At 48.2% G+C, this 57,671-nt stretch carries 43 protein-coding genes and 1 pseudogene (1 of these 44 cut by a window edge); 26 read left to right on the forward strand and 18 right to left on the reverse strand.

Going from position 1 to position 57,671, the window contains the following annotated elements; all coding sequences use genetic code 11:
• Positions 1-315 precede the first annotated feature (315 nt).
• From HMPREF9944_RS08000 to HMPREF9944_RS08045, 10 genes are all read left to right on the forward strand, one after another.
• Complete coding sequence (locus HMPREF9944_RS08000) at positions 316-2,538, forward strand: TonB-dependent receptor family protein (RefSeq protein ID WP_008565637.1); 2,223 nt, start codon at positions 316-318, stop codon at positions 2,536-2,538.
• A gap of 67 nt (positions 2,539-2,605) precedes the next feature.
• On the forward strand, positions 2,606-3,382 hold the full coding sequence (locus tag HMPREF9944_RS08005; protein WP_025830271.1) for a class I SAM-dependent methyltransferase: 777 nt from the start codon (positions 2,606-2,608) through the stop codon (positions 3,380-3,382).
• A gap of 20 nt (positions 3,383-3,402) precedes the next feature.
• Positions 3,403-4,014 (forward strand): hypothetical protein, encoded by a 612-nt coding sequence (locus HMPREF9944_RS08010; protein WP_008565639.1) that lies wholly within the window; start codon positions 3,403-3,405, stop codon positions 4,012-4,014.
• A 49-nt stretch (positions 4,015-4,063) separates the two neighbouring features.
• Positions 4,064-4,645, forward strand: coding sequence for a hypothetical protein (locus tag HMPREF9944_RS08015; RefSeq protein WP_008565640.1), 582 nt, complete (start codon positions 4,064-4,066; stop codon positions 4,643-4,645).
• Positions 4,646-4,723: 78 nt separating this feature from the next.
• Positions 4,724-5,773: a hypothetical protein gene (locus HMPREF9944_RS08020; RefSeq protein ID WP_008565641.1), complete on the forward strand. Its 1,050-nt coding sequence runs from the start codon at positions 4,724-4,726 to the stop codon at positions 5,771-5,773.
• Entirely contained in the window at positions 5,770-6,363 is a 594-nt protein-coding gene (locus HMPREF9944_RS08025) for a hypothetical protein (RefSeq protein ID WP_008565642.1), read from the forward strand. The genes HMPREF9944_RS08020 and HMPREF9944_RS08025 overlap by 4 nt, the downstream gene beginning before the upstream one ends.
• A 5-nt stretch (positions 6,364-6,368) precedes the next feature.
• The gene (locus tag HMPREF9944_RS08030) at positions 6,369-8,810 is read left to right on the forward strand and encodes a TonB-dependent hemoglobin/transferrin/lactoferrin family receptor (protein ID WP_244861136.1); all 2,442 of its coding nucleotides are present in this window, start codon (positions 6,369-6,371) and stop codon (positions 8,808-8,810) included.
• A gap of 12 nt (positions 8,811-8,822) precedes the next feature.
• Positions 8,823-10,019 carry a hypothetical protein gene (locus HMPREF9944_RS08035; protein ID WP_008565644.1) on the forward strand — a complete coding sequence of 399 codons (1,197 nt, stop codon included), beginning with the start codon at positions 8,823-8,825 and terminating at the stop codon, positions 10,017-10,019.
• A gap of 21 nt (positions 10,020-10,040) precedes the next feature.
• Positions 10,041-11,744 carry a hypothetical protein gene (locus HMPREF9944_RS08040; RefSeq protein WP_008565647.1) on the forward strand — a complete coding sequence of 568 codons (1,704 nt, stop codon included), beginning with the start codon at positions 10,041-10,043 and terminating at the stop codon, positions 11,742-11,744.
• Between the two features lie 27 nt (positions 11,745-11,771).
• Positions 11,772-12,512 (forward strand): hypothetical protein, encoded by a 741-nt coding sequence (locus tag HMPREF9944_RS08045; protein WP_008565648.1) that lies wholly within the window; start codon positions 11,772-11,774, stop codon positions 12,510-12,512.
• A gap of 102 nt (positions 12,513-12,614) precedes the next feature.
• Here HMPREF9944_RS08045 and HMPREF9944_RS08050 read toward each other — a convergent pair whose 3' ends face one another.
• The 4 genes from HMPREF9944_RS08050 to porZ form a co-directional block, all read right to left on the reverse strand.
• Positions 12,615-13,490 carry a PfkB family carbohydrate kinase gene (locus HMPREF9944_RS08050; protein ID WP_008565649.1) on the reverse strand — a complete coding sequence of 292 codons (876 nt, stop codon included), beginning with the start codon at positions 13,488-13,490 and terminating at the stop codon, positions 12,615-12,617.
• A 668-nt stretch (positions 13,491-14,158) separates the two neighbouring features.
• Complete coding sequence (locus HMPREF9944_RS08055) at positions 14,159-15,598, reverse strand: oligosaccharide flippase family protein (protein ID WP_008565650.1); 1,440 nt, start codon at positions 15,596-15,598, stop codon at positions 14,159-14,161.
• Positions 15,595-17,055 (reverse strand): hypothetical protein, encoded by a 1,461-nt coding sequence (locus tag HMPREF9944_RS08060; RefSeq protein WP_008565651.1) that lies wholly within the window; start codon positions 17,053-17,055, stop codon positions 15,595-15,597. Before HMPREF9944_RS08060 ends, HMPREF9944_RS08055 begins: the two co-directional genes overlap by 4 nt.
• Complete coding sequence (gene porZ / locus HMPREF9944_RS08065) at positions 17,031-19,082, reverse strand: type IX secretion system anionic LPS delivery protein PorZ (protein ID WP_008565652.1); 2,052 nt, start codon at positions 19,080-19,082, stop codon at positions 17,031-17,033. Before porZ ends, HMPREF9944_RS08060 begins: the two co-directional genes overlap by 25 nt.
• A 565-nt stretch (positions 19,083-19,647) precedes the next feature.
• Between porZ and HMPREF9944_RS08070 the strand changes: the two genes are divergently transcribed.
• Together HMPREF9944_RS08070 and HMPREF9944_RS08075 are read left to right on the forward strand one after the other, a co-directional pair.
• Positions 19,648-20,067 (forward strand): hypothetical protein, encoded by a 420-nt coding sequence (locus HMPREF9944_RS08070; protein ID WP_155814643.1) that lies wholly within the window; start codon positions 19,648-19,650, stop codon positions 20,065-20,067.
• Between the two features lie 241 nt (positions 20,068-20,308).
• Positions 20,309-20,908: a hypothetical protein gene (locus HMPREF9944_RS08075; RefSeq protein ID WP_044113540.1), complete on the forward strand. Its 600-nt coding sequence runs from the start codon at positions 20,309-20,311 to the stop codon at positions 20,906-20,908.
• Between the two features lie 169 nt (positions 20,909-21,077).
• Here HMPREF9944_RS08075 and HMPREF9944_RS08080 read toward each other — a convergent pair whose 3' ends face one another.
• Genes HMPREF9944_RS08080 through leuS form a run of 5 tightly spaced genes read right to left on the reverse strand, consistent with a single transcriptional unit; the run spans position 21,078 to position 26,501 of the window.
• Positions 21,078-21,503, reverse strand: a complete 426-nt coding sequence (locus HMPREF9944_RS08080; protein WP_008565657.1) for a hypothetical protein — start codon at positions 21,501-21,503, stop codon at positions 21,078-21,080.
• Positions 21,504-21,518: 15 nt separating this feature from the next.
• The gene (locus HMPREF9944_RS08085) at positions 21,519-22,022 is read right to left on the reverse strand and encodes a hypothetical protein (protein ID WP_008565660.1); all 504 of its coding nucleotides are present in this window, start codon (positions 22,020-22,022) and stop codon (positions 21,519-21,521) included.
• Between the two features lies 1 nt (position 22,023).
• Positions 22,024-22,635, reverse strand: a complete 612-nt coding sequence (locus tag HMPREF9944_RS08090) for a non-canonical purine NTP diphosphatase (RefSeq protein ID WP_008565661.1) — start codon at positions 22,633-22,635, stop codon at positions 22,024-22,026.
• A complete protein-coding gene (locus tag HMPREF9944_RS08095) occupies positions 22,632-23,594 on the reverse strand; it encodes a YitT family protein (RefSeq protein WP_008565662.1) in 963 nt (320 codons plus the stop codon). The genes HMPREF9944_RS08090 and HMPREF9944_RS08095 overlap by 4 nt, the downstream gene beginning before the upstream one ends.
• Entirely contained in the window at positions 23,595-26,501 is a 2,907-nt protein-coding gene (gene leuS, locus HMPREF9944_RS08100) for a leucine--tRNA ligase (RefSeq protein ID WP_008565663.1), read from the reverse strand.
• 668 nt (positions 26,502-27,169) lie between these two features.
• Here leuS and HMPREF9944_RS08105 point away from each other — a divergent pair.
• Positions 27,170-27,766 carry an NUDIX hydrolase gene (locus HMPREF9944_RS08105; protein WP_008565664.1) on the forward strand — a complete coding sequence of 199 codons (597 nt, stop codon included), beginning with the start codon at positions 27,170-27,172 and terminating at the stop codon, positions 27,764-27,766.
• Between the two features lie 134 nt (positions 27,767-27,900).
• On the opposite strand, the gene HMPREF9944_RS08110 is transcribed toward HMPREF9944_RS08105, so the two are convergent.
• From HMPREF9944_RS08110 to HMPREF9944_RS08120, 3 genes are read right to left on the reverse strand one after another with little or no spacing between them, the layout of a single operon-like run.
• Complete coding sequence (locus tag HMPREF9944_RS08110) at positions 27,901-28,896, reverse strand: type I phosphomannose isomerase catalytic subunit (RefSeq protein ID WP_008565665.1); 996 nt, start codon at positions 28,894-28,896, stop codon at positions 27,901-27,903.
• 15 nt (positions 28,897-28,911) lie between these two features.
• Positions 28,912-30,120 (reverse strand): GDP-L-fucose synthase family protein, encoded by a 1,209-nt coding sequence (locus tag HMPREF9944_RS08115; RefSeq protein WP_008565666.1) that lies wholly within the window; start codon positions 30,118-30,120, stop codon positions 28,912-28,914.
• A gap of 32 nt (positions 30,121-30,152) precedes the next feature.
• Positions 30,153-32,159 (reverse strand): OPT family oligopeptide transporter, encoded by a 2,007-nt coding sequence (locus HMPREF9944_RS08120; protein ID WP_008565667.1) that lies wholly within the window; start codon positions 32,157-32,159, stop codon positions 30,153-30,155.
• A 282-nt stretch (positions 32,160-32,441) separates the two neighbouring features.
• On the opposite strand from HMPREF9944_RS08120, the gene rbfA reads away from it, so the two are divergent.
• The 12 genes from rbfA to HMPREF9944_RS08180 all read left to right on the forward strand — a co-directional run bounded on the left by rbfA (position 32,442) and on the right by HMPREF9944_RS08180 (position 46,497).
• On the forward strand, positions 32,442-32,786 hold the full coding sequence (gene rbfA / locus HMPREF9944_RS08125; RefSeq protein WP_008565668.1) for a 30S ribosome-binding factor RbfA: 345 nt from the start codon (positions 32,442-32,444) through the stop codon (positions 32,784-32,786).
• A gap of 137 nt (positions 32,787-32,923) precedes the next feature.
• Positions 32,924-34,159, forward strand: coding sequence for an FtsX-like permease family protein (locus tag HMPREF9944_RS08130; RefSeq protein WP_019968395.1), 1,236 nt, complete (start codon positions 32,924-32,926; stop codon positions 34,157-34,159).
• Between the two features lie 470 nt (positions 34,160-34,629).
• Positions 34,630-35,625, forward strand: a complete 996-nt coding sequence (locus tag HMPREF9944_RS08135; RefSeq protein ID WP_008565673.1) for an NAD-dependent epimerase/dehydratase family protein — start codon at positions 34,630-34,632, stop codon at positions 35,623-35,625.
• The gene (locus HMPREF9944_RS08140) at positions 35,626-36,636 is read left to right on the forward strand and encodes a phosphatase PAP2 family protein (RefSeq protein WP_008565674.1); all 1,011 of its coding nucleotides are present in this window, start codon (positions 35,626-35,628) and stop codon (positions 36,634-36,636) included.
• Between the two features lie 245 nt (positions 36,637-36,881).
• Positions 36,882-38,213, forward strand: coding sequence for a tRNA (N6-isopentenyl adenosine(37)-C2)-methylthiotransferase MiaB (miaB, locus tag HMPREF9944_RS08145; protein ID WP_044113525.1), 1,332 nt, complete (start codon positions 36,882-36,884; stop codon positions 38,211-38,213).
• A 16-nt stretch (positions 38,214-38,229) separates the two neighbouring features.
• Complete coding sequence (locus HMPREF9944_RS08150) at positions 38,230-40,071, forward strand: ABC transporter ATP-binding protein (protein ID WP_008565676.1); 1,842 nt, start codon at positions 38,230-38,232, stop codon at positions 40,069-40,071.
• A 20-nt stretch (positions 40,072-40,091) separates the two neighbouring features.
• Positions 40,092-40,481, forward strand: a complete 390-nt coding sequence (locus HMPREF9944_RS08155; protein WP_008565677.1) for a hypothetical protein — start codon at positions 40,092-40,094, stop codon at positions 40,479-40,481.
• Positions 40,482-40,561: 80 nt separating this feature from the next.
• On the forward strand, positions 40,562-40,999 hold the full coding sequence (locus HMPREF9944_RS08160; protein ID WP_008565679.1) for a DUF6078 family protein: 438 nt from the start codon (positions 40,562-40,564) through the stop codon (positions 40,997-40,999).
• Positions 41,000-41,599: 600 nt separating this feature from the next.
• Positions 41,600-42,073: a hypothetical protein gene (locus HMPREF9944_RS13340; RefSeq protein ID WP_244861137.1), complete on the forward strand. Its 474-nt coding sequence runs from the start codon at positions 41,600-41,602 to the stop codon at positions 42,071-42,073.
• Between the two features lie 115 nt (positions 42,074-42,188).
• Positions 42,189-44,162 (forward strand): LTA synthase family protein, encoded by a 1,974-nt coding sequence (locus HMPREF9944_RS08170; RefSeq protein WP_008565683.1) that lies wholly within the window; start codon positions 42,189-42,191, stop codon positions 44,160-44,162.
• On the forward strand, positions 44,159-45,115 hold the full coding sequence (locus tag HMPREF9944_RS08175; protein WP_008565684.1) for a lysophospholipid acyltransferase family protein: 957 nt from the start codon (positions 44,159-44,161) through the stop codon (positions 45,113-45,115). The genes HMPREF9944_RS08170 and HMPREF9944_RS08175 overlap by 4 nt, the downstream gene beginning before the upstream one ends.
• 431 nt (positions 45,116-45,546) lie before the next feature.
• Positions 45,547-46,497, forward strand: a complete 951-nt coding sequence (locus HMPREF9944_RS08180; protein WP_008565686.1) for a hypothetical protein — start codon at positions 45,547-45,549, stop codon at positions 46,495-46,497.
• 863 nt (positions 46,498-47,360) lie between these two features.
• Here HMPREF9944_RS08180 and HMPREF9944_RS08190 read toward each other — a convergent pair.
• On the reverse strand, positions 47,361-47,810 hold the full coding sequence (locus HMPREF9944_RS08190) for a peroxiredoxin (protein ID WP_008565688.1): 450 nt from the start codon (positions 47,808-47,810) through the stop codon (positions 47,361-47,363).
• 102 nt (positions 47,811-47,912) lie between these two features.
• Here HMPREF9944_RS08190 and HMPREF9944_RS12975 point away from each other — a divergent pair, with 102 nt between their 5' ends.
• On the forward strand, positions 47,913-48,101 hold the full coding sequence (locus HMPREF9944_RS12975) for a hypothetical protein (protein WP_155814644.1): 189 nt from the start codon (positions 47,913-47,915) through the stop codon (positions 48,099-48,101).
• A 101-nt stretch (positions 48,102-48,202) separates the two neighbouring features.
• On the opposite strand, the pseudogene HMPREF9944_RS08195 reads toward HMPREF9944_RS12975, so the two are convergent.
• The 5 genes and pseudogenes from HMPREF9944_RS08195 to HMPREF9944_RS08215 all read right to left on the reverse strand — a co-directional run.
• A pseudogene (locus HMPREF9944_RS08195) lies at positions 48,203-50,752 on the reverse strand (glycoside hydrolase family 3 C-terminal domain-containing protein).
• 5 nt (positions 50,753-50,757) lie between these two features.
• Entirely contained in the window at positions 50,758-52,362 is a 1,605-nt protein-coding gene (locus HMPREF9944_RS08200; protein WP_008565691.1) for a carboxylesterase/lipase family protein, read from the reverse strand.
• 118 nt (positions 52,363-52,480) lie between these two features.
• The gene (locus HMPREF9944_RS08205; protein WP_008565692.1) at positions 52,481-54,850 is read right to left on the reverse strand and encodes a family 78 glycoside hydrolase catalytic domain; all 2,370 of its coding nucleotides are present in this window, start codon (positions 54,848-54,850) and stop codon (positions 52,481-52,483) included.
• 176 nt (positions 54,851-55,026) lie between these two features.
• Positions 55,027-56,520 carry an NAD-dependent epimerase/dehydratase family protein gene (locus tag HMPREF9944_RS08210; RefSeq protein WP_008565694.1) on the reverse strand — a complete coding sequence of 498 codons (1,494 nt, stop codon included), beginning with the start codon at positions 56,518-56,520 and terminating at the stop codon, positions 55,027-55,029.
• Positions 56,520-57,671, reverse strand: partial view of a glycoside hydrolase family 3 N-terminal domain-containing protein gene (locus HMPREF9944_RS08215; RefSeq protein ID WP_008565696.1) — the 3' portion only. 1,101 nt of this gene lie beyond the right edge of the window; 1,152 of the gene's 2,253 nt are visible here — the last part of the coding sequence; its start codon lies beyond the right edge, outside the window; it ends in the stop codon at positions 56,520-56,522. The genes HMPREF9944_RS08210 and HMPREF9944_RS08215 overlap by 1 nt, the downstream gene beginning before the upstream one ends.

Genomic DNA, 57,671 nt, shown 5'->3' on the forward strand with positions numbered 1-57,671 from the left:
CACGAGCCGTGCGTCCCTACATACCCATCATAGCTTCATTAATGCGTAAAATGGTTGAGAGGACGAGCCGTGCAAACGCATGTAGGGACGCACGGTCCGTGCGTCCACTCAAACAACCATGTATGAATAACGGCAAATATTCCCCACTCATTATCGAACTGCACCCTCTCTTCAGACCCGTATCACAACAATTAGGTATTTATTTTTATCGGTCTCATTTGTTACTTCTACCTTTTTCACATTGTTTTAACTTTGCATAGGGATTGGATTTCAATATCCGACAGCTCTAAAATCATAACAAACAGGGACGGTTTCTTGAACCTACATCAAACGATATTTGCCATTGTGTGCTTCATAAGTCCTCTTTCCACTGCGCATGCACAGCAAAGAAGCCATTTAAACGACACTGTCATCTTGTTGAAAGAAGTGTCGGTAAGGGCCAGATACAGCCTCACTTCGCCCAATGTCATGCAGGCCTTGGCCAATCAAAGGCGCATTGCCGGTAGCACATCTCTTGTAGAAATCCATGCAGACCATCAGCGAATGGCTACCATGAAAGAGGCTTTGAGGCTGCAACCCGGCGTGATCATACAGGAATTCTTTGGTGCAAACGACCAGCCACGCCTGAATATCAGAGGCTCAGGCATACAGAGTAACCCTCAAAGGCGAGGCGTTTATCTGCTTCAAGACGGCATTCCTGTGAACTTTTCTGATGGTTCTTATGTCATAGGTATCATGGATGCGATGACCGCCCGCTATATAGAAGTGTTCAAAGGAGCCAATGCCTTGCGGTTCGGTGCAGGCACATTGGGTGGTGCTTTGAACTTTGTAAGCCGCACGGCACTGACGGATAGCACTGCAAGTGTAAAGCTTGAAGGAGGCTCTTACGGTACTTTTGGATTGACATTCAGCATGGGTAAGCGCCTCGGTGCATGGGATATGTTCGCAGCTTCGACCTATAATCGGCAGGAAGGTTATCGTATTTACAATAAAAACCAACGGCTGACGGCTTCTGTGAACATAGGGTGGAGAAACCGAAAGCAAACAGTTGAGAACAGAACTTTCGTGCATTTCACGCATCTTTTCTTCCAAATGCCGGGACCATTGACCCTCGACCAACTCATGACCGACCCCAAACAGGTAAGCACGGGTGTTGACCTTCCGTTCTCAATGGGCCCAAACATATTGCGAGACAGGCCGCATCGCAATGTCGATATGTTCAGGATTGCCAATCAAACAGGGTTTGTTTTGAATGCAAAAAGCAATCTCTCGGCATCGGTTTACTATCAGTATGCCGACGATTGGTTCGCTTTTCCCATCACCATTTCCATTCCCCATTCCTTCAATAACGATATCGGTGCGACGCTTTATTATCATCTTTCGATGTCAAAAATGCGGCTCTCGGCCGGCGTCTTGGGTGCTTTTGGGTGGATGGATCGCCGCTATCACATCAATAAAGACGGCAAAGCATCGTTCATGTTTGCCCGGGATAGGTTACATGCTGCCAACTTTACGGTCTTCACGGAAGCCGACTATGCGCTTCACGACCAGCTACATGCGGTGCTGGATGTGCATGGTGTGTATAACAAACGCAACAGTAAAGACGCCTTCGGCGACCCTTCTCTTCGCCCATGGTACAGCCATATGTCGAAGAAATACCGGTATTTCTATTCCCAAAACAGTACGCTTCGGCAGCACTTCACGGCTTTCAATCCTCGTATCGGGCTGATATGGAGTCCTGTCAGACGTAAGGATATCCAACTGTTTGCCAATGTAAGCAACAGTTATGAGCCGCCGACGTTCGATGAACTTGTAGGAACGGAGGTGACATCGAATATCAATACCAGTCCGAAGAAGCTCTTTTCCATTGCCTTAAAGAAGCAGACAGCCACCACATTCGAGCTGGGTAGCAAAGGACGTTTAAGCCGTTTGTCATGGAATGTCGCTTTTTATCACTCGTGGGTTGCCAATGAAATACTTGAAATAAAGGACTATGTACGTGGTCAAAAGCGTACGGAGAACTATCCGAACACTGTTCATCAGGGGCTGGAAGTGGGCATACAGATGGCAAGTAAGCCCCATCTTTTCGGATATAATATAGGTAGTTTCACGATAGGGGCAGTGTATGATTACAGTCGTTTCACCTTCAAAGGCGGCAAATATGATGGTAAATATCTTGCGGGAGTCCCGAAACATTACATCAATACCTCGCTCGATTATCAGCATTCCTGCGGCTTGAACGGATCAATCTCTTTGGAATTGAAACCGGGAGAGACCCCGATTGATCACACCAACACGATGTTTCAGCCCGCATATCACGTGTGGAACGCCCGCTTAGGCTATCAGATCGGCACCCAATGGAACCTCTATGTAGAGCTGAAAAACATTGCCAACCGACGTTATGCCTCGAGTTATATCATCAGTGATGAGATACATCAGCCTGCAATTCCATTCCCCGAATTCACTGCCAAGCAGTTGACATTCTTCATTCCCGGGCAACCTCGGAGTATGTTTGCAGGCTTAACGTGGCGTTGGTAGAATGAAATTAAACAATGATAAACTTAAAATAAACATGAATAATAACAACAATAAAAACGGAAAAACTATGGTAGAGAAACGCATGAACATGGAACAAGGCCACTGGGTGCTGGCAAAATTAGGAAAAAAAGTGCTGCGTCCGGGAGGTAAGGCATTGACGCAAATCATGCTGAAAGCAATGAACATCACTCCCAATGACGATGTTGTGGAGTTTGCTCCGGGCTTAGGTTACACGGCAAAGCTGGCACTTTCGCATCACCCTCGCAGCTATGTGGCTGTTGAACTCAATGCCGAAGCGGCGAAACGCGTTCAAGACAATGTGAAAGATGACAAGATGAAGATTGTCATTGGGAACGCTTCAGACACCGGTTTGCCTGAAAACAGTGCGTCAAAGGTGTATGGAGAGGCCATGCTGACCATGCAAAGCAATCCGCAAAAGCAGGCCATCATTGCCGAAGCCGCCCGTTTACTGCGCCCGGGAGGGCTGTATGGTATCCATGAAATAGGTATTTTCCCTGACGATACCCCGCAAGAAGTGCGCAAAGAGATAGAGAGTGACTTGGCTAAAGGAATAAAAACGAATGTCCGCCCACTGACGCTTGCTGAATGGAAAGGCCTCTTGGAAGACAACGGATTTGAGGTTTCGTTCGTTGAAAGCAAGCCCATGCACTTGTTGGAAACAGGGCGTGTGATAGCAGACGAAGGCTTTTGGCGTTTCATCTGCATCTTGTTCAGAATGCTGAAGAACGGTGTTGCCCGCAAGAGAGTACTTGAAATGCGACGTATTTTCCGCAAGCATGCCCGTCACATCAATGCCATCAGCATCGTGGCGCGTAAGCGATAGAACCGTAAAAAGGGATTATCATGATGAAGCATCGAGGTTTCAAACCCGTAACTCTTCGTCCGTCATGGGCCATCAGCATTATCCTTGGCTCCATGTTGCTGCTGCTGTCGTGCGAGAAAGAAGCGTTCCTGTCCGACGATTATGCGCATCCGGAAACGCTGTTGCCTAATAAAAAGGAGTATATGGACAAGGATTTGGGAACACGTCCGTTGGCAAAAGCCATCGAAGGACAGTATGCTTCGCGACTATCGATGATTTATTATGATGCCGAGCGCCTCAAACCGCTCCTCTATTTCACGGCCGGCAAGCATCAGGTGCGCTGCACCACCAACGCAAACGGGTCGTTACATCTCAGTATCAGCAAGTTTCATACGAACTTCATGCCGCTTTATGTCAGTGTTGAAATGGACATTTTGTTGTCCGAAGGCATCGGCGACACCATTCGTTTACATGGTCGTGACGGCATCGTTCGAACGTCTGACGAAGGTAAACAGATAGGGCTTGAGCTACCGGAGAGCGATGATGCCGAGCTGGAAGGATACTTCTTGCGTTCGAAAAACGAGGTTTCTGCCTTGATAGATCTCATGTTACCCGTGGCCATGAAGATGCAATGGCAAGGTAAAAAGCAGTGAATGAAAGGAAAAAAGACAAAGATAACCCATCACTTAAAATTATAATGATATGTTTTTAAAGCGAATTCAACAGCTAATGAGCATGCTCTCAATGCTCGTTTTGGTTGCACTCATGGCCGCATCATGCAGCAATAACGATGACGATTCAGACAGTTCGGCCGCCGTCGGCATGGTTGTTGGAACCTATCAGGCAACAATAACCCCGACAATGGGAACTAAGAAAATGGCCCAAGGGCCTCATCTCGTTGTCTTGGAAGCTATTAATGGCAACAAACAAGTGCGTTTTCACTTCGAGAAATTCAATGCTCCGATGTTCGATTCTGACGGAAAATTGAGTGCAACAGCCCGTATGCCGTTTGCCGTTTCGGTAGATTTTGTCATGGACGTGAGACGTGAAAAGGACGGAACCGTCAGGCTCCAGTCCGTAAAAGGCACTTTTAAGGCCAAGCCGAATGGTGGAAAAGAAGTCGATCCCGATAAGCTCCCGGAAGGCATTCTGCCTCCCGATCTGAAAGGATTCGATACGGATAAGGCACAAGCAAGCGGCAGTTTCAAAGACGGAAAGCTTGACTTGAAAGTGTTACCGAAGATACTTCCCGTGACAATCGTTATCGATGCCGTGCGTAAATAATGGTGTCTTACGGAATATAAGCCCTTGGAATACGGTATCTTCATCTGACTATTCATTTATAATTGTAATATAAACAACATGAACTTCAATAGAAACAACAAGCCGAACGGCATGACTATCGTGCTCGGAAGCACGCTGATAGCACTCTGTTTCCTTGTCATTGGGTGTACGAAAACAGAGTTAGACGAAAACGAGAGAGCCTTGGTTGCAAAGCAAGAACTTGCAGACCGCTTTGATAAACTCTTCTATGAAGGGTTTGAAAATCCTGACGAAACCGAGCGAAATCTTAGGAATTTCGTGCTGTCGGATTTGGTTTCAGGCGACAAGAACCTGTTGACCGATCAGGATATCCGCGTCAATGAGTCGATGATAAAAATGGCGATCCGACTGAAAAGAATACAAAACAGTATGGAAGCAGAACTCAATAAGGGCACTATCTACGACGGATATATCCGTAAAAACAGCATTATCATCAACTGTAAAAGCGTACTTCATGAGCTTCCCTACCGTGCGCGAAAGGGCAAAAAGTATGAATATCTGCAGACAAAAGTGGCTGAAATGGAGCGCCAAGTCAAGGAGATTATGAAGAAAAGGGAAAGCAAGTTGGGTCCGCTTCCTGCCGAGTTGCTGAACAAACAATGGAAATGGAAGGTCGATATTGACCGAGATGTGATGGATATAGCCGACCTCTATTCGGATGCCTATAAGAAATTGAAAGATTTCAGCTTTGATTTTCACTTCAATAAGAACAACAGCATCACGGCAAAACGCTTCTTCCTTGCACCTATTATCGTGGATTATTCATCGAGTTTCGACAGTGCAGGCGACTGGAAACAAGAGCTAATGGCCGAAGACAACATCAGTTGTTACACCTATGGTCATAAGATTTGCTTCCGTGTTCCCATGATAGACAATGCCGATTTCTTTACGGGTCGTGGCAATGTTGCCCATGAATGGTATTATGAATACACCTATTCGGTGAAAGATAACAAGCTCGTTCTCTCGCAACCTCGTATTAGTTTGTATGTAATGGTGAACCTAAGAAGTACTGACTACTGGTCAGACGAGTTCAAATTTGCCTACTATGAAGGGTTTAAATCATTCACATTAACAGCTCAACCGCTATGACGCGTTTCCCGAAATCAAAGGTTTGGCTGTGCTTCTGCATGCTGATGGCCTTCTGTAGTTGCATCAATCGAGAGTTCGACAGCAACGAAGAATATAGCAAGAGCAGCTCCATTCCGCTCATTGCAGACAATGATCGTCTGCTATCTCGTATCTTTATCATCAATGAAAGCAAGTCTTATCTGTGGTTCGATATCAATAACGAGGTGGCAAACTTCTCAAAACCGGAACTCACATTGCCAATGATGGAAGGGAGCCAAAACAGCTTTCGCCGTATTCCACTGCGTGGATTGCTCTACGAATACAATGCTGCCAAGGGCGAACTGACCTTCAGAGACATTCCCGAACAGTTCATTCAGATGAATGACGAGCGCCTTTCCGTGACCTTTAAGCTGACACCTGCCGACGATAAGGACGTGCTTCTGCCGAACAACAAGGGGGCACACACGTTGAAAAAACAATGGCTTTTGACCTTGATTCGCGTTCAATTCCCGGGTGATAAGGAGGCCTTTAAAACCGAAGAGAAAATAAAACGTGGCGGAAGAACCTACGAGTTTCTTCCTTTCAAGGCCGAACTCACACTCATTAATTAATGACGATGAAGCACAATAGTTATATCTTGATGTTGTTGCTTCTGTTTGGTGGAGTACTGAAAGCAAGTGCCCAGCAGACAAGATTGGATACAACAAAGACGCAACAGATAAAGGAAGTTGTTGTCACGGCTGACAGACAAGGTCGGAAAGTAGGCGAGATTCGGCGAACGGCAGAGCAACTTAAAGTAGAGATGCCCATGGACATGAACGACTTGGTGCGTTATATTCCATCGGTAGGCGTGTCTGTTTCGGGTTCAAGAGGGGGTATGCGAGGCTTTGCCATCCGTGGTGTTGAGGCCAACAGAGTGGCTATTTGCATCGACGGCGTACTGCAACCGGAAATCCAAGACAATGTCGTTTTCAGCTCATATGGGCTTTCCAATGCCTCAAGAATAGACTTCGACCCTTACTTTGCCTCGTCGGTTGAGATACAAAAAGGGGCCAATTCCTTCGCAAGTGGAACGGGAGCATTGGGCGGAACGGTGAACTATGCGACCAAAGAAGCCCGAGATTTGATAGGTGAAAACAAGTCTTGGGGACTGTTGTCTACAGTGAATTACAACGGAAAAGAGAACCTTCGGACCTACCTTTTGGGTGGAGCTGTGCGCTTAAAGCATGTTGATGCCCTCCTGATGGCAGCACATCGGGATGGCAATGAACTGCGGAATTTCTCACATGGAAAGCTCACCCGCAACATCACTTCTACGCAAATAGACCCAATGGACTTTCATCAAGCAACATGGTTGGGCAAACTTTCTTATGCACCGAACGCCAATCACAGGTTCGTTTTGGCGTTCTATGCGATGAACAGAAAGACAAATGCCGACATTTGGACATTGGAACCGATTGATGCTTTCACGGCAGACGGGAAGCCATACTATTATTCTCACGATCAATCGTTGTGTCAGTCGCTGTCGTTTTCCTATCGTTTTCTGAGCGAAAAGGGGCTTATTCGGAAGTTGACGACCAAGGTACATCATCAGAATTCCTATTTGGATGCCAGTTCATGGACTGACTTCTATCGACCGAATTTCGACCTTGTGAACAGTGAAATGACCCTTGTTTATGAGGGAAAGCACACGAAATACAGAGGACAAGCAACGAAAGACCATTTGTTTCGATTGGAGTTGGACTCCAAGAAGTTTCATTTTGGGGCCTTTGGGCAGCATATCTTCAACCTGACTGCAATGGCAATGCGGCGAAAAAACGATACGCGGAACGTTGATATGGAGGCTCCACAGGCCTCAGACCCTGTGACCGGATACACTGTCAGAATGGGAAAGGTCTACCGATACGGTGAACCTATGGGCGTGTTTGCACAGACCTATTCATTCTTGAACCCCATAACACGGTTGAATTACGGCGTTTCTCTCATGGATGATATCGCCTTTGGCAAAAAACTGACCATGAAATTAGGGGCCAGATACGACCGCTTTACTACGAAAGACGACCGAAAAAGCGAGGGACAAAACCTTGGATATATCCATTATCTCCTGCAGAACATGCAGGGAGCTGTAATGAATTTCGACCCCATCGACGACAAGGAAGCCGGCTTTTCGTTCTTAGGTATCGTGTCGTATGCCCACAGTCAGCTCCTGAATGCATCGTATCGGTTCTCTACGGGCTTTAGAGTTCCCAACACAGAAGAGCAGTATTTCCAGTTCTACAGTGCGTGGCCATCATTCGTTGTCCTGTCGAACAGGGCCTTGAAAGCCGAGAAATCCTACAATCATGAGTTGGAGTTGAGTGGCAAGGGCTGGGGCTTCGGCTATTTATTAAGCTTCTATTATAACCATTATGCCGACTTTATCGAGTTGAAACAAGGCACATTAACGGTGAAGGAGCCGCTGATGCAGACGCCCAAGAACATTTCCTACGTGAAGAATGTCAACCAAACATCGGCCAATCTCAAAGGCTTCGATGTCGCGTTGCAGTTTTATCCCGAAGAATGGACGGGAATATTGAAAGGCTTCATGGTTTCTTCTGCCTTCAGTTATGCCGAAGGAAGGTCTTCATCGGGAATGAGTATGCTGGGCATTCAGCCGTTGACCGGAAACATCGGACTGGAGTATACGGCCCCAAAAGCACGCTGGCAGGTGAATGCGAAGGCCAATCTTTATTTTGCAAAGCCCGTTTCTCAGACCACATTCTGGGACAAAGACGCCGCAGGGAAAGAGCTGATACGACGCTATCCGGCCTCATTCATGAGCAATGCTTACACTTTTGATGCCTATGGATATTACAAAATAACCCGCAACCTGACCGTGAGGGCGGGCATTTACAATATCCTCAACAGCGAATACCTACGTTGGGACGATTTGAGACAACTGACAAATCCGGCCTTACTCTCTAACATCAACTACTTCTTTCAGGACGGAAAGAAGTCATTAAGCAGGTTTTCCCGTCCTAAAAGATATGTTTCTTTGGCACTTGAATATAAACTATAAACAAATAAATAAATGAAAAAGACCGTAATCATAGCAAGTTTGCTTGCGACAATCCTCTTTTCTGCTTGCGACCAACGCGATACAATCGACGTATACGAGACAAGCAGCACGCCGGACCTTAGCAATCCCATTGTTCAGAAGCTGACAAACGTGACTTGGTACAAGAACATCGGCATCGAAAACACCACCGTCTGGACCACGACAAAGTTCAAAGAGAAGGCTTCTTCGCCCTTTGAAAGCATGTTATATATGATGGCTTGGATGGGAATGGAACTGAGACGCGACGGCAGTTCCACGCTTTTGTTCCAACCACCGCTTGGAGAAAAGTCTTATATCTTCTGTCAGGGAAAGTGGAAAGTCTCTACAACCGAGAAGAATTCTATTGTCGTTGACACGAAAACTCCCGTGGGATATATCAACATGAAGCTTAAGGTGAAAGACCTACAGGCCAAAGATAATGTCAGTATCTTGACGGCATTGATTGACGTGGGCGACCGTGTTCTGATGATAGACTTCTATAATAACACCTCCATCTATGGCGATAACCCGCAAAAAGAGTTTCCCGGTATCGGCAAATCCACAAGCCAAGACTGGTTTTCCACAATGCCCGTGAGCCATAATCCGCTGTCTTTGGCAAACTATGTCAACACTTCTTGGGAGACAATTTCATATAAAACGGAGAACAAAGACGAAGCCGAAGACGACGCACAACTGTCGGTTCGCTCGTTGTTTGTTGAGGATTTGCTGACCAAGACGCCTGCTTTCTTCTATGGATTGAAGCTATCTTTGGGAAAAGATAATAAGGCGTTTATTCAGGTTCCGAAGCTGATGAAAGACGCATTGATGAAGAATTGGAACGATTTATACGAAGATAACTATCCCATAGTGAATGCAACTTGGCGGATAAATGGCAGTAAAATCATCGTAGAGACCGACGAAATGCCGCATCTCGGCATGGGAGAAGTGTTGTTCAACCTTATCACCGACAAGTCGCAGGCGGTCTTCGTGCCTTCCAAAACGCCCGAGAAAGGAATTTATTTATGGAGACATTTCTATTATATCTTAGAGCTTGTGAAGAACACAAGCAAAGGCGCTTGGTTCAGAGTTACGTCGGAACAAGAGACACACTACGTGTTTATGCTGAAGACTCCGATGCCCGACACTTCTAAATTCGTGGGAATCAAGGACGCTGTTCGCCAATTGAATTAAACAAAGAAAGCCAGATTGAATATGAAAAAGTTTGTATATACCATTTTATCGCTGCTTAGTGTGGCCCTGTTTGCATCGTGTGAGAAGGGCGAAATCCTGAACCTTGTCACGCAAGACATCGATTTGAACGAGAATTCTGCCGAGTATCAGGACTATATGAAAGAGCGAATTGACACGTATTTAGCTACTTATCGTTTCGAAGAAGCAAGGAAAGGCATTGCAAAAATCACTGATGCTGCAACGCAAAAAGCGCTTTGGGCCAAGTATAAGAAGTTCTATCAAGAAGCCTTGACACATGGCTGTGGCTACATTCTTGAAAGCGGTGACACGCTATTCTTAAAGGTAAAGAACGACGATGAGGTTGCACCGAGCCAATTGAAAGTCCTAAGTGAGTTCTATGATTACGTGGGATTGAAATACACCAACAAGGAAGTTACGTTGTGGGGACTGGCCAATTATCCCGCATTGGAGACGTTGGCGTTTCCTTCTTGCTTTGTTTCTAAGGTGAAAGACCTTGATAAACTCACGCAATTAAAGGTGTTTTCGCTCGTTGCCAACAAGGAAAAATACGAGTGGTGGTTCACTTCTAAGCCCTTCAAACCTATCGATATGGCCGGTTACGACCTGTCGAAGAACAACCGATTGGAAACACTTCTGTTCGATGGTGTCAATCTTTCGAACCTCAAAACGCCTGCGCATACGATGAAATCCTTGGAGCTGAAGCATGGCGTTTACACCAATGCCAATCTCAACGACATTCATGCAAAGCGGATAGACATTGAGAATTCGGATGCTGCCGACGAGCAATTGATTGTCAATAACAAGGCGCTTCAATACTTGGCACTGTCAACCAACACGGAAGAGAACAAGGGGTTCAAACGCTTGGACGTTGCCCATTCGTCGTTACATAAGCTCTATGTGATTGAAACCTCGTCCATGACACGCTCTTTAAAGAAGATAGTTTTGAACGATAAGATTGACACTTTGACCGTAGGAGGATATACCTCGCGGGCCGATGCCCCGCAGACAAGCGTCGAACTTGAAGGACTTTCAAGACTGAACAAACTCAAATTCTTCTCGTATAACCCCGATTTCACTGCGGTGGCAACAAAAGATTTGCCTGCAAACATCGAGGAACTGTATATCGGAGGCTCGGGAAATGTACCCTATAAAGACGACGATTCGTTCGATTACTCACGCCTTACGAAGCTCAAAGTCTATTCAAACGGGAAGTTTATCTCGGCAAATATGAAGCTACCGACACAGGTAGACTCTATCTATCTCTTCCCTTCAAGTGCCTTCGGAGACGTGAAATACCTCGATTTCTCGCACACAAAGCTCACTTCGGGCCATATTTATATAGGGAGTATCGATAGAAATGGCAAGCCGATACCGATGTTCAAGCATATCACTTTCCCTGCAACACTGAAACGGATAAGTTTATATAACCTGAAAGCTGAGGTGGTTGATTTGAGCCGTTGCACGCAACTTGAGTCTTTGTTTATTGACGATACGGCCGAAGATGAGTTTGCCGTAAGAAAGATTATCTTGCCGAAGAACCTTAAAAAGAGTGCTTTCAAAAGGCCAAAGCGGAAGTTTTCCAGGGAATATCAAATTTATTTTCAAGATATTTCCAATAAAACGGTGATTGAAAACAAGCCTTCTTGGTTGGTGAGCGACGGTAATGGAAACTACGGAGTGGAAGGAGATAAAATATATAATTAACTTTTTTAATGATTAAAATAATTGACAATGAAAAAGAATGTATGTAATTTTTTAGCCGTTCTCTGTCTGTTGATGGGGGTCGTAACCATGGTTTCGTGTTCGAAAGACGACGATGCGCCCAGTGGGAAACAGGAACCCGTGGTGCAAATGAACCTTGATGAGAAAGCAAAAACGGCCACGATAGCCGTGAACAAGCTTGATGCCAACACCCATGTGCAGTTGGTTTATGCCACAGTTCGCGGACAGGTGCTTGCCGAAGGCTTTGCCGACGACAAGGGAACAGCCCTGTTTAAGGTGGAACAATTGGTGGGCTACGAGCAGATTCTGAAGGTCGTTGTTCAAGAAAACGAGCGCGGTAAGACCGTCAAAGAACTGAAAATACCGGCTGCAACACAGCAATTGACAGAGCAACAACTGCAGAGTTTGCTGACAAAACAGGCGTGGAACTCAGTAGCAAAGAAGTCGCGTGTGCTCATAAAGAACAGCGATAAAACGCCTTACGACAGGCTCGCAGGCGAAGCACAGAAGACTTTCAAGTTCGAAACCGGCGGCAAATTCATCTTCACCGTGTCGAGTCCGATGAAGCATTTCGATGATAAAGGAACGTGGACCATCAGCAATAAGGTGCTAACCATCAGCACACGGATTCCCATCGGACCCTTGGAGATGAAGAATGTGCGGGTGAATAAACTCACAGATAGCGAACTTTCGCTTCTGGTAGAGCTGTCCGACGGCTTGTTCCTGATGGGTTTTGAACCGGAGAAATAGACAAACAGAAGCTGACAGCGGGGACTTCTCCCCGCTAAAGTATGTACACTGCGCTGTAGGGACGCACGGTCCGTGTGTTCTTACAGCTGTGTTTCTACGTATTTATAGTGTTTTGGCACGGGCAACCACCGTTGCATAATCCCCGTCATAGGGGCCGTTGTGCTCCAATTTCGATGTACACATGGCGGCAGCGAACCGGCCCGACTCGGCATAATCGGCCCCGAGACTGCGCATATACAGGTAACCGGCTGAGTAGGTGTCGCCACATCCGGTGACATCCACCACTTCCCGGGGCTTGTAGGCAGGGATTTCATAAAACCGGTTGTCGGCATAGATGAGGCTTCCATAGCTGCCTAAGGTGATAATCACCTCTTTTACGCCCAGTTCGGCCAGCTGCAAAGCCACCTTGCGTGGGTTCTTCGAGTTGGCAATCACTGCCATTTCATGTTCGTTGAGCTTGAGAATATCGGTGCAAGAAAGGATTTCCCGCTTGTCTTTCCAGTCCACATGATACACGTTTTCGCCCCGCACTTCGCGCAAATAGCCCTGCACATCAATCGAAATACGGCCTTTTGTGGAAAGGAATCTGACCACTTCTGGCGGGAAATCATCAGCCAACAAGCTGCCCAGATGGAACACTTTGGCCTCCAAAGACTGCATTTCTGCCATCGTGAAAGGGGCCGCCTTGGCCAGCACGCGCTGCGTTCTTCGGTTGCTATCGAGGCCATATCGGTTCTCAAAATATACGCTATGCGGACTCTCAAAGCACTGCACTTCGATGCCTTTCTGACGCATACGGGCCACCTCATCAAGCGATTCCGGTCCCGTTTTTGTGACCAATTGGAACGCAATGTCATGTGGCAAGTGGTTGATACCATAGGCCATATAGAAGGCAGTTCCGCCCGCCATGTAAACGGTTTTGCGCGGAGTCACGATCTTGTCGCGGGTGATATGCCCCACACAGCATATATCTTTCATTCGCTGTTCCACTGATGTTGAATATTGCAAAGGTACAAAAAATATTCAAACACGAAAACTTTATGCCGCTTTTTAGTATTCTTTGGCCGGCAATATCATTCATATCGGGTTTGCATTCGACTGCAAAAAGCATTATCTTTGGCGCAAGGAAGCCTCTAATCGGGCCTCCCTTCCTCCATTTCATACCTTCATGTGTCTGCAAAACGGCAGTGGTGGGGCCGTAGGAACGCGCGCCTCGTACAACTTATTCCCCCGTTTACTCGTCAACTGTCAATTGAAACGCGAACGGACGCACGAGCCGTGCGTCCCTACATGCGTTCGCGTAGCTCGCCATCTCAATCATTTTGTGCATTAATATAGCCATGACGGGTATGTAGGGACGCACGGCTCGTGCGTCCGCGCAACGCGGAACAATCACCTTGTCCACCTGTCTACTCGTTAACTGTCAACTGAAACACGAGTGGACGCACGAACCGTGCGTCCCTACATACATTCAAACGGAGCGGAGTGTTGGCGATATTGATAATCAACGGCTTACATATCGCGTTCCAATGTCAGCCATATTAGCGTGCAATATGGCCCATATTACCACGCAATCTCAGCCATTTCACCGCGCAAAATGGCTGAGATGGGAAACCGATTAGGCGGACAAACGGGGCGGGAGGGCCCTATGTTGGGCGGCATAGTCGCCAACTCAGGGTCCCACTCACGCCGACAAGCGCGGCCCCGACGAGCCAGTAAGCGAGGCCATCGAGGCCGAGAACGGAAAGAAGCGTGGCGAGGCCGAGACCCGTTTGCAGCAGCATGAGCCGAAAAGCACGCCGGGACAGGCGGTAACCATACTTATAATAGGTGAGAAAGAGCACGAAAATGAGTTCCAAGAGCGTGGCAATCGTGATGGAATAGCCCGTGGCCGTGAGGCCTCCGAAGTGGAAACCCGTGACGACGGACACGACAAGTAGGACGGCGGCAAAGCCTTCTTGCACGAGATAGGCACGGGAATTGCCGCGCGAAAGGGCGATATATTCAATGGGAAGTGACAGCGCACGCAGGTACATGGCAAGGATGCTGCCACGCATCATGCCGATGACGGGCCCGAATTCTTGGCTGAAAAGCAGGGGAACAAGGAGCGGAAGGGCCACCGTCATGGCCACCAGAAGCGGCGAAATGAGCAGTATGCTGACCTCAATCTGGCGGTTGACGAGAATGTTGAGCGTGGTTCCGGTGTGCTTAACCCCTGAAAGTCGCGGGAAATAGTCGGTCTCCATGCCATGAAAAACCATGCCGGCATAGGTCATCGTGACCATAAAGCCCACATTATAAAGGCCCACGGTGTGGAGTTCCCCTGCATGTGAGAGGTAACTTCGAATGATGAAGTCGGCCGCACTGCCCAAAATCCCCGCCATAACGAATGCCACACCGAGGCTCACCATGCCATATCCCTCGCGAAGGGTGCGGCGGTTGAACCTGATGTCAAGGGGATAAAGACGCAGGGAGAACGTGATGACCAGCAAAAGTTGAATGACTGCGGCGATGACAATGGCGGGAACGATGGCTGCCTGCCGCCAGATGTAGAACAAGGGAACGGAGGTGAGGAGCGCACCCAGCACACCATAGACGGAAAGCAGGGCAAGTCGACGCAGTTGTCGGGTGGCTTTGAGAATCGAAGTCTCGCCCGCTGCGAGCGAAAGAAAGGCTATTGTCGGTGAAAGTGCGACGAAATGCAGGGTATGGTCGCCCCAAGCGAAAGTGAAACGATTGAACAACGGTGCGAGAACCATGCAAACAAGCATTCCGGCAAGGGCAGTGAGCAGGCTCCATGTACGGATAATCCGTATTTTCTGCTGCAAAATCAGCTTGTCTCCCTGCTCATAAGCCGCCGAAAGTTCACGGACGGCACTCATGGAAAGGCCGAGATTGGTGGCGTCGGACACGAGCCTTACCGTGCTGTTGAACAGTGAAATGAGCCCCATGCCGTCGGTTCCCAGCAGCACGGCCACGATCTTGTTGCGTACCACGCCCATCAGAATGTTCAATCCCTGCACACCTCCGAAGATACCCGTGTATTTCAGAATATGTCGATAGCTGTTGTTGTCGGTCGGTTTCATGGTTCTTGCTTGTCTTGAGCGTTTCTTTTGGCAACGAGTGTCACCGTTTCATGGCTGATGAGCAGCACTTTTCGGAAGCCCACGCGGTAGGCACTGTCGGCAATTTCGGGCACCCGGCGACGTTGTTCCTCGGGAATAGAGACGTCTTCCCATGTTTTTGGCCAGCGATAGGCAGTCATCAACTGCACGCCGTTCCCCCATGCAAAGGCGTCGGTTGGGCGCACACAGAAGGTGGAATACTTGCGATAGTCATCGACAATGTTGATACTAAAAACACTATCCACAGGCGCTCCCAACACACGGAGCGCTTGTTTGGAAAGCCGTTCTTGGCGTTGTCCCGATAAACGGGTCTCATTCCAGTGGTGCAAATCGATGAGGATTATCGTGAAAAGGCTTACCGTCATCAGCGAAAGCAGGAGCAGTTTGCGCGGAAGGCGGTTGATGATGAGTGCCCACAACATGGCCATCAGGGGCATCAGGCCGTAAGCATGCATCGCCGTAAAAACGGTTACGAGATGGGGAGCGGCTGCAATGAGCACACAAAGCAGCAGGAGGAGCCCTGTTTTCCCGAGTAGGGTCCGGTGGTTTTTGACCGAGACATAGCCGAAAAAAGACAGCGTGAACACCGCTGAACAAGCGGCCCAAAGATAGTTTCTGTCGTGAACAAGGGCCACATAGTCCAAAGGAAGGAAGGTCAGACCAATGAAAGCGAAGAGGTCTTTGAGTTTTGCAACGAACGTCGTCTCTATATATTCATGGTTAAAGGGGCTGTGGTTGACCGGGAAACTCAACCGGACAGCGACATAAAGCAGGGCACAGCACATGCCGACGGCCACAAAACGAGAAACGGTTTTCTTTGAACAGTGAAGGAGCATGCTTGCCAACAGCGGCGTGATGACAAACCACATGATGCCGTTTTCCTTGAAAAGGGTCGCCACATACGTGCAGACTATCCACCCAACAAGCCGCCATCGCCCTGCTAAAGTAACAAAACAAAGCAATCCCATGAGGTCGAACAGCAGGGAATAGGTCTGGTTGAGGGAGTCGATATCCAAGACCGTCCCCAGCACTCCGGGTGCCATATAAAAGTAAAGCAGCCCGAAATTGCGGGCCAAAGGGCCGACCTTCAGTCGCTCCAAAAGCCGATATAGCAAAAAGGTGTTGCCTATATGGCCCGCGAAGACACAGAGATGGTTGGCCAAGGGGAACAGTCCGACGTGGCGTTCGATGAAATATCCGAAGAGCGCATCAAAGAGACGCCAATACGAACCGAAGGGAATGAGCCGATCGGAAAGGCTCTTTGGGTAGGGAGCCGTAAAGTAAGTGAAGTCGTCGAAGGTGGGCATGAGGAGCGTAATCCCATAGCATACGACGGGAATTGTAAGGACAATGAGCCACACTGCCCATTGTCGTGACAACCTATCGGATAGATTTAGTTGAGGATTGCAATCTTGCATACGACACCTTTCTTACCGTCTTGCGTGGCCGTTTCGACCATATAAATGCCCGAAGCCACTCGCTTTCCCTGCTTGTCGCAGCCGTCCCATGTGAAAAGTCCGCCGTTGCTGCGCCCCTCTTTCACGAGGGTTCCGTTGGAAGTCGTGATTTTCACGTCGGCATTATAGGTGAGCCCGGTCACATGAATCGGCCCCGTATAGTCCGGTCGGACAGGATTCGGATAGGCATAAACGCTCGCTTCGGTCATTTCTTCCTGTGCTTCTGTGGCGTCGGCCCTGCAGGAACACAGTCCTTGATCAGTGCCGAAGAACACTTCGCCCGTGACATCGTTGATGGAAATGCTCTCAATGGCGTTGGAAAGTAGCGGACTATTCTCTGCCGTAAAGTGGCGCAGCTCTTCAATGTTATTGCTGCTGACGAGGTAAACCCCGTTGCCATTGGTGGCAAACCACTTGCGGTTGGCCCCATCGATGGCCATGGCTGTGATGTCAACGCCGCTGAGAAGATAGTCGGCATAGCCTGTTCCGTCGTTGCGGGGCACCTTTATTTGCTGGAAAACCGGGCTGTTGCTGTCGAATTGATTAGGGGGAAGCATCAGCGGCCCCACGTTGGTTCCGATCCAGATGTTGCCTTCTTTGTCTTCAACGACACAGCGCACGTTCCACAATTCCTTCAATGTAGTCCCGTCTTCGTTCGTGAATGAGGTGAAAGCATGCAGCGTTTTGCTTTCCGGTTGATAGGAGTAGAGCGAGGCAAGTGTCCAGTTGTTGTTGACAAACCACAGGCGACCGCGACTGTCGAACATGAGTTTTTCGGCGTTGGCAAGGCTTCTTCCGTTGAAACTCATCAGTGCGGGGGCGGTGTGAGTGGTCCATTTCCGATCGGAATATTGCAGCAATGAGGCGGTTTGCGACTGGCTGTTGAAGAGCCAAAGACTGGCATTGGCATCGAATTTCAGGCCGGTCACCAACTCGTATTCCTTGCTTTTGTCGTTGGTAGAAAAGCCGATCGGAGCATTTTTATGATTGTAAAAGGCTTTGAAATGCCCGTCCTGAAATTCATAAAGTCCGTTACGTGCACCGGCAAAAAGGTGGTTTTCGTCCTTCGGGTCGATGTCGATGCAATAGATGTCTTGATAGCTTAGCCCGGTTTTCGGTTGGATTTGCGCCGCGTCTTCATAGATTTGCCACGTATTTCCGCCCAACACTTGTATCGTTCCCGGCCTGAAAGGTGCACCATAACCACCGCAAGTGTAGAGCTTTCCCTTGTGGAAACGCATGAAACCGAAGTGGTTATAGCGCGGACCTCCGGGATTGGCGTTGGCCACTTTCGCCCATAGTGCGGATTGATCTTCAGGAGTCGGAGCCACATAATTGCCCACGCGGTGCCAGTTGTTCCTGTCGGCAAGGTTCGCAGTCAGCTGGGCCGAGTAGACACCTTGCTTGGCTGAGGCCGCAAAGAACGCGTTGTTGCGGATATAAATATAGTCGACCGAGAAGCCCAGATTGTAGGTATCACTGACTTCAACGGCCGCCGTGTTGAGCTTAACGATGCCGAAACCCGTTGCCAGATAGGCGTAACGGCCCGAGAGATAAATGCTGTTGACGGTCTTGTCGGCCGTCATCGTCGTGTTATGATAGGCACTGAGATTGGTCACTTCGCCCGAACGGTCCATCAAGTCGATGTTCTGATTGGCATAAACAATCAGCAATCGGTGTGAGACCTTGTTGTAAGCGATGTGCGAAATGTTGCAATCGGAGAGCCCGTTTACCTTGTCGAACGTGCGTACGCTTTGATCTTTGGGGTTATAAGCATAGAGTCCGTTGCTGGCCAACACGTAAATGAGCCCCCCTTCGGCTTGAACGATTTGCTGGGGCGTAGAGTAAGAGAGGTAAGAACGCCAAGTGAAGGAGGAAAGGAGCAGGAAAAGCCCCACTCCCAACGCCTTTCCGAAGCGGAAGGAGAGGGATATGCTGTGGAAATCGCGAAAGGTTTGATGAAAATAGCGTTTAATGGTCTTTGTCATGACTAATGGTTTAAGGAACGATAGCGTTCTTTTCCTATTACTGTATTCCCCATATTCAAGCAGGTTATACTTTGATTGATATTCAATTAAGTGTGGAGTTGAACGAAGAACGCTCAACTTGATGCTACAAAATTATAGTTTTCTTTTAGAATTTCCTAATATATGAGCCTGTTAATTGCGCCATCACACCATATTTTAATGTGCGTCCGTCGGACTCACTATATGTAGATTCATTGTAAACCTCCTTGTACTTATTGGGATTAAAATGCAATTCACAAGAAAATAAACGTATGTTTATTTGCGTAATAGACAAATATTTACCATCTTTGTTGTGGTGAAAAGCTACTTCGGAAAAGATTAACAGCTCCCTTAATTATTGGGATGAAAGAAAATAACACTAAAAACAAATGAATATGTGAACGACAATGACAGCAACACGCACAGCGATGAACCATTGCTGCATATTACTTGTTTTCAAAGAAGCCATGCATCAATGTGCAAAGAACAATAGGCATATAGTTCGCATTCTTCTAAATTTGCCGGACTTAACATAATGAATGTTTCGATGATCAAAGGAGAAGATATTAATTTTGAAGATAATTTGACCATGACGGTCTTTATCGAAGGGTTAAAGAGTGTACAGTTAGTCTTATCTGATGATTTAAATGCATCAGAAGAAGAACTTACTAATAATTACAAAGATAGAATTGCCAGATTTCTTAATGAGTGGCATCGTTGGAATGGCATTGCGTTTGGAGCTGCAAAAGAGTATGTCTCCAAAAGGAATGATGCTTCGGACATCGAAGATTTGGATATCGAACTAATGGCAATATACGTCTTGTTTGAACAGAATGAGCCAGAACTATATGGCTTAGGGTACAGGAATAAACATGACGAAGAGCATGGTTGTGGGATAAAAATACACAAGCAAGGCAATAAATTCAAAATCGTTGAGATTGGTGCTTATGATGTAGCCTTCTGTTGACTAAATGAATTAATGATATCTATAAGAATAAACATCTTCTTTATGCTCCAAAGTAATCTGATAATATACTCAAAAGACAGGCTATTACAGAAAAGGACTGAAAACATGAGCAAAGGAAGTCTGACAAAAACAGCAGTTTACTTTATCTATGGTGAAATATTTATGGCTTATTATTACAATGGCATGTTGCATAGGTTGTAGCTCGTTCCACAAAGATCCTTCTGTTAAGATTCGGCAGTCTATGGAAAGGGATATGCTACTTAAATCCTTTGGAATCTCATATATTGATTTAAAAGGATACAAGATAATCCATATCAATAAAAGAACAAGTTGCATCTTACAGCCACTTGTGTCATTGAATAAGGGAGAGTCCAATTACTTTCGACTCAAAATAGACAAAGATAAGAATATTGTCTATCAAATAGACAGTATTTTATCTGTTGGAAAAATTCAGTATAATTCGAAGAAGATTACAGGGATTATCATTCCCATTACTAAATATCAAAATGCAGATGATTTTTCTACTGTAGGAGAAATTCAATATTTTAATACAACCGAGTTACAATCAGATTGTATAGAGAGAAATCTAAGAAACTCAGAGGCCGTCTGTTTTGACGATAGTGGTTCGTTTTGTTTGTACATGAGTGTAGACACTTTGTTTGCATACAATATTTTCACAAAAGAAAAGAAGGCTATTTTCGCTTTTGACAATCCTATGATGTATTCTGTAGAAATGAAAATAAAAGACAACATACTCACTTTGATATATTATCCTAATTTCGTTGAAGACTTCTCTGATTTTAATTCAGCAAAAGTTATAACTTTTGACTATCAAGAATAGTGAAACCATTATGACGAACTCACGTCATTATAACTCAATTTTATTCTTTTTATAGGGTAATTGAACCTTTCAGAAGGCCGAATACTGTATTATTCGTTTGAGCGACGCAAACATAAGTGGGCCATAAAAATACAAATAAAAGACTGCTTTTTCTCATTTTCCTTCTCTTTCATCGTGCTTCCTCAATCACTTTATAAATCAATACACTCTTGATTTTTTGTCTCCATACCCAAACTTGCAATCCTATGGTTGAAAAATCATAAACATGTTGATTTTGTCCACGCCCATTAACTAATAAATATATTTGCTCATAATTATCAGGAAGGACACGAATTGCAGATAAAAAGGTTTGAAATGGAAGGCCGATTAAGTCTATTCCTTGATAAAAACAAGAAAAAGCACACCGAATCGTATTGATTCGTCCGTCATTATCGCACCAAACATCTATTCCATCATCATAAAAATGATAAGAACGATTTGTGAATGTAGATTCTTTGTAAACCTCTTTTGTGTGGTTCTTATACAAATAATTTGAAATATCAGCATCAAGAATAAAGTCGTTGTATGCCGTATTTAGAACCAACCCCTCTTTCATTTATGTAAGTACTGTTTATTTCATGATATATTCATCATCCGAACCTCTGCTTACCGTGAAATGGTGTTTTGTAGATATGTAGCCATATACGGAAATCGATTGGCCATCAAAGATACCATTCCCTTTTATTTTGCGAAAGGTTTCGAATTGCAAACTTAACCTATATTTGTAATAGTAATAATCATCCTCATATACAACGCTATTGTTCTTTATGAAAATAATTCTACACATTCCAGAATCCGACGCAATAAGTGCCGTATAAGGGTCTTCCGAGTCCCCATAGTCTTTTATTCCAATGATGTTTTGAACGCCGTTTAGCGGAGTAAATGAACAAAAAACATACATCGTGTCATAGTCTATATCCAATGCTTTGCGTAAATCCAACTCACCATTCCCCTTGTCATCCAGTATATCATGTCGTGAAATATACCGTTCTACCTTTTCAGGAAAGTGACATGTGCAACCACAAAGGAGGATTGTCCCAATTACAAGAATGTATATAGGTATTAACTTATTCATTTCACTTCACCTTAAGAAACGAGGAGAGGTAACTTTTCAACTTCTCCACGGCCCTTGCTCTGTGGCTGATTTTGTTCTTGATTGCCTCTCCAAGTTCAGCAAAACTCTTGGCATAGCCGTTGGGAATGAATACAGGGTCGTAGCCGAAGCCGGCCGTGCCACGCTTTTCGGTGGCAATCTGTCCTTCAACAATGCCTTCAAAGAGCGACTCACGATAGCGAAGGGGATTGTCGGCATCGTGTTGAATGAGTGATATTACCGTGCGAAAGCGGGCATTTCGGCAGGTAATATCGGCCATATTGTGCAGCAATTTGGCCATGTTTGCCTCGCTGTTGTGGTCATCTTGCTCGGCATAACGGGCACTATGCACGCCCGGTGCGCCACCCAAGGCCTCCACTTCCAGCCCCGTGTCATCGGCAAAGCAGTCGAGTCCGTAGTGGTCGTAGATATATTTGGCTTTCAAGTGAGCATTCTCGTCGAGCGTAGTCCCCGTTTCGGGAATGTCAACATCGCAACCGATGTCTTTCAGAGAGACGATTTCAAATGACTTTCCGAGTATCTTTCGGATTTCATCGAGCTTATGTAGGTTGTTGGTTGCAAATACAATCTTCATGTTTCCAAGTGTTTATGTTTGTGTTTTGTGGCCTCGAGCTTCTTGTTTATCCTGACTTTCATCTCGTCGAAACCCTCTCCATAGACACCGACGACGCTACTTTGACTGACGAAAGCATTGGGATCGATAAACTTGATGAGCCGGAAGATGTCGGTACTTTCGCGCTTCTTGGCCAGAATACACAGCACTTTCATCTCCTTTCCCGTGTACCAGCCGTGCCCATCGAGTATGGTTACGCCGCGTCCGGTCTCCATTCCGATGGCATTGGCTATCTCTTGATACTTGTTTGAGAAGATCATGAACTGCACACTCTCCCGTCTTGCATTCATAACATAGTCGAGTGAGAAGTTCTCGAGCGTCATCACACACAGACCGAACATCACTTTGTGGGCCCGTTCCAAGTAGGTTCCGAACTGCGGAAAGAACATACAGCTGCCAATGATGCAGAAATCAATCGCAATCAACACGGTTCCGAGCGAGACATTATGGTACTTGTTGACAGCTGCAGCGATAATGTCCGTCCCGCCCGTGGAACCATTGTGCAAGAACACAGTGGACAGCGCCAATCCCGTGATGATGCAACCGATGACCATTGACATGAAGTCCTGACCTTCGCCCAACAGCTTGATAGGGTAGCCGTTTGGCTGCTTGGGAATGATGTCTTGGGCCACAATCAGCATGAAATAAAGCAGGAAGATGGCGTAGATGGTCTTGAACATGAACTTGAAGCCCAACACTTTCAGTGCCACCACGAGCAACGCCATGTTGATGATGATATAAGTGTTCTGGATATGGAAGCCCGTTGCATAGTCGATGATGGCCGCAAAGCCCGTTACGCCGCCCGCCACAATCTGATAAGGCATGAGAAACACGGTGAACGACACGGTATACATCATGATACCGAGCGTAATGAAGAGGTAGTCCTTTACCTCGTCCCAGTATTTGATCTTCTCAAACATTTATTTAACAACTATATTAACGATTTTCTTCGGAACGATAATCACCTTTACAATCTGCTTACCTTCAAGATATTTCAGGCTACGCTCGTCGGCTTTCACTTCTTTTTCGATGGTGGCATTGTCGGTATCTGCTGCAAATGTCTTCTGATAACGGGCCTTTCCGTTGAAGCTAATGGTGAGCTGCACGTCGCTTTCCACGAGATATTCCGCGTCAAAACTCGGCCATTCGGCATCGCAAACGGTTCCTTTGTTGCCCAAAACATGCCACAGTTCCTCGGCTATATGGGGCGCAAACGGAGCCAACAAAACAACCATGGTCTGCAACAACCGGCGGTTGTGGCACTTTTGTTGGCCGAGTTCGTTGACGGCAATCATGAAAGCAGATACCGAAGTGTTGTAACTGAACCGCTCAATGTCCTCGCTCACCTTCTTGATGAGCCGATGTACGCTCTTGAGGCTTTCATTCGAGGGCTCAACATCGTCGATTATCAACTTGTTTTCATTGCCACGCTCCCAGAAAAGGTTCCAAAACTTCTTGAGAAAACGGTGACATCCGTCGATACCATTGGTGTCCCAAGGTTTGGCGGCCTCTACCGGACCAAGGAACATCTCGTATAATCGCAGCGTGTCTGCGCCATATTCCTTGATAATATCGTCGGGGTTGACCACGTTGTACATGCTCTTCGACATCTTTTCAATGGCCCAACCACAGACATACTTGCCGTCTTCCAAGACAAACTCGGCGTTGTTGTATTCGGGACGCCACTGTTTGAAGGCCTCGGTGTCGAGGATATCGTTCTTCACAAGGTTCACCCACACGTGAATAGGAGTCGTGTCGTATTGGTCTTTGAGTCCTTTTGAAACGAAAACCGGGGCCTTTGAATGGTCGTCGCTATTGACACGATAGACAAAGTTGGACCGTCCTTGAATCATACCTTGGTTGATGAGCTTCTCAAAAGGCTCGTCCTTGCAACTCACGCCACAGTCGAAAAGGAACTTATTCCAAAAGCGACTGTAGATAAGATGGCCCGTTGCATGCTCCGTTCCGCCCACATAGAGGTCTACGTTCTGCCAATATTCGTCGGCTGCCTTGCCCACAAGGGCATGCGCATTGTGTGGGTCCATGTAGCGCAGGTAGTAAGCCGAGCTGCCAGCGAAGCCCGGCATGGTGTTCAATTCGAGCGGGAATATGGTTTTATTGTCAATGAGTGCCTTGTCTACCACCTGTTTCTTGACTTCGTCCCACGCCCACTTCTTGGCACGTCCCAACGGAGGTTCGCCCGTTTCCGTGGGCTCGTATTTGTCGATTTCGGGCAGTTCGAGCGGCAAACACGCCTCCGGAACCATGTAAGGCAGCCCATCCTTATAGTAAACCGGGAACGGTTCGCCCCAATAACGCTGGCGCGAGAAGATGGCGTCACGCAGACGGTAGTTCACTTTCACGCGTCCCAGCCCGTGTTTCGTCACAAATTCCTTCGTGGCGGCAATGGCTTCTTTCACCGTCTTGCCGTTGAGACTGAACCCATCGGGTGTCTTTACGCCCTCACGTGGCGAGTTCATCACGATGCCTTCCTTGGCGTCGAAGCTCTCTTCGCTCACATCGGCCCCCTCTATCAGCGGGATAATCGGCAGATTGAAGTGTTTAGCGAAGGCATAGTCGCGACTGTCGTGTGCAGGAACAGCCATAATGGCCCCGGTTCCATAGCCTGCGAGCACGTATTCAGAAATCCAAATGGGCAATTTGTCTCCCGTGAAAGGGTTAAGTGCGTAATTTCCGCTGAAAACCCCCGTCACTTTGCGGTCGCTCATGCGGTCAAGCTCGGTGCGCTTCTTCACATAGGCAAGGTATTCGGCCACTTCGGCCTTCTGTTCCGGCGTTGTCAGCTTTTCAACCAGCTCGCTCTCGGGGGCCAATACCATGAACGTGACGCCGAAAATCGTGTCGGCCCGCGTCGTAAAGATCGTGAAATGGTCTTCTGTGTCTGGCATATTAGGCTCATTACTCCCCTCCCTTTTCGGGGAGGGACTGGGGGAGAGGCTGAATTCCATCTCCGTTCCTTCCGAACGTCCTATCCAATTGCGTTGTGTTTCCTTGATAGAGTCGGTCCAGTTGATGGTTTCCAGTCCGTCGAGCAGGCGTTGTGCGTAGGCCGAAGTACGTAGACACCACTGCTGCATCTTCTTCTGAACGACGGGATAGCCCCCACGTTCGCTCACACCGTTCACCACTTCGTCGTTCGCAAGCACCGTTCCCAAGGCCGGACACCAGTTGACCATCGTCTCTCCCAGATAGGCAATGCGATAGTTCATCAGCACTTTCTGCTGCTCATGTTCGCTCATGGCCTTCCATTCCTCAGCCGTAAAGTGAAGCGATTCGGTCTCGGCGGCGTCCACACCCTCGGTTCCTACGGCCTCAAAGTGCCTGACGAGGTCGGCAATGGGGCGCGCCTGCCCGCATTCATTGCAGAAGAAGCTATCGAACATCTTCTCAAATGCCCACTGTGTCCAGTGATAATAGCCCGGATCGCAGGTGCGTACTTCGCGGTCCCAGTCGAACGAGAAGCCAATCTTGTCCAACTGCTCTCGGTAGCGATTGATATTTGTCTCGGTGGTGAGGGCAGGATGCTGGCCCGTTTGAATGGCATACTGCTCGGCGGGCAGGCCATAGGCGTCATATCCCATGGGGTTGAGCACGTTATAGCCCTGCAATCGCTTGAAACGTGCGTAGATGTCGCTCGCAATGTAGCCCAAGGGGTGGCCCACATGCAGTCCCGCTCCCGACGGATAAGGGAACATATTGAGCACATAGAACTTCTTTTTCGACTTGTCTTCCGTCACCTTGTAGGTCCGGTTGGCTGCCCAAGCCTGCTGCCATCGCTTTTCTATTTCACTGAAGTTGTAATCCATTTGCCTGTTTTATTTTATTTTTATTCCTTTGTTTTTGTGTTTCGCCCGTGCGCGTCATGAAATAATGTCTACAAAGGTAATGTTTTTAATTCAGAAATTATCATGCACAACGGATAATTCCATGCCGCCCGTTTTTTTACAGCCGTAAGATGGCGTTGCAATATCAGTCTTATTGCGCGGTATTTCCAGCCATATTGCACGGTAATATGGCCCATATTGCACGGTAAAATGGGTGAGATGAAAGCGCAAGGTGTAAGTCGTTGGTTATCAACGTGGCCGATGCCTCTGTCCGATTGACTGTATGTAGGGACGCACGGCTCGTGCGTCCGCTTCAATAAACGTGTGTTTGTACTGCTATTCACCTTGAGCGGACGCACGAACCGTGCGTCCCTACATCGCCGTCTCTACCCTATTGCATGGTAAAATGGTTGATTTTTTACCTCATAAAGGTTTTTCTCGTCTTCCTTTAAAAGGTTTTCTGTCACCTAACCGCAAGCGGTTTATCAAAGAACATCGGAAAATATAAGGGAGAAAACAGGCCATATTGATGTTCTGATTATTCTCGAATCTCCGCATGTGCGTGGTATCTTTGACATAAATTCAGGTGAGCTTTTCATGCTGTTCGGTTTCTTTTGCTTAACTTTACGGGCGATTAAACGAACAAAAACATGAGACAACGCACTGACAAAGAAATGGAATGGGAACTACTCGATAGTGAAACCGTCATGAAACGTCCGTGGCTCAACGTGACGAAAGACCGCGTAAGGCTGCCCAACGGCAGGGTGCATGACGAATATTATGTGCTACATTATCCCGATTGGGTAAACGTTATCGCGCTCACCACCGATGGAATGATGATCTTGGAACGGCAGTATCGCCATGGCATTCGACGCGTCGGAACAGAGATTGTGGCCGGTTGTGTGGAGCCGGGTGAGTCGCCCTTTGATGCAGCCCAGCGCGAATTGTTAGAAGAAACGGGCTACGCAGGTGGTCGATGGACGCCGTTTTTGAAGCTTTGTCCCAATCCCGGAGCGATGGATAACACGTGTTATTGCTTCTTGGCCGAGGACGTTGAGCCCATCGGTACACGTCATTTAGATGCCACGGAAGACATAGAAGTGATGCTGAAACGGCCGGAAGAAGTGTGGAAGATGCTTGATGAAGGTTGCTTTCTACAGGCCATGATGGTGGCTCCGCTGCTCAAATTCTTTATGAAAAGAGCTAAAAAAATGAAAACCGTACTTTCCGGGAGTGTCAAGCAATAGCACAGACAAATCCGGATGACTATTTTAGGGGGGAAACGATGCCGATTGATGCCAGCATTTTGTTGGCGATTGTTTCCTATACAAGCCTGTCTACGAGCGAGAAGCAAGCGATGGGCAGCCTCATTTACAAGGCCTTACGGCTTGTTGGCAATGTAGGCGTCGAGCACTTTAGTGTGTCCGGTCACGGGAATGAGGTCGTAATCGGCCACAACGGCAGGGATCATGCAACTGAACCCCTCGTGCAACAAGACTTCATCTCCCGTCGTTCTGACGCGTATTTTGCAGTCGCCGGCGAGGCACATGGCGACGACAAAGCTGTCATGTTGGGTGAGATTGCGGTGGAAAGGCACTGATGTTTCGACCAAATCTATCGTGAAATAAGGGGTTGAAAGCAAGGAGACGGCCCCCTCATCTGTGGGGGAATAGTGCGTCCGATAGTCGCTTTCGACATGATAATCGAGGGCTTCTGTGGCCAAATCCGTGTGCAGTTCGCGCGGTTTTCCGTCCATTCCGGGTCGGTTATAGTCGTAGATGCGATAGGTAAGGTCGCTGCTTTGCTGCACTTCGGCCAGCAGAATGCCGGCCCCGATGGCGTGAACACGGCCGGCAGGAATGTAGAACACGTCGCCCGGATGCACCTCGTGGCGGGCCAATACGTCGGTGATGGTGCCGTCGGCGATGCGTTGTTTGCATTCGGTTTCATCGATTTTGCGGTTGAACCCCACGTAAAGATAAGCGCCGGGATCAGCTGAAATGATATACCACATCTCGCTTTTTCCGAACTTACCATGCACTCTTTGCGCCATTTCGTCATTGGGATGGACCTGAATACTCAGGTCACGTTGCGCATCAATCAGCTTCACCAAGAGCGGCATTTTCCCCTTGTATTGCCGCGAAACTTGGCCACCCAAGATGGCTTCGGGGCTGCGGTTGATGAGCGAAACGAGGTCTGTGCCCTTGTAAGGACCATTGGCTACGATGCCGATGCTCGACGGAACGGCACTCACTTCCCATGATTCTCCCACGGGAGATGCGTGGGCCGGAAGGGCTTTCCAAGTGGTTAAGCGGTCTCCGCCCCACACGGTTTCGTGGAGATTGGGCTCGAAAAGCAGTGGATAAAAATGTTCCATATCATTATACATTGGTTATTTCAGGCGCTCACGATACCACTCATAGAGCATTTTCACGCCTTCTTCGATTTCCACTTTGTGTGTCCAACCGAGGCGATGCAGCTTCTCCACGTCGATGAGTTTACGTGGGGTTCCGTTGGGTTTTGAGACATCCCAGATGATTTCTCCCTTGAAATCGACCGCCTGAACAACCAAGTTTGCCAGCTCACGAATGGAGAGTTCCTTGCCTGTTCCTACGTTAATGTGACAGTTTCTTATCTCACCCAACGACGGAATAGCACCGCCCCGGCCTTCCGAATTGTTGCGGTCAACGACTCCATTTGCCTTTACTCCGTAGCAAACGGAGGAGTATTTGTCGATGCCGATGATGTCTTTGAAGTCGACATTCAGCAGCACATGCACGCTGGCATCGGCCATATCTTCGCTCCAAAGGAACTCCCTTAGCGGGCTACCGTCGCCCCATAGCGTCACTCGATTGTCCTCGATGCCATAGAAAGCCAGGGCTTTCAGCATGCGTTCTTTCGTGCTGTTGCCATCTACATTGCCTGCCCCTATGACCTCACGGAGGCTGTTTGGGGGATTAATGGGACGCTTATTCATATCGCTACGCAGGGCATCCCAGTCGCCAATATGAATGAGTTTGGCCAAGTAAACCTTACGCATCATGGCCGGCATCACGTGACTATTCTCCAAATGGAAGTTGTCATTGGGTCCGTAAAGATTGGTAGGCATGACGGCAATATAGTTGGTTCCGTACTGCAAGTTGTAGCTTTCACACATCTTAAGTCCTGCAATCTTGGCGATAGCATACTCCTCATTGGTGTATTCCAAAGGTGAAGTGAGCAGGCAATCCTCGCGCATCGGCTGCGGTGCATTCTTGGGATAGATGCACGTGGAGCCAAGGAATAGCAGTTTTTTCACGCCATATTTGTAAGCGTTTTCAATCACATTGCATTGCATTTTCATGTTCTGCATGATGAAATCCGCGCGATAAAGCGAGTTAGCCATGATGCCTCCGACGAACGCAGCGGCCAAAACTACGGCATCAGGTCGGGTGACATTGAAGAACTGTTTCACGGCATTTTGGTCCGTTAAGTCAAGCATTTTGTGACTCTGTCCCACCAGATTTGTGTAGCCACGTTGCTCTAAATTCTTCCAAATGGCAGAGCCCACGAGTCCGTGATGGCCTGCAATATAAATCTTGCTGTCTTTATTTAATGTCATACTCTTGTTGCTTACACCTTATTATATATATGTCATTTGCGGGTAATCCGAACGAAGAAGAGAACCAGACAGACGTAGGCTGCGAGCGAACATACCTCGCTTAATGGGTTTGCCCACCATGTTTCGGGCACTGAAAGGCCCATGTCTGCCAGCCAAACATCAAATCCACCGAACTTCAACAGCGCACTCACCACGCCCATCAAGGCTCCGCCGGCAATGAATCCGCTGGCAATGAGCGTGCCACGTTCACCACGTTGCTTGTTCACCTCGGCGTCCTTGCTGCGCGAAGTTACCCACCAATTGATGGCACCGCCTACAACCAACGGCACATTCAACTCCAAAGGAATGAACATTCCCAGTGCAAAAGCGAGCGCAGGTACCTTGCAAAGCGTCAGAACGACAGCCAACAGCGCACCGATTCCATAGAGAATCCACGGCGCCCCCACCCCGTTCATAAGCGGATCTATCACGGCTGCCATCGCATTGGCCTGTGGAGCAGCAAGCTGTCCCGTTGAAAATCCATAGGTTTCGTTGAGCAACATCATCACTCCTCCAACCGTTGCGGCACTCACTATGGTGCCCAAGAACTTCCAACTCTCCTGCTTTTGCGGTGTAGACCCAAGCCAATAGCCAATCTTAAGGTCTGTGATAAAGCTGCCAGACATGCTCAATGCCGTGCAAACAACGCCGCCCATGATGAGCGCAGCCAGCATTCCCAAGGGTCCTCTCAGGCCCACTCCGGCCAGCACAATGCTTGCAATGATGAGCGTCATCAGCGTCATTCCCGACACAGGATTGGTGCCAACGATGGCTATTGCATTGGCGGCTACGGTGGTAAAAAGGAAAGCTATGGCCGTCACCAGCAGTATTCCGACGACAGCAAAGAACAAATTCCCGTGCATAACGCCTGTGAGAAAGAAGAAAGTGAGTGCTAACACGACTATACTTCCTATGGCAATGATTTTGAAACTGAGGTCTCTTTGCGTGCGTTTCACGTCATTCAAGCTCGTTCCTTTGCCTTTCAGCTCGCGCGAAGCAAGCCCCACGGCATCACGAATGATGCCCCAACTGCGGATAATCCCAATGATACCGGCCATCGCAATGCCCCCGATACCGATGCTTCGGGCGTAGGATCGGAATATCATCTCAGGGCTCATGCTTCCCACAGTCTGCGTGATTGTGGGGTCCCATGCGTTCAACACTTGATCATGAAAGCAGAGGGAGAGGCCCGGAACAATCAACCACCACACGGCCAAGCTGCCAAAACAGATGTAAAGGGCATACTTCAAGCCAACGATATAGCCTAAACCAAGCACGGCAGCTCCAGTGTTTACCTTGAAAACTACCTTGACTTTATCGGCCAATTCGGCCCCGATTCCGACCACACGACTCGTGAAATTCTCATTCCACCAACCCAAGGTTGCGACGATAAAGTCGTAAAGTCCGCCCACAAGACCGGCTATCAAGAGGGGCTTGGCCTGCGCTCCTCCCTTGGCACCGCTTATCAATACCTGCGTTGTTGCAGTCGCTTCGGGGAACGGATACTTGCCATGCATGTCGCTGACAAAGTATTTTCGGAACGGAATAAGGAACAGAATACCGAGGATTCCGCCCAAGGCTGAGGCCATAAAGATGTTGAAGAAGGAGGTTGTCATCTCGGGATACTTGGCCTGAAGAATGTAAATAGCGGGCAAAGTGAAGATAGCTCCGGCCACGACTGCACCCGAACAAGCCCCTATGCTCTGTATGATGACGTTCTCGCCCAAGGCATTCTTGCGCCTTGCGGCAGTCGAAGCACCCACCGCAATGATGGCTATCGGGATGGCAGCTTCGAACACTTGGCCCACTTTCAGGCCCAGATAAGCGGCCGCAGCAGAGAACAAAACGGCCATTAATATGCCCCATATCACCGACCAGCCATTCACTTCGGGACATACTTCGCCCCGCATCACCGGTTCATACTGCTCGCCTTCCTTCAGTTCGCGAAAGGCATTCTCGGGCAGTTCCACTGCCTTTAAGTCCTTATTCTCCTGTTCCATAATCTTGATTTATGGTACAAAGGTAACGGAAAAGTAGTGAATATCAAAATAATCAGCCGGATTTGCTCATCGGAAAAGCCACCTTTCGATGGCGACCGAGCAAAGTCAGGCGACAAAAAACGCGCCGTTGATGATTGAAAGCATCATAAAAAGCAACCACAACCGCACAGATTGACGGGAAAAATCATTATCTTTGCAAAAGATATCGCTGCACCCGACAATTTGGAAGCAAGCTTTCACTGTCTTTGTTAGCCATATCTTTACTGTAAATATAGAAAAACGATGCAGGAAACAAGACAAAATCGCATATCAAGACTGTTGCAAAAGGAGCTGGCAACAATCTTTCAGGAGCAGACACGCGCCATGCACGGCGTGATGGTCAGCGTGACACGCGTGCGAATCAGCCCGGATTTGAGTGTTTGTACGGCCTATCTGAGCATCTTCCCCAGTGAAAAAGGTGAGGAAATCGTCGGAAACATCACGAAGAACGAGAAGACCGTGCGCTACGAAGTGGGCCGTCGCATGCACAATCAGCTGCGCATCATTCCCGAATTCCGCTTCTTTATCGACGATAGTTTGGACTATATCGAGCGGATAGATGAGCTATTAAAAAACAAACAACCCTAACACCCACCCCAACCCTCCCAAAGGGAGGGAGTTCTGGCAGTGAGATTTCCCCTCTACAAACAGGCTTCAAGCAAGGACTCCCTCCCTTTGGGAGGGTTGGGGTGGGTATCCGGGGAAATGGTTGAATGAGGCTTTTTATGAATTTCCCATTTTATATTGCCCGTCGTTACCTCTTTTCGAAGAAGAGTACGAACGTTATCAACGTCATATCCATTATTTCGGTGATCGGAGTTGCCGTAGCTACGATGGCATTGGTCATCGTTTTGAGTGTCTTCAACGGCTTCCATGACTTGGTAGCCACGTTCTTTACGAACTTCGACCCGCAGATTGAACTCGTTCCGACCCAAGGGAAAACGGCCCCAAGTGACGACCCTTTGCTCGCAAAAGTAAAGGCCTTGCCCGACGTAGACGTGGCAACAGAGAGCGTGGAAGACCAAGCCTTGGCCTTCTATAACGGGCATCAAGCCATGGTTATCGTGAAAGGTGTCGACGATAACTTCGACCAATTGACGCATATCAAGGACATTCTCTATGGCGACGGCACCTATAGTCTGCACGCAGGCAACCTCCAATACGGCGTGATGGGCATCAGATTGGCCTCCACCTTGGGCACAGGTGCACGCTTCGGCGACTATCTTCGCATCTATGCCCCACAGAAAGAGGGACAGTTCGACGCCACAAATCCGGCCGGAGCCTTCGTGGTTGACTCGCTATTGTCGCCCGGTGTGGTGTTCTCGGTGAACCAAAGCAAATACGACAAGAACTATATCATCGCCCCGATAGCCTTTGCCCGCAACCTTTTTGGGCAGCAGGGGCGACTCTCTTCGCTTGAAATCAGACTCAAAGATGGCAGCGATCTCGATGCAGTGAAGCGTGAAATGCAAGCTATTGTGGGCGAGAAATACAAGGTAAAAGACCGCTTTGAGCAACAGGAAGACACGTTTAAGATCATGCAAATCGAGAAGTATATCGCTTATATCTTCCTCACTTTCATTCTCATTGTGGCCTGTTTCAACATCATAGGTTCGCTCTCCATGCTCATCATCGACAAGAAAAACGACATCACGACCCTGCAAAACATGGGGGCAAACGACCGACAAATCACCCGAATCTTCATGTTTGAAGGTCGCATGATTTCGGCTTTCGGCGCCGTTATCGGCATCGGATTGGGTCTTTTGCTCTGCTGGCTTCAACAGCAATATGGCTTCGTTTCGCTCGGCAGCAGCAGTGGTAGCTTCGTCGTCAACGCCTATCCTGTCAGCGTGCACTACGATGATGTGGTCCTGATCTTCCTCACGGTGATTGCCGTGGGCTGGCTTTCGGTGTGGTATCCCGTGAAGCGAAGCCTTGCTTTCCTGCTCGCCACCCGATGACCACGCAGGCCGTGCGTCCCCACATTTGTTTAATCGCTTTTCAATCTCAGCCACATTGCCGCGCAATATGGGCTATATTACGCGATAAAATGGGTGAGATTGCACGGCGAAATGGCTGATATTGGAACGCGAGATGTAAGTTATTGGTTATCAATGAAAGAGAAGTAGGGACGCACGGCTCGTGCGTCCGCTCTATATAGCCGTGTATTTAGCTCATGATTCAACTTAAGCGGACACACAAGCCGTGCGTCCCTACATTCTTTTCACAGCCATTTTGCACGATAATAAGCTGAGATTGAAATAGCGAACAGCCGTTTTTAGCCTATCAATGCTAAAGCTATTGCGCTTTTGACCGCCTGACTGCAAGCAGTACGACAATGCATCTATATCCGTTCTAAGCCTAAATAATCACTAAAATCCTTTGCGGTTCATGGAATTTCCATTAATTTTGCCCCAGAAATAGCTATTTGATGAAAATATTAGTAACGGGTGCCAGTGGCTTCATTGGCAGCTTTATCGTGGAGGAAGCACTCAACAGAGGGATGGAAGTGTGGGCCGCTGTGAGGAAAAGCAGCTCAAGAAGGTATCTCACTGACGCGCGCATCAACTTCATTGAACTTGATTTCTCCGATGAAGATGAACTGAAGAAGCAGTTAACCGGGCACACATTCGACTACGTTGTGCATGCCGCAGGCGTCACAAAGTGCCTCAACAAAGAGGAGTTCTTCAGGATCAACACCGACGGAACGCGCCATCTTGTACGTGCTCTTTTGGCACTCGAGATGCCTATCCGCCGCTTTATTTACTTGAGTAGTCTTAGTGTTTACGGGGCAATCAAGGAGCAACAACCTTATCAAGAGATAGGCGAAGACGACATTCCTCGCCCGAATACCGCGTACGGAAAGAGCAAATTGGAGGCCGAGAAGTTCCTCGATAGTGTGGGAAACGACTTTCCTTACATTATATTACGGCCCACGGGGGTGTACGGTCCGCGTGAACGTGACTATTTCCTCATGGCGAAAAGCATCAAAGGACACGTGGACTTCTCGGTGGGTTTCAGGCGTCAGGACATCACGTTTGTCTATGTTCTCGACGTAGTTCAAGCCGTATTCCTTGCCCTCGACCGTGGTCGTGACGGCCGAAAATACTTCCTTAGCGACGGTAATGTGTATCAATCGGCCGACTTCAGCAACTTGATTCACGACTGTTTGGGCCGTCCTTGGTGGATAAGACTCAGGGTTCCGGTGTGGGTTCTGCGCCTTGTGACGTTCTTTGGTGAGCACATCGGACACATGACGGGCAGGATTTCGGCACTCAACAACGACAAATACAACATCTTGAAACAGCGAAACTGGCGTTGCAACATAGAGCCGACAGTAGACGAACTGGGCTTCCATCCGCAATACGACCTTAAGCGTGGCACGCAACTGACCATCAGTTGGTATAAGGAGAACAATTGGTTGTAAATGGGAAACAGAAGGAAAAAGAACGCAACATGGCCTTGGCAGGGTAAGGGTTGGACGGCCGAACATAAAGGATTGCTGCCTTTTGAGTGGGTAGTATTGGGCTATATCGCCTTTACACTGCTCATCGTGCTGTTCACTTCGACCAAGCTCGTCAACCCCGAAGCCATGATTTGGGGGCGGATACGCGTGGGTGCGATGACGATACTCCTGTGGGCGGCCTACCGAATGCTGCCTTGTAAGCTGACCATGTTTGTCCGTGTGGGCGCCCAAATGGCTATGCTGGCGTGGTGGTATCCCGACACCTATGAGATTAACCGCATGTTTCCGAACCTCGACCACGTGTTTGCAACGTGGGAACAGCAGCTTTTCGGCTTCCAGCCCGCATTGGAATTTGCCCGCACTTTCCCCTCGCCTATCGTGAGTGAACTGATGGATTGCGGTTATGCGGCATATTATCCGATGATTGCCGTCGTGCTGCTTTACTACTTCTTTCAGCGTTATGGAGACCTTCAAAAGGCTGCTTTTATCATCTTAGGTTCGTTTTTTGCCTACTACACAATCTATGATTTGCTGCCCGTTGTGGGCCCTACCTTTTATTATAAGGCCATCGGTTTGCAGCATGTCGCACAGGGAATATTCCCCAATGTGGGCGATTATTTTAACCATCATCAGGACTGTTTGCCGGCTCCCGGCTATACACAAGGCTTCTTCTACGGCCTTGTTGAAGACGCAAAGGCTGCAGGTGAACGCCCCACGGCAGCCTTTCCGAGCAGTCATGTGGGCGTGGGCACCATCTGCATGCTGTTGGCTTGGCGTAGCGGCAGCCGTAAACTGCTGTTCTCCCTATTGCCTTTCTACGTGTTTCTCTGCATGGCTACGGTGTATATTCAGGCACATTACGTCATTGATGCCATTGCGGGAGTGGTCACGGGCGTGGTGTTTTATGGAGTAGGGAGCCTCCTCAACAGCTCAAAACCTACCCCCGGCCCCTCCCGAAGGGAGGGGAGATGACAATTGCTCGAACTTTCTTGCATCTCCTGTTTAACGTATTTAGAAACAAAAATCATTGATTTTCCAAGGAAAGAAAGTTGTAAAAAGCGGAAGATTGCGGTTGACTTTTCAATAACGATAACATATAATTGATATAGAAATAAAGATAATAAAGCAAACAATACATAGGCCATAACAAGCCTCTCAAGCCTTTTCTCCCCTCCCTTGGGGAGGGGTTGGGGGTGGGTTTAGGGCTCCTTCCACCTATGAACAAGAAACTATACATAGAAACTTACGGCTGTCAGATGAATGTTGCAGACAGTGAGGTCGTCGCTTCAGTGATGAAAATGGCCGGATATGACGTGTGTGAGCACGAAGAAGAGGCCGATGCTATCTTCCTGAACACCTGTAGTGTGCGCGAAAATGCAGAGAATAAGATTTATAACCGGCTCGATACGCTGCACGCCGAACAGAAGAAAGGACGCCGACTTATCCTTGGTGTGCTCGGCTGTATGGCCGAACGTGTGAAAGATGACTTGGTGAAAAACCATCATGCAAGTCTTGTTTGCGGTCCCGACTCCTATCTCAACCTGCCCTCGATGATTGCGGAATGCGAGCTCGGACACGCATCTGTGGACACCGAACTCTCTACAACCGAGACCTATCGCGACGTGCTTCCGCAACGTATTGGCGGTCGGGTGAGCGGATTTGTAAGCATTATGCGCGGTTGCAACAACTTCTGTCACTACTGCATCGTGCCTTTTACGCGCGGAAGAGAGCGCAGTCGTGATGTCGAAAGCATCTTGGCCGAGGTAAAAGACCTGCACGACAAGGGATTTAAAGAGGTTACTTTACTCGGTCAGAACGTGAATTCCTATGGACTGTTGCCCAATGGCAAGCGGCCAGAAAACGGTACTTCGTTTGCCGAACTGCTGCGGAAAGTGGCCCAGAGTGTGCCTGATATGCGCGTGCGTTTCACCACATCGAACCCCGAAGACATGAGTGAGGACATTCTGTATGCCATTGCCGACGAGCCAAACCTCTGCAACCATATCCACTTTCCGGCACAAAGCGGAAGCGATAAAATACTACATTTGATGAACAGAAAGTACACCCGCGAGGACTATCTCAATAAGGTTGCGGCCATCAAGCGCATCATTCCCGACTGCGGATTGACCACCGACATCTTCGTGGGCTATCATAATGAAACCGAAGAAGACCAACAATTGACGCTCTCCTTGGTGAAAGAAGTGGGCTTCGACAGTGCGTTCATGTTCAAATACAGCGAGCGTCCGGGGACGTATGCCGCCAAACACTTGGCCGACAACGTGCCTGAAGCGGTGAAAATTGCCCGACTGAACGAGCTTATCCAATTGCAAACGGCCATCAGTGCCGAGCAAAATAAGAAAGACGAAGGCAAGGATTTCGTCATTCTGACAGAGCGGTTCAGCAAGAAAGACCGCAATCATCTCATGGGAAGAACCGAACAAAACAAGGCTGTCATCATCGAAAAAGGCCGTCACCACATCGGAGAGTTCATCAAGGTGCGCATCACCGGTTCGACAAGCGCCACACTCTTTGGCGAAGAAATCAAATAAATAAAGGTCAAAGCTTATGAAAGAGTTCCTGCAAGTATTGCGCCGTTTCGTTCCACCTTATAAGAAATATTTAGTTTGGAGCGTCGTGTTCAACATCCTTTCTGCGGTGCTGAATATCTTCTCGTTTATGACATTGATTCCCATTTTGCAGATTTTGTTCAAGACAAGTGATGTGAAACCGGTCACGAAACTTGTCGTTTGGGACAATGTCCACGGGCTTGAAGACCTCGTTGGAATGCTGACTAACAACGCCAACTACTATATTCAACACTTCATTGCCACAACAGGTCCGGCAAACACATTGCTCGTTATCGGACTTCTCTTGGCCTTTATGACGATGCTGAAGACAGGAGCTTACTTCCTTTCCTCGGCCTGCATCATTCCTATCCGCACGGGAGTCGTGCGCGATATCCGCAATCAGCTTTATCAGAAAATCAATGCCTTGTCGCTCGGTTTCTTCAGCGAAGAGCGCAAAGGTGACATCATTGCCCGCATGAGTGGCGATGTTCAGGAAATCGAAGGCTCCATCATGGCCAGCTTGGACATGCTCTTCAAGAACCCGATCCTCATCATCAGCTACTTCGCGGCACTGGTGATTACCTCGTGGCAACTCACGCTTTTCACGATTATCTTCGTGCCCCTCTTCGGTTGGTTCATGGGACTTGTGGGCCGAAAGCTCAAGGCACAGAGCATCGAAGCCCAGAGCCTGTGGAGCGACACGATGAGCCAAGTGGAGGAAACGCTCGGCGGACTCCGCATCATCAAGGCCTTCTGTGCCGAGGAACTGATGAACAAACGCTTCGACAAGACCAACAGCAGCTACCGCAAAAACGTGATGCGCGTGAACATTCGCCAGCAGTTGGCCCACCCGATGAGCGAGTTTCTGGGTACGGTAATGATTATCATCGTGCTTTGGGTAGGCGGAATGCTCGTGCTGAACAACCACACGCTGACCGGTCCGAAGTTCATTTACTACCTCGTGATGCTCTATTCCATCATCAATCCGCTGAAAGAATTCTCCAAAGCCGGCTACAACATACCGAAAGGTTTGGCCAGCATGGAGCGCGTAGACAAGATACTTCAGGCGGAAATCACCATCAAAGAGAAACCCGACACGCACCCTCTCGTTGCCTTCGAACACGAAATAGAGTTCCGTCACGTGTCCTTCAAATACGACCAACAATGGGTGCTCCGCGATATCAACCTCATCATTCCCAAGGGCAAGATGATTGCCTTGGTGGGACAGAGCGGCTCGGGCAAGTCTACGCTCGTAGACCTGATACCGCGCTATTACGACGTGCAAGAGGGAGAAGTGCTCATCGACGGTATCAACGTAAAAGACCTGAAGATTCACGACCTGCGCCGTCTCATCGGCAATGTCAACCAAGAAGCCATTCTCTTCAACGACACGTTCAAGAACAATATCAGGTTTGGCAACGACGAAGCTACCGACGAACAAGTGGCCAATGCGGCCCGAATAGCCAACGCATACGACTTCATCATGCAGAGCGAAAACGGTTTCGACACGAACATCGGCGACCGTGGAGGGCGCCTTTCCGGCGGACAACGGCAGCGCATCAGCATTGCCCGTGCCATCTTGAAGAACCCGCCTATCCTCATTCTCGACGAAGCAACATCGGCCCTCGACACCGAAAGCGAACGTTTGGTTCAAGATGCTTTGACCCGATTGATGAAGACCCGCACGACCGTTGCCGTGGCCCATCGCCTCTCAACCATTCGCAATGCCGACGAAATCTGCGTGCTCCACGAAGGCCGAATTATCGAGCGCGGCACGCACGACGAACTCATCGCCAAGAACGGATACTACAAGCGACTGCATGACATGCAGCAAGTGTAACGTCCTTTTGCATTGCAGGAATGAGATTCATCTATTATTCATTATATCGCCTTTACACAAGAATACCGATTGCAGGCGACAACGTCAATGTCTATATCGCAGGTGTCATGGCGCTTCTTGTCACAGCGCCTTTCCTTGCGGTTTACAATGTCTGTCATGATGCACATGACGAAAGCCTTCAATATGGTCTGCTCACATTATTGATTCCCTATGGTGTGGCCTATAAAACCCTGTATGACCACTATGAAAAGAAAGGGGATAAGATTGTCGCCGGCATAAATAAACTGAACGACACGCAGAAAAACATCGCCGTCATCCTTTCATGGCTGGTAATGGGATTTATTGTTTATCTTTGGATATTCAATGGCGCACACGAAATATACGCTTATTTCGGTGGCGGTGTAGACTGACAGACAGAACAAACGGCGCATACTTTCATTGATAAAAACCACAAGTAAATAACGTTTAACCTTATAATTAAGTAAATAACATGGCAGAACTAACTTTTGATTTCGCTTCCGTCCCACCCACATGGGACTTCTGTTTCAACGAACATTGCCCGCACAAGGAGACTTGCATGCACTATTTTGCCGGCCGACATCTGCCGGAAGACAACACGGAGGGCTTTGCCATCTACCCCAATGCGCTGCAAAATGGCAAGTGCAAGTTCTACGTCGAAAAGCGAGTGATACGCGCAGCGTGGGGGTTCCGCAAGCTGTTCCTCAACATAAAGCATCGGGACGACACCCCGATACGCAGAGAACTCCAGCAATACCTCGGCAGTCGTTCTGCCTACTATCGCTACATGAACGGCCAACTCACCCTCACGCCCGAGCAACAAGCCGGTGTTCTCGACATCTTCCGCGCGTATGGCTACACCGAAGAGACCGATTTCGATAACTACATCGACCGTTATGCGTATGAATAGTACGGCGTTTCAGAAAAGTTTCAGGCTTTGGAACGCACAGTTTCATACGATGAAACGCACAGTTCCAGGCCTTGGAATTCACAGTTCCAAGCGTTGAGACTGTGCGTTCCAAAGCCTGAAACTTTCTTGAGACCGGTATTTAAGATAAACCATAACCGAAGAATTGCAGCACATATTAAGCATATTCTTACGAATAATAAGGAAGCATTGATGAACAAAACGTCTTTTATCAAGGGATACATGGGAAAATCATTTATAATACAGGCGTTGTTATTGCTGTCCATTTGTCAAGGGTGTTCAAACAAACAACAGGTTGGAGCAAAAGCCCATCAAGGGAAAGCACGCACATATGATAGCACACCTCGCAGGTCGGATTCAACGAATGAGAATCGACAGTCATTGAAAAAGTATGCCCTTAGAACATTCCGGCGCTATCAAACATTCGATGAATTTAAGATGGAAGGGGTGGGTAAACCAATATATTCGCCCTTCGTTTACGTAAAGACAACGAAAGATACGATGATTGTAATCCCATCAAATGATACGACTCATGTGAAAGTATATCATAGACAGGGCAATAGGTGGCGTAATTATATAGAATTGGAACTTTGGAAAAAGAGACAGCCCTTTACTAAGAGCAGTCTCGAAGAACCGGCTCGCACTTATGACAGAATTTGCGGCAACGACACGATACTTGAATATCAGTGCAACTATCTCGGCAATACCAAGTATAAGCAATTTTATATAAAGACACCGAAACGGTGCGTGAATATAAAACTGATTGGGGAGATTGATTTTGTAAGTGGCAATCATACCGTCTATAACGAAATGTTGATGTTTGCCCACATGTTCAATCATGAAAGAAAGAAACTGTTGGCGCAACACGGCCGGTCGAAATACAACAAGAGAGAGGTTTACAGCTATTCTTTGCAGGAGAAAGCTCATGCCTTTGTGTATCAATGTCGGGAAAGAAATGAAACGCTATACTTCTCAAAGACAAGCTTGGGAATATTCGGCATACAGCCAGGTATAGAAAAATATGACAGAGAACGCTCTCAAGTAGCCGGATATTAGCCAATGATTGGTATGACAAAAAGCCTGTCAGACAAGAAAAAGCAAGTGTTTTCTTTGGCCGAACAGCACATTTTATCTATCTTTGCATATCGCGTTATAGTAACGACTCATTGCTATGAAACACTTGTTAAAATCAACATTCGGTTCGCCAATAGCATTGCTCATCAACTTGCTGTTGGCTTATATCATTTACGCACTTGCACGGCTCACCTACGTGCTGGTCAACTACAGTTACTTTGCCGAGGGGCTCGAAAAAGCTGATATCGGTCAGTGGATAAAAGGCAGCCTGATGTTCGACACCACGGCCATTTGCTACACACATATCCCCTATATCGTTTTGATGCTCCTTCCCTTGTGGTTGAAAGAGACGCGCTTTTATCACCACTTGTGCAAGTGGTTGTTTGTTATCGTCAATGCCGTTGCACTGGCCATTAACCTTGCCGATGCGGTTTACTTCCCCTTTACGCTCCGCCGAACAACGACAACCGTGTTCCAAGAGTTCAGCAATGAGAACAATATTGCCGCTATTATCCTACACAACACGCTGACGCATTGGTACCTGTTCCTTGTCTTTGCCGTGCTGATATGGGGCTTATCGAAACTCTATGTCATGCCCCGTACCGACTATCGTGACTTCTTTACGGGTAAGAAACGATTGGGATATACCGTCAAACATCTTGTTTGTCTTGCCATTGCAGGCGTGGCTACCGTGGCAGGATGCCGTGGCGGACTGCAGTCGGGCGTTCGTCCTATCACGATAAGCAATGCAAATCAGTTCGTAGAACGACCCACCGACTGTGCCGTTGTGCTCAATACGCCGTTCGCATTGATACGCACCATCGGTAAATCCAACTTCGAAATACCTCCTTACTTCGCCTCTTTGAACGAGGCCGCAAAGGTCTATTCGCCCGTCCATATGATTGTTCCGAAGGGGAAATCCAACAAGAAGAACATCGTCATCCTTATCGTTGAGAGCTTCGGAAGAGAATATATCGGCGGCTTTAACAAGGACTTTTTCGGTGGGAAATACAAAGGATATACGCCCAATGTGGACCGCCTGATTGAGAAGAGTATGGTCTTTCGCTATTCGTTCTGCAACGGACGGAAGAGCATCGACGGCATGCCTTCCATTCTTTGCGGCATTCCTCGCTTCGGCGAACCCTTCATCTTGACACCCGCTTCGATGAATGATTACACCGGAATTCCGGGACTCTTGAGTCGCTGGGGCTACCAGACGGCTTTCTTCCATGGGGCAAACCGAGGTTCGATGGGCTTCCTCGCCTTCTCCAAAAAGATTGGATTTCAAAACTATTATGGCCGACAAGACTACGATGAAGACCCGCGTTTCGGTGGCGATGCAGACTTCGATGGCAACTGGGGGATATGGGATGAGCCTTTCCTGCAATACTATTGTGCGAAGATGAGCGAAATGAAACAACCTTTCATGACCGCACTCTTCACTGTTTCGAGCCACGACCCGTTTGTTGTTCCCGATAAATATAAGAACGTTTACAAGGAAGAACACCTTCCCATTCAGAAGTGCATACGCTACACCGACATGGCCATTGGCAAGTTCTTCGCCTCGGCAAGCAAGCAGAAGTGGTTCAAAAACACCATCTTTGTCATCACGAGTGACCACACGAACCAAAGCGATCACGCCCAATACATGACCGATATAGGTGGCTTTTGCTCTCCTATCATCATCTACGACCCGTCAGGTGAAATCAAAGCCTCGCGCATAGATGCCATCGCACAGCAGACAGACATCATGCCGACCTTGCTCAACTACATCGGCTATCCCACTCCTTATCTGGCCTTCGGTGCCGACCTTTTCCACACACCTTTAGAGAAAACGTGGGCCGTGAACTATCTTAATGGCATCTACCAGTACGTGAAATACGGCTACGTCTTACAGTGGGACGGTCGACAAACAAAAGCCATTTACAGGCTTGGCGACCTGCTCATGCAGCATAACCTCGTGGGCCAAGTGAAAGAACAACAACAGATGGAGACCGAACTCAAGGCCATCATCTATCAATATATGTACCGCATGGTAAAAGATAAACTCAAAGCCCGACTCGAAAGATGAAGAAAGCCCTCTTATATATGGCTTACACCGTGGCCTATGGCTTCTGGTGGTTCGTCTCTTTGCTGCCTTTCAGCGCGCTTTATGCCCTCTCCGACGTGCTCTATCTGCTCATGTCGCACGTCATTCGCTATCGCCATCGCGTGATATGGCACAACCTGACGACCTCTTTCCCCGAGAAAACGGAGGCCGAACTGCGCAAGATTGAACGCAAATTCTATCATTGGTTCTGCGACTATATCGTTGAAACCGTAAAACTGATGACCATCAGCAAGCAACAAATCATGAAGCGAATGACTTTCACGGGCACTGAAAAGATAGAACAATTGCTGGCCGAAGGACGCTCCATAGGCGTGTATTTAGGCCACTTGGGCAATTGGGAATGGATCACGTCGCTGCCTTATTGGCTCACAAACGGGCTTTGTTGCCAACTCTATCACCCCTTGGAAAACGAATATTTCGACCGCCTTTTCAAATACGTCCGCGAGCGACAAGGGGCTTATTGCATTCCCATGCAGGAGTCGTTACGCAAAATCATTGCACTTGGAAAGGCAGGAAAGCCCATCATTGTGGGTTATATCTCAGACCAAACGCCCTTTTGGTGGAACATTCATCATTGGTTGGAGTTCCTGCATCATGACACACCTGTGCTCACAGGAGCAGAGCGTATCATCAGACATACGAACCAAGTGTTTGTTTACGGCGACGTGAAACGTATCAAACGAGGCCACTACAACTGTGAATTCAAAGTAATCAGAGAGGACACGAAGCACGCGAAACCCTTTGAAATCACCGAAGAATACTTCCGTGAAATGGAGCAATCCATTCGCCGCCAGCCCGAAATCTATCTCTGGAGCCACAACCGTTGGAAGCGCACCCGCGCCATCTTCAACGACCATTTTGAATATATTGACGGCAAAGTCCACCTGCAAAAGGGAAAAGACATGATTTGGTAATGCCAACCAGTGGCAGAGTAGTTCATGAATAAGAACCATTTCAGATTATTCTTGAATAGGCTTCCATCTCGTTGATATGCCGCTCGCAGTTAGGAAACCAAGCATACAATATTCGATTGCACAGCAGTCATTGCTGAACTTCAAGCTTCAAAAGTTTGGTGATGTCGCAAATTAGCCTTACCTTTGCACCCGATAATGAAATCTCAACAGGTATATCAAATAAAGTGTAAGCACATCATGCGGAAAAATCGCTCTTTCTCTGCATCTTTTAACGCTTATTATTTGGCTGGTCCAAATAAACGGCAAAAGGTGGTGGCGGTGACTATGAGTTCGAACTTGAGCACAAAGCTGCCTACATCTGCTTTTATCCCCGCATTCAGAACGACGCATTGCATCATAATGTTCGCCTTGAACAGATTCTCATACAAGAGATGTACGTAAATCCTTTAGGGGGCTGGTTCGATTTTTCTAATAAATCTATCAAAGACAAGACACCTTTTGCCAGCAACACAGCAGCAATAACGCTCAACACTAACTCGGCACCTATTCCCTCAGCCACTCGCAACGACACCTGTTTTTATATAGCTATCAGGCCGGGCAGTTGGCTTACCCTTTCCATTTCGTTTACTATCAAAGACCCTACAACCAATGTTACGACTACAATCACACACGCTAATTGGTGGACGGGAACCTTCGAAGCAGGAAAGATATACGATTACACCGCATGGCTCGATAAAGATATCAAGAACTACAGCAGCAAGTATTATATGTGGGATGCAAATACTGCAAACGATGACTACTGGCATGGCGTAGAAGCTTATCAGCCTAAAATCAATGGTCAGCAGGACCATACGCACTACCCTACAAGCCCTACCGACTGGCGTTGGTACAACACACTTCCCTATCCTGCGCAAGCCACACGTCATAGTGCTTCTGCTCCGAGCGTGAACGGGATCCGGTGGATTTTAGAGCAGGCAGAAACATGGTTTGACAATCAGACGGTGTGGAGTGTAATGGGCCATTTATACACAGGTGGCGTGTGGGTCAAGGTGCCCGCTGGATATTCTGACGCAGCTGCTCCTGACGGAAAAGACTATCGCAGTAATAATCAGAATGCAGCTTATGCAAAGGGTTATACGCACAACTTCCGGCCATCAAATACAACCGGACTACTTTATTTCCCATTACTGGGTTGGTATGAAAACGGAAAGCTCATCGATGTAGGGAAACGCGTGGGCTATTGGACAAGTTCACTACGCCCAGAGTATAACTATGTTTATGTGCTTTATTTTACCGATAATAACTTAATGGATGTCAGCAGCCCATATTGGGAAAGAAAATATGGACTAAAGAACCTTACACTGACTGGCAATATTGAATGATTTATCAATCAATATACTTGAATACGTAAGACAAAAGAAAACGGTTGTTTCCAGATTTCGGAACAATTAAAAATATGAAGCGTGTTCCCACCGTATTTAAAGGGTAGGAACACGCTTGTTCTTTCCTTTAAAAGCGTATGAAACGGAAAAGGAACTTATATTTTCTCACCGAAAAACTTACAAATAGAGTCTTGATTCTCTACCTTTCCAACCTGTTAAAATCTTTTAAACGCTCCGCGAAAAATGAAAAGTCAAACAGAAGTTTAAATAAATTAACAAATGAGAAGCTTGATAATCAGTCGGTTAGTCTTCCCTAAGAACAAAGAACAAGAACAAGAGAAAAGAAAGACGACGATAGAAAGAAATTGAAAACGTCGCCGCCGTCGTCGTCATTTTTCCTCAAAATAGTTTTTTAATTCCGTCGTCGTCGCTGCTTTTTTCTCAAGATGGTTTTTAATTTCTATCGCCGTCGCCGTCTTTTTTGTTCGTGACGAATGCTTGTTTTCGCCGTCGTCGCCGTTTCCACTTTTGTGCTTGAAAAACAGTGCCGGCCGTATCGGTCATAAAAAAATCCGAGAAAGTCTTGCAATCGCTTGCAAAATTTTGTATCTTTGCATACAGAGGGGACTGGAAAACATTTTTCATGGAATCGCATGCAACGTCGGTCGGGGGAAACAAGACGGCGCAAGCGAACCAATATGACTGAAACGACATTGCGAAATGACTGATAGTGCCATGCAAAAAGACTGAAATTGGAGACTAAAATGATTGAGATTGGCGCATGAAATGACTGAGATTGCACACCGATTTGGCGGAGTGCAAAATGAGATGATAAAAACGGCAGCCAAAGACAGCTACCCTCGCTACAGAATCTGCGCAGCGTGGTCTTTCACCTTAATCTCTTTCGGGCCGATGATTCGCGTGACGACGCCCGCTTCATCGGTGATAAAAGTGGTGCGAAACACGCCCATATAGGTGCGGCCGGCCATCTTTTTCTCGCCATAAACGCCCAGTTGCTGCACGAGTTTCAGCTCGGTGTCGCAGAGAAGCGGGAAAGGAAGCGCATTTTTCTCAATGAATTTGCGGTGGGATTTGGCATCTTGCGTGCTGCAACCCAACACGGCATAGCCTTGCGAAATGAACCGTTCATGGTTGTCTCTCAGGTTACATGCCTCGCTTGTACAGCCCGGTGTGGCGTCCTTTGGATAGCAATACAGCACGAGTTTCCGACCTTTGAAATCGCTCGTCTTCCACACTTTACCGTCCTGATCGGTTCCTAACACGTCAGGAAGTCTTTGTCCTACTTCAATCATCTTCTTGGTTTTAACTTACAATTCATTCTGTTTGCCCCTGCCGAAAAGGCAATCGGGACGACATCGGCAAAGATACGATTTCTTTTTGAGACCGTCAATGAAATGATAAAAAAATACCGTGGGCGACAGGCTGATTTCAATCGTGATTATATCTTCCTTGATGCAAAGGCCATGCTGCATACGAGCAAACACACTGTGAGAGAAATTGCCGACGAACTCCACTTCTCGAATACCTCTTTTCCGGGGAAATACTTTCGTGAAGCTGTCGGCTGTTCTCTTTTAAGCCATTAAAATGATGTCTCCGGCACTGTTAATACCGCAGAAAATCAAGCAAAGACAAATCTCATGAAACCCACAAGGAAATGTTGCCTGTATACAAGTCTTTAGCGAAGTCACAGGCCCGCTCTCCATTGCATCTGGCATGAAGCTTTTGCCGAACTTGAATTCCCGACATAGAGGGTGTATCTGCCACTCATGACACGCATGGTGTTCGTCAGAGGGTCCCAACATTCAAAGGCATTGTCTTGAAGCGTAAAAGTCACCTCCTTGCTCTCGCCGGCCTTCAAACTGACTTTCTGAAAGTCACAAAGACTCTTGACCGGCCCATCGCTATCCGCATTGCGTTTGATATAGACTTGCACTGTCTCCGTACCTTCACGCAGCCCGGTATTACTAACCTTGACCTTGAGGGTGCGCCCTTTGCACACAGGTTGCCCAATGCGGAAAGTAGTATAACTTAGTCCGTATCCAAAGGGGAAAAGGGGCTTGCCGGTGAAATAACGATAGGTGCGACCACGCATATGATAGTCATTAAATGGTGGTAGCTGATCATCATGACGATAAAACGTTACAGGTAGTTTTCCTGAAGGATTTACCTTACCAAAAAGCACGTCAGCAACGGCCCTGCCCCCCTCTTCACCGGGATATCAAGCCTGCAAGATGGCATCACAATTTTTAGTCTCAGGCTCTAAGGCAATCGCACTGCCCGAACAGTTGACCGTAACGATAGGCTTTCTTGCGGCACTCAATGCTTGAATAGCTTCTCTTTGGGCAACAGGCAGTTCTATCGAAGTCCTATCACCACCCGAGAACCCAGGGAAATCGACTTTCATCTCCTCACCTTCCAGTCGAGGTGACAGTCCGCCGACAAAGACAACAGCGTCTGCCTGTCGTGCTTTCTCTATCAGCTGATGTAAGTCGAATGGTTGTTTATGTACTACATCGAAATGAAATGTTGCATTGCCTTTGCATTGGACATATTCCACAACGATATCATAGTTCTTCCCGGCCTCTGCATGCAACGTATATTCGGCCATCTGATTGCCATCACGACTGCGCCATTTGTTGATGACCTTCTTTCCATTGACAGAAACTCGGAACATATCATCTCCGCTTACCTTAATCAGCAGCTCTTCGGTCTGATGCACCTTTAATATACCTGCATAGCGCGCACTGAAATGCGTAAGGTTAACCCCCGGGGCAAAGGTTGTTGCACCTCCATTGTCTTGATTGATAGAATGCGTAAAAACAGCTTGTGCGACAGCCTCGCCCTCTTGGTCTTCGTTATTCCAGTAAGAAGCCTGCATACCCTGTTCGCCTTCCCCGTGACAGAACTGATTCATACGGCTTTCAGAAACTTCATTGGTTAACAGTCCACAACCAGGCATAAACTCTACATGCTCTGCCAACTGCCGAATACCATCAAGTACAGTCACTGTATGGCTTGGAATTCCGTTGTAGTTTGCCCACAGCATCATGGAATCCACGGCATTTTCACCTACGACAAGGATTTTGTCATGCGTAGACAAAGGCAATGTATGGTGCCTGTTCTGCAATAGCACCATCGACTCGTGGGCCATACGCAATGCAAGTTGGCGGTGGGCAGGACAGTCGACCACAGCATAAGGAATGGTTTTCCACGGCACAACAGCCGAGGGAGAGATATCGCCCAGCGCAAGACGTGCCTCTAAGACCCTGATCACACTGCGATCAATATCACTCTCTTTGAGAACTCCTGCTTTTACGGCCTCTTCCAGACTGTGATAATTGCTGCCACATTCTACATCTGTACCAGCGCTCTGTGCTTGGGCAGATGCCTCTACAGCATCTTTTGCCACACCATGCCGGCCAGGTATCCAGAAATCACTGATGGCACCGCAGTCACTCACCACCAGCCCCTTGAAATTCCACTCATCACGCAAGATGTGCTGGAGCAAACGGCTATTGCCACAGCAAGGCTGCCCATCAAAACGCTGATAAGCACACATCACTTCTGCCACTTGTCCCTTGGTTACCAACGACTTGAAAGCAGGAAGATAGGTCTCCCAAAGGTCTCTCGGACTTAGGTTTTCGATATCCATTTCATGCCGTAAGCTTTCAGGTCCGCTATGAACGGCAAAGTGTTTTGCACATGCTAAAGTCTTATAGTAGCAGGCTGTATCTGGTCCTTGTAGTCCTCTGACAACAGCCAACCCCATACGTCCTGTAAGGTAAGGGTCTTCGCCATAGGTTTCCTGCCCTCTTCCCCAACGCGGATCACGGAAAATGTTGATGTTGGGAGTCCAAAATGACAATCCTTGATATCGACGTACATGTCCTAAGGCTTTGGCCCGTTCAGCTTTTGCCCGAGCCTCATCGCTCACGACCGTGAATACTTGCTGCAGCAGTTCGTCATCGAAGGCTGCTGCCATACCGATGGTCTGTGGAAAAACAGTTGCCACCCCATTGCGAGCTACGCCGTGCAATGCTTCGTTCCACCATTGAAAGGCTGGGATATTCAGCCGGGGAATAGCGGGCGAATCGTCTAATAAGAGAGAGACTTTCTCAGACAACGTCAACTGTCGGCACAAAGCTTCTGCTTGCCCGTTATAATTTGATAATTTCGATTGTCCTACGGCATACAGGCAGATGGACAACAATAAGGATATTATTATTTTTCGCATAGCTGTTACTTTGGAATCTGTTCTTTACACACGTATTGCAGTATTGTTTTATAGCGATTCTCACGTTGCATATCCTGCTCCACAGAGACATTGACATCAAGCTGAAGGATTGGTTCTGGCACCTTTCCGTTGACTAAAGGCCACTCCGGAAGACCAAGACCATTGGGATTCCCTGTCTTAATATAATTGACGTAGTAGCCATTGAAGATATCAGACATTATATAATCTTCTGGTTGCCAATTGTAGACGAGATTGGTGGGTAGGGTTCCCATAGCATATTCAATGTCGGCTGAATGTACTGCTCCCTTGTCACGTTGACTTTCTGCCTGTCCTTCGGCTACATTCTGCACTCCACCAGCCAGACCTGCCACTTTTCCTTTATCTTTCATAGCTGGACGCGGATGACAGTAACGGTACCGGTAAACAGGCCGGCCACCCGTTTTGGCATGCATGTGCCCCCAACGCCAAGTTGAAAAGTCGAGAAAGAGATCGGAAGCTAAGTCTATACCCTGACGACCTTTCAGGTCGGCTTCTGTCTTAATACCATAGCGTGGGAAAATGTCATCTGTTGCGTCACCGAAGGTACGTCGTGCAAATTCTTTGGCCTGTTCTATGTTGCTGACAAAAAGTGTCATTTCCTGATTGTTTCCACCTAAAAGTAGGGGCACTTGTGCCTGACTTCCCTTGGCAAAGGTCTTCTCGGGCTGCTCGGTAAAGAACATTCCATCAATACAAGGTGTGGGCATTTTCCGAATATGGGCTTTTTTCATCAGCTCTTCTGCGGGCATTGCACGTAATTCGCTAAGCAGATGACGGCCTATTTTCGTCATCAGTTTAGTCCCATCCTCCTCAGCTTCTTGTAAAGTGGGCAGTGGTCGGAAGCCTAAGATTGAGCCACTGGACCCTATGGCCTGCGCAAAAAGCTTTTTACTCATGGGCGATGCCATCAATGCGCTTACAGAGATAGAACCGGCAGACTCGCCTGCAATGGTAATTCGATTTGGGTCACCACCGAAAGCTGCAATATTGCGCTTAACCCATCGTATGGCGGCAGCTTGATCCATGAGCCCATAGTTGCCACTGCCATGCCATTGATTTTCTTTCGACAATTCTGGTAATGAAAAGAAGCCAAAGATGCCTTCCCGATAATTGGCTGTCACAGCAACAATCCCCATGCGTGCCATCTTCTCACCTGCATACCGGGGCTCGCTACCACTACCAGCCATCAATCCGCCTCCATTGAAATAAATCAATACGGGCAATCGCTCTTTCATGGTCTTAGCAGGTGTCCACACGTTCAAGTAGAGACAGTCTTCGCTCATGGATTTCGTTCCAAAATTCATATCACCAAAAATCGCCTCCTGCATGGGATTGGGTCCAAAGTCCATAGCTTGTCTTTCTCCCTTCCAAGCTGTGACAGGCTGTGGCTCACGCCAACGTAGGTCTCCTATGGGAGGAGCAGCGAAAGGAATGCCTTTGAAAACCTTGATACCCGAAGCATCTGTACCAACTAAGATACCCTCTTCCACTTTAACTTTAACGTTGTTTTGAGCGCTTATGCCCAATGCTTGTACTAAAACCATTAAAGTTAAAAAAAGTCTGTTATACATATGTGGTCGTTATTTATTATTTTTTCATCATCAGAATGATACCAAACAGCTGCTATTTCCAATTACTGAAGGACAACACTGCAGGAAAAAATATAAGAAGATTACTTTTCTCATCTTTTCATTTCAATTCGTTTTCACCGGGCGTTAGTTCATTCTCGCGTCCTTTCCAGATGAACTTGCCACGGAGGCCTTTAGGCAATGTGATGCGTATGTTCCAGTCTTTCCCCTTCTTCTGATAGGCAACGCGTATCATGCCCAAAGGATGGGGAACCGACCCCGAGGCTTGTGTGAGACGACCGAGGTGGGGCTCGATGCGAACCTTGGCGAAACCGGGCGCATCGGTATCGATACCGAGCACCGTGCGCAGCAGTTCGATGTTCGGACTGGCACTCCATGCATGACAATCGCTGCGGGTATTCATCAATTTTGAGTCTTCTCCCCATGTCGTCATGCCGAGTTTCATGTAGTCGTTCCATATACCGAGCCCGTCAAGATAGGCATCGCCAAGTCCTGCTTTGGCAAGGGCGCGGTTGATATAATACTTGAAATAGATGCTTGCTTCGGCCATGGTGGAGTCGCGCAGCATACATTCGGCCAATTGTTCAGCCTGCTTTCCTTTCACCAAACCACAGAGAATGGCGAGTGCCTGCACGTGTTGCGAGAAGTATTTCTTGTTGCTGACGTCCGCATAACACTGTTTGTCGGTATCCCAATACTTGCGTTGAATCGTATTTGCCAGCATATCGGCACGCTGTCGATAGCCATCGGCCATGCCCTGATTGCCGAGATGGGCCTCCAAATCGGTTGCCCATTGATAGGCACGCAGCAGAAGCAGGTCGAGAATGGCCGAGCAACCGTCTTTCCCTTTGGGCGGAACACCCATCTTCCATTGGCGTTGACGCTCCACCCAATCCATGAAGTTCCAATACGGAAGGTCTTTCAGAGTGCCGTCTTTCCCAGTGTGTTGCATGAAGAACGAGAGTACTTGGCGCATTCCCGGCAGGTGTTGACTAACGAAAGCACTGTCGGGACGATACATATAATAGTCATGCAGCATGCCAATCCACATGAGCGAGAAGGGCGAAATGACGTTCGTTCCTCGTGCAGGATAGCGTCCTTCGGTCACACCTTCAGCAAGACGGGAGTTGTCGATGTCGCAGATAGCCTTGCGGGCAAGCGTGTCATTGCCCGTATTATAATAGGAAACGAGCATCTGCAAGCGCGTGTCTCCGAGGTATTGCAGCCGTTCATAATAAGGACAATCCATGTAGGTTTCCATCGCACAGAGCCTTGCTGTGCGCCAACCGATATCAAACATCTTCGCCAACGCAGGGTCGGAAGAAGCGAAGGTGGCCCTCCTTTGGAACGGAAAGCCCGTATATATGCCGTAGAGGTCGTTAAGAACGAGGGGTTCTTCTTGGGTTTCGACGCTCAACTGCAGGTAGCGGAAGGTCTTCCAATTGAGCGATGCATACGATGCCTGCTCATCTCCGGCCGCAATGATACTGTCTTTCACACCGAAAATGACTTTCCCTTCAACGGCATTGCGGTCACCTTTCTCCATTGTCTTCCTGTCATAAAGCGACTCGGCATAGGTGAGTGCCATCGTGGCCTGCTTTCCTTTGCTGAAATCCAAATGAACATAGGCATTGGTATTCTGTCCGTTGTCGAAAAGAATGACGGCACGCGTGTGCGGCGGAATGGTAATGGGCGCCTTTCCCAAGAGGAATGCCTTCGTCACCCTCACACCTTCGGCTTTCCTTACGGCCGACAAGCGTTGCAACGAGCGTTCCATCTGCGGCAACGGCGAGGGAACAAGCATCCAACCTGTGCCATCGGTAGCCATGAAACCCTTGGGAGAACCGGCCATGATGGGTTCTGCCGGCTTCCAACCCGTGGCATCATAGCCGTTCAACTGCCAACCTTTCTCGGCCTTAGTCATGTCGATGACCTCGCCATAAGGCGCAACGAAGTAGCCCAGCACGGTGGGTTTCAGTGCTTGGCAGCCTTTATCTTCGGTCACAAGCCACGAAGGATTGGTGTTCACGGCAGCCTCTTCTTGGGTGTCGCCCTGAAGAATGAATGCCGTGCGCAGTGAAATCTGGGCCAACGGACCGTCCGTGCCGTAGTTCCACACCGTGGCAGCTATCGTGTTGTCGCCACTTTGCAACCAAGGGGCAATGTCTACGGTCTCATAGTTCCAGTGAAGCAGGTCGCTCTGTGCCGGTCCCAAGGACACCATCGTGCCGTTGACAAACAGCTGATAGCGGTTGTCTGCCGAAACATGTACGCGATAATGTCCGGGTTTCTCGGCCAAATGGAGTTGCTTGCGGAAGTGATAAACACCGTATCCTTGGGGCGATGCGCCGGGAGCGGCAATCCAATAGGCGCGCCATCGCTTCTGTTGCAGCTCGGGATTCACCTCAGATGCGGCATAGCTAAATGTTGACAACGCCAAAAAAAGGCATGCAAGAAAGGTTGTTCTCATAGGTGATGATTTTATGAATGGGTGATGCTGCAGAACGGTCATGCGATGTTCGGGTTACCATCTCCCTGCAATTACCGTGCCATATAGGTCATATTGCGCAGCAAAATGGCTGAAATTGCACACTAATATGGCTGAGATTGCACGGTGAAATGGCTGAAGTTGCATGGTCGTTCGGTTTAGGTTGCTGCGTAACTTTCATCTTTAAGGATGCGCTCGTCATAGACATGGTGTTCGGTTTTATCGTGATGTGGATACCAAACCTGCGCAAAGAAGGGGTTAAGGCGGGCCTCTTCGTCATAGTTCCAAGGCATGGGAAGGGTCTTGGGGCTCCAATGTCCGGCCAGCAGCACCAGTGCCGGGGAGGCCTCGAACACGTCTCCTTGGGCCGAACGCCACGTGAGTTTGGTAGCCATGTCGCCCTTTGTCATGGTCTCGGAGAGGCATTCTCCTCCACGGAAGAGGGCAGCCTGACGCATGTCCTCAATGCCCAACTCGGCCTCGGGCTTGCTTTCATCATAGCCATGGTCAAGCAATTGCATCTCCATCGAAGGCTTTTCCAAGGCGAATTGCTCCCACCCCGGTATCTGTTGCCATGCTTCCCGGCTGCCGAAGAAGGCGTGAATGCGGTCTTCAACATTGTGTTTCAGCCAGAAAAGTGTGCCGAATGGCTTGTTGGCAACGGGCTTGAAAACCATGTTTTTAATGGCCCATGACGGCACAAAATGGGCAAATTTCGTACTCATCGGGGCCTTTTCTTTCATCTCACTGATGAAGTCTGCGACGCTTCCCGTACGGAAATGCAGGTAGACTTCCAGCTTATCGGAGTCTGAAAACCACTGTCCATGGAAGTTACGTGTGGCAAACCAGCGCGGTTCGAACAGCTTTTCAATGCGTCCCATGCCCAAGGCTCCGAAGCACATGTTCATAAATTGCCAGTTCACCGTGCGGTATTCGGCTCCTCCACCTATATTATATACATGCCTCCAGAACGCTTCCGGCACATCGGGATCGCAGACATTGGCCAAGAGTCGGCCTGAATCTTCGGCCGTAACCCATTCAAACACGCCGTTGAGTGGCTCATGAAACATGATGGGGTCAAGGTTGTTGAGCATCTCGGGATAGAGAATTCCGGTCTGACGCATCGAGACCCAGTACTTAAGACCTGCTTCAATGACCTCGCGTTCGGCCAGAACTTTCGACAAGGCATAGAAGTCATAGACGCTGATTTTGATGGGGTCGCCTGCCCGTCCCCAATGAATGGGTGCATTGCGGCCGCCGGTTTCGGCCACGGTTCCGATATAAACGAGTTTGATGTTGTTGGGATCGGGCTGCGCCTTGATGGCTTTGATGATGTTTTTTACGGCTGTGACGTTCACTTCGAGCGTGCGTTCGGGGTGATAATCGGCCGCCGGAGAGACCAATCCTCCCACATGGAGCACCACATCTGCGCCATTGACGCATTTCAATACGTCGGCGTAGGCGGTGAGATCTCCGTAGACCACGCGCACACCTTCCAGCTGCTCATAAGGTGCAATGACCTTTCGGTCGTGCTCGGTGGGGAGCACGAGCAAGGTCAGGTTGTAGATATCGAGATGCCTGACGAGTTGTTTCAGGCCTTCATGTCCCATGTGTCCGGTGGCTCCGGTCAGGAAAATATTTTGCTTTTTCATTAGGGTTTGATGTTGATTTGACGGTTAAGCACGAACGAAGCACGCTGCATGATGTGCTCAGACGAATTGCCTATGTTGACCGTATAGCTTCCCTTGTCGGCCACCCAAGCTTGGTTTTGCTCAGAGAATGAGGCAAGGTCTTCGGGAAAGAGTGTGAATGAGAGCGTTTGAGCCTCTCCCGGACGGAGCAAACGCGTCTTGATGAAGCCCTTTAATTCCATTCGTGGCTTGTCAATCTTTGTCGCCGGGGCACTAAGATAAAGCTGCACGACCTCTTTTCCCGGCCTCTTTCCGGTATTCGTTACCGTGACCGTGGCCGTGAGTTTGTCCTTGAATGCGTTGCTGTTCAGCTTGAGCTGCTTCACGGCAAACGTGGTATAGCTCAGTCCATAACCGAAAGGATAGGCCGTAGGAACGCCCTTTGAGGTGTAATAACGATAGCCCACATAGATGCCTTCATTGTAGATTGTGCTGTCAGGATAGCTGATTGGCACGCCCGGGAAAGCCGTTGCGGAAGGCACATCGCTGTAGCGCACGGGGAAAGTCTGCGCAAGTTTGCCCGAAGGCGTCTTCTCTCCGGTCACGACAGAAGCCAATGCACGGCCTCCTTCCTGCCCGGGTAACCAAGCAACGAGAATGGCATCAGCTTGGTCGCGCCATGAAGTCACGTCGACAACACCATCAATGTTGAGCACAACGATGACTTTCTTGCCTTGCGCATGAAAGGCCTTTGCGGTGTTGGAAATGAGACTTTGCTCTGCATCACTCAACAGATAGTCGGTCTCAACCTTGCGATCGGCCCCCTCACCGGCATTGCGTCCGATGGTAATCAAGGCCGCTTCAGAAGCCGAAGCCATCTGTTTCAGCTCGCTTTCCGTCCATGTTTTCTCGGGCAGATTATCGATTTTCTGCAGTATGTTCGTGCGTTTTGGCAGCTTGGCTTTCTCATCTGCGATGTGTCGGACATAGGTATTGAAAAGCGTTTTTTCAATCTTATAGCCGGCAATTTCAAGGCCTTGGGCAACCGATATAGCGTAGGCTTTGGCCACTTCACCGCTTCCTGTGCCACCGATATAGGTGTCGAATGCTGAATTTCCCAACAGGGTGAGACGGCCTTTTGGCAAGGGTAGCGTTTGAGCATCGTTCTTTAA

Source organism: Segatella maculosa OT 289, assembly GCF_000243015.1.
Classification (GTDB): Bacteria; Bacteroidota; Bacteroidia; order Bacteroidales; family Bacteroidaceae; genus Prevotella; species Prevotella maculosa.

What these genes read in the sequence shown, in the direction of transcription:
- HMPREF9944_RS08040 (WP_008565647.1), top strand. Translation starts at nt 10,041, where the DNA reads ATGAAAAAGTTTGTATATACCATTTTATCGCTGCTTAGTGTGGCCCTG.
- HMPREF9944_RS08115 (WP_008565666.1), bottom strand. Translation starts at nt 30,120, where the DNA reads ATGACATTAAATAAAGACAGCAAGATTTATATTGCAGGCCATCACGGA.
- HMPREF9944_RS08160 (WP_008565679.1), top strand. Translation starts at nt 40,562, where the DNA reads ATGGCAGAACTAACTTTTGATTTCGCTTCCGTCCCACCCACATGGGAC.
- HMPREF9944_RS08095 (WP_008565662.1), bottom strand. Translation starts at nt 23,594, where the DNA reads ATGTTTGAGAAGATCAAATACTGGGACGAGGTAAAGGACTACCTCTTC.
- HMPREF9944_RS08105 (WP_008565664.1), top strand. Translation starts at nt 27,170, where the DNA reads ATGAGACAACGCACTGACAAAGAAATGGAATGGGAACTACTCGATAGT.
- HMPREF9944_RS08075 (WP_044113540.1), top strand. Translation starts at nt 20,309, where the DNA reads ATGGAAAGGGATATGCTACTTAAATCCTTTGGAATCTCATATATTGAT.
- HMPREF9944_RS08110 (WP_008565665.1), bottom strand. Translation starts at nt 28,896, where the DNA reads ATGGAACATTTTTATCCACTGCTTTTCGAGCCCAATCTCCACGAAACC.
- porZ (WP_008565652.1), bottom strand. Translation starts at nt 19,082, where the DNA reads ATGACAAAGACCATTAAACGCTATTTTCATCAAACCTTTCGCGATTTC.
- HMPREF9944_RS08205 (WP_008565692.1), bottom strand. Translation starts at nt 54,850, where the DNA reads ATGAGAACAACCTTTCTTGCATGCCTTTTTTTGGCGTTGTCAACATTT.
- HMPREF9944_RS08120 (WP_008565667.1), bottom strand. Translation starts at nt 32,159, where the DNA reads ATGGAACAGGAGAATAAGGACTTAAAGGCAGTGGAACTGCCCGAGAAT.
- HMPREF9944_RS08155 (WP_008565677.1), top strand. Translation starts at nt 40,092, where the DNA reads ATGAGATTCATCTATTATTCATTATATCGCCTTTACACAAGAATACCG.
- HMPREF9944_RS08135 (WP_008565673.1), top strand. Translation starts at nt 34,630, where the DNA reads ATGAAAATATTAGTAACGGGTGCCAGTGGCTTCATTGGCAGCTTTATC.
- HMPREF9944_RS08005 (WP_025830271.1), top strand. Translation starts at nt 2,606, where the DNA reads ATGGTAGAGAAACGCATGAACATGGAACAAGGCCACTGGGTGCTGGCA.
- HMPREF9944_RS08025 (WP_008565642.1), top strand. Translation starts at nt 5,770, where the DNA reads ATGACGCGTTTCCCGAAATCAAAGGTTTGGCTGTGCTTCTGCATGCTG.
- HMPREF9944_RS08170 (WP_008565683.1), top strand. Translation starts at nt 42,189, where the DNA reads ATGAAACACTTGTTAAAATCAACATTCGGTTCGCCAATAGCATTGCTC.
- HMPREF9944_RS08140 (WP_008565674.1), top strand. Translation starts at nt 35,626, where the DNA reads ATGGGAAACAGAAGGAAAAAGAACGCAACATGGCCTTGGCAGGGTAAG.
- HMPREF9944_RS08190 (WP_008565688.1), bottom strand. Translation starts at nt 47,810, where the DNA reads ATGATTGAAGTAGGACAAAGACTTCCTGACGTGTTAGGAACCGATCAG.
- HMPREF9944_RS08030 (WP_244861136.1), top strand. Translation starts at nt 6,369, where the DNA reads ATGAAGCACAATAGTTATATCTTGATGTTGTTGCTTCTGTTTGGTGGA.
- HMPREF9944_RS08150 (WP_008565676.1), top strand. Translation starts at nt 38,230, where the DNA reads ATGAAAGAGTTCCTGCAAGTATTGCGCCGTTTCGTTCCACCTTATAAG.
- HMPREF9944_RS08130 (WP_019968395.1), top strand. Translation starts at nt 32,924, where the DNA reads ATGAATTTCCCATTTTATATTGCCCGTCGTTACCTCTTTTCGAAGAAG.
- HMPREF9944_RS08050 (WP_008565649.1), bottom strand. Translation starts at nt 13,490, where the DNA reads ATGAAAGATATATGCTGTGTGGGGCATATCACCCGCGACAAGATCGTG.
- leuS (WP_008565663.1), bottom strand. Translation starts at nt 26,501, where the DNA reads ATGGATTACAACTTCAGTGAAATAGAAAAGCGATGGCAGCAGGCTTGG.
- HMPREF9944_RS08175 (WP_008565684.1), top strand. Translation starts at nt 44,159, where the DNA reads ATGAAGAAAGCCCTCTTATATATGGCTTACACCGTGGCCTATGGCTTC.
- HMPREF9944_RS08060 (WP_008565651.1), bottom strand. Translation starts at nt 17,055, where the DNA reads ATGCAAGATTGCAATCCTCAACTAAATCTATCCGATAGGTTGTCACGA.
- HMPREF9944_RS08210 (WP_008565694.1), bottom strand. Translation starts at nt 56,520, where the DNA reads ATGAAAAAGCAAAATATTTTCCTGACCGGAGCCACCGGACACATGGGA.
- HMPREF9944_RS12975 (WP_155814644.1), top strand. Translation starts at nt 47,913, where the DNA reads ATGATAAAAAAATACCGTGGGCGACAGGCTGATTTCAATCGTGATTAT.
- HMPREF9944_RS08015 (WP_008565640.1), top strand. Translation starts at nt 4,064, where the DNA reads ATGTTTTTAAAGCGAATTCAACAGCTAATGAGCATGCTCTCAATGCTC.
- HMPREF9944_RS08070 (WP_155814643.1), top strand. Translation starts at nt 19,648, where the DNA reads ATGATCAAAGGAGAAGATATTAATTTTGAAGATAATTTGACCATGACG.
- HMPREF9944_RS08010 (WP_008565639.1), top strand. Translation starts at nt 3,403, where the DNA reads ATGATGAAGCATCGAGGTTTCAAACCCGTAACTCTTCGTCCGTCATGG.
- miaB (WP_044113525.1), top strand. Translation starts at nt 36,882, where the DNA reads ATGAACAAGAAACTATACATAGAAACTTACGGCTGTCAGATGAATGTT.
- HMPREF9944_RS08035 (WP_008565644.1), top strand. Translation starts at nt 8,823, where the DNA reads ATGAAAAAGACCGTAATCATAGCAAGTTTGCTTGCGACAATCCTCTTT.
- HMPREF9944_RS08080 (WP_008565657.1), bottom strand. Translation starts at nt 21,503, where the DNA reads ATGAAAGAGGGGTTGGTTCTAAATACGGCATACAACGACTTTATTCTT.
- HMPREF9944_RS08085 (WP_008565660.1), bottom strand. Translation starts at nt 22,022, where the DNA reads ATGAATAAGTTAATACCTATATACATTCTTGTAATTGGGACAATCCTC.
- HMPREF9944_RS08020 (WP_008565641.1), top strand. Translation starts at nt 4,724, where the DNA reads ATGAACTTCAATAGAAACAACAAGCCGAACGGCATGACTATCGTGCTC.
- HMPREF9944_RS08055 (WP_008565650.1), bottom strand. Translation starts at nt 15,598, where the DNA reads ATGAAACCGACCGACAACAACAGCTATCGACATATTCTGAAATACACG.
- HMPREF9944_RS08090 (WP_008565661.1), bottom strand. Translation starts at nt 22,635, where the DNA reads ATGAAGATTGTATTTGCAACCAACAACCTACATAAGCTCGATGAAATC.
- HMPREF9944_RS08045 (WP_008565648.1), top strand. Translation starts at nt 11,772, where the DNA reads ATGAAAAAGAATGTATGTAATTTTTTAGCCGTTCTCTGTCTGTTGATG.
- HMPREF9944_RS08180 (WP_008565686.1), top strand. Translation starts at nt 45,547, where the DNA reads ATGTACGTAAATCCTTTAGGGGGCTGGTTCGATTTTTCTAATAAATCT.
- rbfA (WP_008565668.1), top strand. Translation starts at nt 32,442, where the DNA reads ATGCAGGAAACAAGACAAAATCGCATATCAAGACTGTTGCAAAAGGAG.
- HMPREF9944_RS08200 (WP_008565691.1), bottom strand. Translation starts at nt 52,362, where the DNA reads ATGTATAACAGACTTTTTTTAACTTTAATGGTTTTAGTACAAGCATTG.